At 59.3% G+C, this 57671-nt stretch carries 50 protein-coding genes and 2 tRNA genes (1 of these 52 running past the window's edge); 33 read left to right on the top strand and 19 right to left on the bottom strand.

Annotated features, from left to right (window positions below; all coding sequences use genetic code 11):
- The 3 genes in view from carB to OC445_RS02550 are tightly spaced (at most 28 nt apart) and all read left to right on the top strand, a layout consistent with a single transcriptional unit that may run on beyond the window.
- Positions 1–2485, top strand: partial view of a carbamoyl-phosphate synthase large subunit gene (carB, locus tag OC445_RS02560; protein ID WP_054898018.1) — the 3' portion only. Its footprint begins 737 nt before the window's first position; the window shows 2485 of its 3222 coding nt (coding positions 738–3222); its start codon lies beyond the left edge, outside the window; its stop codon occupies positions 2483–2485.
- A gap of 2 nt (positions 2486–2487) precedes the next feature.
- Positions 2488–2964 (top strand): transcription elongation factor GreA, encoded by a 477-nt coding sequence (gene greA / locus OC445_RS02555; protein ID WP_032873232.1) that lies wholly within the window; start codon positions 2488–2490, stop codon positions 2962–2964.
- A 28-nt stretch (positions 2965–2992) separates the two neighbouring features.
- On the top strand, positions 2993–3397 hold the full coding sequence (locus OC445_RS02550; RefSeq protein ID WP_054898019.1) for a hypothetical protein: 405 nt from the start codon (positions 2993–2995) through the stop codon (positions 3395–3397).
- Between the two features lie 9 nt (positions 3398–3406).
- Here OC445_RS02550 and OC445_RS02545 read toward each other — a convergent pair whose 3' ends face one another.
- Positions 3407–3715: a YhbY family RNA-binding protein gene (locus OC445_RS02545; RefSeq protein WP_003176146.1), complete on the bottom strand. Its 309-nt coding sequence runs from the start codon at positions 3713–3715 to the stop codon at positions 3407–3409.
- 107 nt (positions 3716–3822) lie between these two features.
- Here OC445_RS02545 and rlmE point away from each other — a divergent pair, with 107 nt between their 5' ends.
- The 16 genes from rlmE (at position 3823) to OC445_RS02465 (ending at position 20038) form a co-directional block, all read left to right on the top strand.
- Positions 3823–4473: a 23S rRNA (uridine(2552)-2'-O)-methyltransferase RlmE gene (gene rlmE, locus OC445_RS02540; protein WP_014719954.1), complete on the top strand. Its 651-nt coding sequence runs from the start codon at positions 3823–3825 to the stop codon at positions 4471–4473.
- A gap of 200 nt (positions 4474–4673) precedes the next feature.
- On the top strand, positions 4674–6584 hold the full coding sequence (ftsH, locus tag OC445_RS02535; RefSeq protein ID WP_034127004.1) for an ATP-dependent zinc metalloprotease FtsH: 1911 nt from the start codon (positions 4674–4676) through the stop codon (positions 6582–6584).
- Positions 6585–6592: 8 nt separating this feature from the next.
- Positions 6593–7444, top strand: a complete 852-nt coding sequence (gene folP, locus OC445_RS02530) for a dihydropteroate synthase (protein WP_054898020.1) — start codon at positions 6593–6595, stop codon at positions 7442–7444.
- 16 nt (positions 7445–7460) lie between these two features.
- On the top strand, positions 7461–8798 hold the full coding sequence (gene glmM, locus OC445_RS02525; protein WP_003194195.1) for a phosphoglucosamine mutase: 1338 nt from the start codon (positions 7461–7463) through the stop codon (positions 8796–8798).
- Positions 8799–8864: 66 nt separating this feature from the next.
- Positions 8865–9620 carry a triose-phosphate isomerase gene (gene tpiA, locus OC445_RS02520; protein WP_003194193.1) on the top strand — a complete coding sequence of 252 codons (756 nt, stop codon included), beginning with the start codon at positions 8865–8867 and terminating at the stop codon, positions 9618–9620.
- 4 nt (positions 9621–9624) lie between these two features.
- Positions 9625–10008, top strand: coding sequence for a preprotein translocase subunit SecG (gene secG, locus OC445_RS02515; protein ID WP_003194191.1), 384 nt, complete (start codon positions 9625–9627; stop codon positions 10006–10008).
- A gap of 22 nt (positions 10009–10030) precedes the next feature.
- A tRNA-Leu gene (locus OC445_RS02510) sits at positions 10031–10116 on the top strand.
- 96 nt (positions 10117–10212) lie between these two features.
- A tRNA-Met gene (locus OC445_RS02505) sits at positions 10213–10289 on the top strand.
- A 140-nt stretch (positions 10290–10429) separates the two neighbouring features.
- Complete coding sequence (gene rimP, locus OC445_RS02500) at positions 10430–10888, top strand: ribosome maturation factor RimP (RefSeq protein ID WP_032873230.1); 459 nt, start codon at positions 10430–10432, stop codon at positions 10886–10888.
- Positions 10889–10935: 47 nt separating this feature from the next.
- Complete coding sequence (gene nusA / locus OC445_RS02495; RefSeq protein ID WP_003194187.1) at positions 10936–12417, top strand: transcription termination factor NusA; 1482 nt, start codon at positions 10936–10938, stop codon at positions 12415–12417.
- 27 nt (positions 12418–12444) lie between these two features.
- A complete protein-coding gene (gene infB / locus OC445_RS02490; protein ID WP_003194185.1) occupies positions 12445–14961 on the top strand; it encodes a translation initiation factor IF-2 in 2517 nt (838 codons plus the stop codon).
- A 159-nt stretch (positions 14962–15120) separates the two neighbouring features.
- Positions 15121–15516: a 30S ribosome-binding factor RbfA gene (gene rbfA, locus OC445_RS02485; RefSeq protein WP_003176137.1), complete on the top strand. Its 396-nt coding sequence runs from the start codon at positions 15121–15123 to the stop codon at positions 15514–15516.
- A gap of 3 nt (positions 15517–15519) precedes the next feature.
- The gene (gene truB, locus OC445_RS02480) at positions 15520–16437 is read left to right on the top strand and encodes a tRNA pseudouridine(55) synthase TruB (protein ID WP_014719950.1); all 918 of its coding nucleotides are present in this window, start codon (positions 15520–15522) and stop codon (positions 16435–16437) included.
- A gap of 115 nt (positions 16438–16552) precedes the next feature.
- Complete coding sequence (gene rpsO / locus OC445_RS02475; RefSeq protein WP_003177875.1) at positions 16553–16822, top strand: 30S ribosomal protein S15; 270 nt, start codon at positions 16553–16555, stop codon at positions 16820–16822.
- Positions 16823–17017: 195 nt separating this feature from the next.
- The gene (gene pnp, locus OC445_RS02470; RefSeq protein WP_003194180.1) at positions 17018–19123 is read left to right on the top strand and encodes a polyribonucleotide nucleotidyltransferase; all 2106 of its coding nucleotides are present in this window, start codon (positions 17018–17020) and stop codon (positions 19121–19123) included.
- Between the two features lie 294 nt (positions 19124–19417).
- Entirely contained in the window at positions 19418–20038 is a 621-nt protein-coding gene (locus tag OC445_RS02465; RefSeq protein ID WP_054898021.1) for a BON domain-containing protein, read from the top strand.
- A 692-nt stretch (positions 20039–20730) separates the two neighbouring features.
- On the opposite strand, the gene OC445_RS02460 is transcribed toward OC445_RS02465, so the two are convergent.
- From OC445_RS02460 to dksA, 13 genes are all read right to left on the bottom strand, one after another.
- A complete protein-coding gene (locus OC445_RS02460; protein ID WP_198790943.1) occupies positions 20731–23652 on the bottom strand; it encodes a DUF748 domain-containing protein in 2922 nt (973 codons plus the stop codon).
- An 88-nt stretch (positions 23653–23740) separates the two neighbouring features.
- Positions 23741–24757 carry a class I SAM-dependent rRNA methyltransferase gene (locus OC445_RS02455; RefSeq protein ID WP_089042459.1) on the bottom strand — a complete coding sequence of 339 codons (1017 nt, stop codon included), beginning with the start codon at positions 24755–24757 and terminating at the stop codon, positions 23741–23743.
- A gap of 92 nt (positions 24758–24849) precedes the next feature.
- Entirely contained in the window at positions 24850–26787 is a 1938-nt protein-coding gene (acs, locus tag OC445_RS02450) for an acetate--CoA ligase (RefSeq protein ID WP_198790944.1), read from the bottom strand.
- Positions 26788–26892: 105 nt separating this feature from the next.
- The gene (gene pgi, locus OC445_RS02445; protein ID WP_034127010.1) at positions 26893–28557 is read right to left on the bottom strand and encodes a glucose-6-phosphate isomerase; all 1665 of its coding nucleotides are present in this window, start codon (positions 28555–28557) and stop codon (positions 26893–26895) included.
- Positions 28558–28780: 223 nt separating this feature from the next.
- Positions 28781–29632: a pantoate--beta-alanine ligase gene (gene panC, locus OC445_RS02440; protein ID WP_198790945.1), complete on the bottom strand. Its 852-nt coding sequence runs from the start codon at positions 29630–29632 to the stop codon at positions 28781–28783.
- The gene (gene panB, locus OC445_RS02435; protein WP_034127012.1) at positions 29629–30429 is read right to left on the bottom strand and encodes a 3-methyl-2-oxobutanoate hydroxymethyltransferase; all 801 of its coding nucleotides are present in this window, start codon (positions 30427–30429) and stop codon (positions 29629–29631) included. Before panB ends, panC begins: the two co-directional genes overlap by 4 nt.
- Before the next feature lie 362 nt (positions 30430–30791).
- Complete coding sequence (gene folK / locus OC445_RS02430) at positions 30792–31277, bottom strand: 2-amino-4-hydroxy-6-hydroxymethyldihydropteridine diphosphokinase (protein WP_198790946.1); 486 nt, start codon at positions 31275–31277, stop codon at positions 30792–30794.
- Positions 31278–31279: 2 nt separating this feature from the next.
- On the bottom strand, positions 31280–32683 hold the full coding sequence (locus tag OC445_RS02425; RefSeq protein ID WP_003194157.1) for a polynucleotide adenylyltransferase PcnB: 1404 nt from the start codon (positions 32681–32683) through the stop codon (positions 31280–31282).
- Between the two features lie 694 nt (positions 32684–33377).
- Positions 33378–34814 carry a sigma-54-dependent transcriptional regulator gene (locus tag OC445_RS02420; RefSeq protein ID WP_057975463.1) on the bottom strand — a complete coding sequence of 479 codons (1437 nt, stop codon included), beginning with the start codon at positions 34812–34814 and terminating at the stop codon, positions 33378–33380.
- Positions 34815–34836: 22 nt separating this feature from the next.
- Positions 34837–37791 (bottom strand): sensor histidine kinase, encoded by a 2955-nt coding sequence (locus OC445_RS02415; RefSeq protein ID WP_003194154.1) that lies wholly within the window; start codon positions 37789–37791, stop codon positions 34837–34839.
- Complete coding sequence (locus tag OC445_RS02410; RefSeq protein ID WP_003176118.1) at positions 37775–37951, bottom strand: hypothetical protein; 177 nt, start codon at positions 37949–37951, stop codon at positions 37775–37777. Before OC445_RS02410 ends, OC445_RS02415 begins: the two co-directional genes overlap by 17 nt.
- Before the next feature lie 62 nt (positions 37952–38013).
- Positions 38014–38901: a tRNA glutamyl-Q(34) synthetase GluQRS gene (gene gluQRS, locus OC445_RS02405; RefSeq protein WP_034127016.1), complete on the bottom strand. Its 888-nt coding sequence runs from the start codon at positions 38899–38901 to the stop codon at positions 38014–38016.
- 83 nt (positions 38902–38984) lie between these two features.
- Positions 38985–39428: an RNA polymerase-binding protein DksA gene (gene dksA / locus OC445_RS02400; protein WP_003194150.1), complete on the bottom strand. Its 444-nt coding sequence runs from the start codon at positions 39426–39428 to the stop codon at positions 38985–38987.
- Between the two features lie 320 nt (positions 39429–39748).
- On the opposite strand from dksA, the gene OC445_RS02395 reads away from it, so the two are divergent.
- Both OC445_RS02395 and sfsA read left to right on the top strand, forming a co-directional pair.
- Entirely contained in the window at positions 39749–40921 is a 1173-nt protein-coding gene (locus OC445_RS02395; RefSeq protein ID WP_054898029.1) for a pyridoxal phosphate-dependent aminotransferase, read from the top strand.
- On the top strand, positions 40921–41634 hold the full coding sequence (gene sfsA / locus OC445_RS02390) for a DNA/RNA nuclease SfsA (protein ID WP_014719939.1): 714 nt from the start codon (positions 40921–40923) through the stop codon (positions 41632–41634). Before OC445_RS02395 ends, sfsA begins: the two co-directional genes overlap by 1 nt.
- Here the strand turns inward: sfsA and OC445_RS02385 are convergent.
- A complete protein-coding gene (locus OC445_RS02385; protein WP_198790947.1) occupies positions 41631–41948 on the bottom strand; it encodes a Rieske (2Fe-2S) protein in 318 nt (105 codons plus the stop codon). The genes sfsA and OC445_RS02385 overlap by 4 nt on opposite strands.
- A 156-nt stretch (positions 41949–42104) precedes the next feature.
- Here OC445_RS02385 and OC445_RS02380 point away from each other — a divergent pair, with 156 nt between their 5' ends.
- The 3 genes from OC445_RS02380 to OC445_RS02370 are packed head-to-tail and all read left to right on the top strand — an operon-like array spanning position 42105 to position 44784.
- A complete protein-coding gene (locus OC445_RS02380) occupies positions 42105–42983 on the top strand; it encodes a hemin ABC transporter substrate-binding protein (protein WP_236280463.1) in 879 nt (292 codons plus the stop codon).
- Positions 42980–44017, top strand: coding sequence for a FecCD family ABC transporter permease (locus tag OC445_RS02375; RefSeq protein ID WP_198790949.1), 1038 nt, complete (start codon positions 42980–42982; stop codon positions 44015–44017). The genes OC445_RS02380 and OC445_RS02375 overlap by 4 nt, the downstream gene beginning before the upstream one ends.
- Positions 44017–44784 (top strand): heme ABC transporter ATP-binding protein, encoded by a 768-nt coding sequence (locus OC445_RS02370; RefSeq protein ID WP_054898033.1) that lies wholly within the window; start codon positions 44017–44019, stop codon positions 44782–44784. The genes OC445_RS02375 and OC445_RS02370 overlap by 1 nt, the downstream gene beginning before the upstream one ends.
- A 243-nt stretch (positions 44785–45027) precedes the next feature.
- Here the strand turns inward: OC445_RS02370 and OC445_RS02365 are convergent, their stop codons facing one another.
- From OC445_RS02365 to OC445_RS02355, 3 genes are all read right to left on the bottom strand, one after another.
- The gene (locus tag OC445_RS02365; protein WP_003194139.1) at positions 45028–45300 is read right to left on the bottom strand and encodes a TfoX/Sxy family protein; all 273 of its coding nucleotides are present in this window, start codon (positions 45298–45300) and stop codon (positions 45028–45030) included.
- Positions 45301–45503: 203 nt separating this feature from the next.
- On the bottom strand, positions 45504–45848 hold the full coding sequence (locus tag OC445_RS02360; RefSeq protein WP_198790950.1) for a pentapeptide repeat-containing protein: 345 nt from the start codon (positions 45846–45848) through the stop codon (positions 45504–45506).
- A 92-nt stretch (positions 45849–45940) separates the two neighbouring features.
- Positions 45941–47497: an AAA family ATPase gene (locus OC445_RS02355; RefSeq protein WP_259284683.1), complete on the bottom strand. Its 1557-nt coding sequence runs from the start codon at positions 47495–47497 to the stop codon at positions 45941–45943.
- Between the two features lie 118 nt (positions 47498–47615).
- On the opposite strand from OC445_RS02355, the gene mrcB reads away from it, so the two are divergent.
- The 9 genes from mrcB to msrQ all read left to right on the top strand — a co-directional run bounded on the left by mrcB (position 47616) and on the right by msrQ (position 57433).
- Positions 47616–49940, top strand: coding sequence for a penicillin-binding protein 1B (gene mrcB / locus OC445_RS02350; RefSeq protein ID WP_057975455.1), 2325 nt, complete (start codon positions 47616–47618; stop codon positions 49938–49940).
- Between the two features lie 16 nt (positions 49941–49956).
- Positions 49957–50691 carry a tetratricopeptide repeat protein gene (locus OC445_RS02345; protein ID WP_034127026.1) on the top strand — a complete coding sequence of 245 codons (735 nt, stop codon included), beginning with the start codon at positions 49957–49959 and terminating at the stop codon, positions 50689–50691.
- Complete coding sequence (locus OC445_RS02340) at positions 50691–51020, top strand: YqcC family protein (RefSeq protein WP_057975454.1); 330 nt, start codon at positions 50691–50693, stop codon at positions 51018–51020. The genes OC445_RS02345 and OC445_RS02340 overlap by 1 nt, the downstream gene beginning before the upstream one ends.
- A 432-nt stretch (positions 51021–51452) precedes the next feature.
- Complete coding sequence (locus tag OC445_RS02335; RefSeq protein WP_014719928.1) at positions 51453–53177, top strand: acetolactate synthase 3 large subunit; 1725 nt, start codon at positions 51453–51455, stop codon at positions 53175–53177.
- Positions 53178–53179: 2 nt separating this feature from the next.
- Positions 53180–53671: an acetolactate synthase small subunit gene (gene ilvN / locus OC445_RS02330; protein WP_003176102.1), complete on the top strand. Its 492-nt coding sequence runs from the start codon at positions 53180–53182 to the stop codon at positions 53669–53671.
- 46 nt (positions 53672–53717) lie between these two features.
- Positions 53718–54734: a ketol-acid reductoisomerase gene (gene ilvC / locus OC445_RS02325; RefSeq protein WP_054917939.1), complete on the top strand. Its 1017-nt coding sequence runs from the start codon at positions 53718–53720 to the stop codon at positions 54732–54734.
- A gap of 144 nt (positions 54735–54878) precedes the next feature.
- A complete protein-coding gene (gene pssA / locus OC445_RS02320; RefSeq protein WP_014719927.1) occupies positions 54879–55736 on the top strand; it encodes a CDP-diacylglycerol--serine O-phosphatidyltransferase in 858 nt (285 codons plus the stop codon).
- Positions 55737–55799: 63 nt separating this feature from the next.
- Entirely contained in the window at positions 55800–56813 is a 1014-nt protein-coding gene (gene msrP / locus OC445_RS02315) for a protein-methionine-sulfoxide reductase catalytic subunit MsrP (protein WP_054898035.1), read from the top strand.
- Positions 56813–57433: a protein-methionine-sulfoxide reductase heme-binding subunit MsrQ gene (gene msrQ / locus OC445_RS02310; protein ID WP_054898036.1), complete on the top strand. Its 621-nt coding sequence runs from the start codon at positions 56813–56815 to the stop codon at positions 57431–57433. Before msrP ends, msrQ begins: the two co-directional genes overlap by 1 nt.
- Before the next feature lie 28 nt (positions 57434–57461).
- Here msrQ and OC445_RS02305 read toward each other — a convergent pair.
- A partial coding sequence (locus tag OC445_RS02305; RefSeq protein ID WP_262019923.1) for a hypothetical protein occupies positions 57462–57671 on the bottom strand: 210 nt, incomplete at its 5' end.

Here is a 57671-nt window from a genome sequence, read left to right as displayed (position 1 = left end):
CTCGATCACCGTGGCTCCGGCACAGACCCTGACCGACAAGGAATACCAGATCCTGCGTAACGCCTCCCTGGCGGTACTGCGCGAGATCGGCGTTGAAACCGGCGGTTCCAACGTTCAGTTCGGCATCTGCCCGGACACCGGCCGCATGGTCGTGATCGAGATGAACCCACGTGTATCGCGTTCTTCGGCCCTGGCCTCGAAAGCGACGGGCTTCCCGATTGCGCGTATCGCCGCCAAGCTGGCTATCGGCTACACCCTGGACGAGCTGCAAAACGAAATCACCGGCGGCGCTATGCCGGCGTCTTTCGAGCCGTCTATCGACTACGTCGTGACCAAGCTGCCGCGCTTTGCCTTCGAGAAATTCGCCAAGGCTGATGCGCGCCTGACCACCCAGATGAAGTCTGTTGGTGAAGTCATGGCGATCGGCCGCACCTTCCAGGAATCCTTGCAGAAAGCCCTGCGCGGCCTGGAAGTTGGTGTTTGCGGCCTGGACGAGAAGCTCGACCTGAGCAGCCCGGAAAGCATGAGCATCCTCAAGCGCGAGCTGACCGTGCCGGGCGCCGAGCGTATCTGGTACGTGGCTGACGCCTTCCGTGCCGGCCTGAGCGTCGAAGATATCTTCGGCATGAACATGATCGACCCGTGGTTCCTGGTGCAGATCGAAGATCTGATCAAGGAAGAAGAGAAGGTCAAGACGCTGGGTCTGTCGTCTATCGACCGCGACCTGATGTTCCGCCTCAAGCGCAAAGGTTTCTCCGACCAGCGTCTGGCCAAGCTGCTGGGTGTGACCGAGAAGAACCTGCGTACTCATCGCCACAAGCTGGATATCTTCCCGGTCTACAAGCGCGTTGATACCTGCGCCGCAGAGTTCGCCACCGACACGGCCTACATGTACTCCACCTACGAGGAAGAGTGCGAAGCCGCGCCGACAGGCCGCGACAAGATCATCATCCTGGGTGGCGGTCCGAACCGTATCGGCCAAGGTATCGAGTTCGACTACTGCTGCGTACACGCCGCCCTCGCCCTGCGCGAAGACGGGTACGAGACCATTATGGTCAACTGCAACCCTGAAACGGTTTCCACTGACTACGACACTTCCGACCGCTTGTACTTCGAGCCGGTAACGCTGGAAGATGTATTGGAAATCTGCCGCGTCGAGAAGCCTAAAGGCGTGATCGTCCAGTACGGCGGCCAGACCCCGTTGAAACTGGCGCGTGCCCTGGAAGCTGCCGGCGTACCGATCATCGGTACCAGCCCGGACGCTATCGACCGTGCCGAAGACCGTGAGCGCTTCCAGCAGATGGTTGAGCGCCTGAACCTGCGTCAGCCGCCGAACGCCACCGTGCGCAGCGAAGACGAAGCCATCCGTGCGGCCAGCAAGATCGGCTACCCGCTGGTGGTGCGTCCGTCCTACGTACTGGGCGGCCGGGCGATGGAAATCGTCTACGAAGAAGAAGAACTCAAGCGCTACCTGCGTGATGCGGTGAAAGTCTCCAACGACAGCCCGGTGCTGCTGGACCACTTCCTCAACTGCGCCATCGAAATGGACGTGGACGCGGTTTGCGACGGTACTGACGTCGTGATCGGCGCCATCATGCAGCACATCGAACAAGCCGGCGTTCACTCCGGTGACTCCGCGTGCTCGCTGCCGCCGTACTCGCTGCCGGCGCACATTCAGGACGAGATGCGCGAACAGGTCAAGAAAATGGCCCTGGAACTGGGTGTGGTCGGCCTGATGAACGTACAGTTGGCGCTGCAAGGCGAAGACATCTACGTCATCGAAGTCAACCCGCGTGCCTCGCGTACCGTACCGTTCGTGTCCAAGTGCATCGGTGTGTCCCTTGCCATGATCGCTGCGCGTGTGATGGCCGGTAAGACCCTGAAGGAAATCGGCTTTACCAAGGAAATCATTCCGAACTTCTACAGTGTGAAAGAGGCGGTGTTCCCGTTCGCCAAATTCCCTGGGGTGGACCCGATCCTAGGCCCAGAGATGAAGTCCACCGGTGAAGTGATGGGCGTGGGCGATACCTTCGGTGAAGCGTTCGCCAAGGCCCAGATGGGTGCCAGCGAAGTGCTGCCGACCGGCGGTACTGCGTTTATCAGCGTACGTGATGACGACAAGCCACTGGTTGCAGGGGTCGCCCGCGATCTGATCAACTTGGGTTTTGAAGTCGTGGCTACCGCCGGGACCGCCAAGCTGATCGAAGCTGCCGGCCTGAAAGTACGTCGCGTGAACAAGGTGACGGAAGGCCGTCCGCATGTGGTCGACATGATCAAGAATGACGAAGTCACCCTGATCATCAACACCACCGAAGGTCGCCAGTCGATCGCGGACTCCTATTCCATTCGTCGTAATGCCTTGCAGCACAAGATTTACTGCACCACTACCATTGCTGCTGGCGAAGCTATCTGTGAAGCGCTGAAGTTCGGTCCGGAAAAGACCGTGCGTCGCTTGCAGGATCTACACGCAGGATTGAAGGCATGAGCATAACCAAATACCCGATGACCGTTCAGGGCGCGCGCGCCCTGGAAGAGGAGCACGCCCATCTGACCAAGGTCGTACGTCCAAAGCTGAGCCAGGACATCGGTACGGCCCGCGAACTGGGTGACTTGAAGGAAAACGCCGAATACCACGCTGCTCGCGAGCAGCAGGGTATGGTCGAGGCGCGGATTCGTGACATCGAAGGCCGTATGCAGAATGCGGTGATCATCGATGTCACCACCATTCCGCATACCGGCAAGGTGATTTTCGGCACGACCGTGGAAATCGCCAACGTCGAGACCGACGAAAGCGTGACCTACCAGATCGTGGGTGAGGATGAGGCTGACTTCAAGCAAGGCAAGATCTCTGTCGGCTCACCGATTGCTCGCGCCTTGATTGCCAAGGAAGAAGGCGACGTGGTTGCCGTGAAAACGCCGAGCGGTGTCATTGAGTACGAGATTGTCGAAGTTCGTCACATCTGAAAGGCGGCGCCCGCTGCGTGCGGGCGCCATGCTTTGGCAGCTCTCTCAGATGCTTTGGGTGGGTGGCCTATGGCTGTTACATATTGGCGTGTTGCCGGCGTTGGGCCTGATTGGCCTGGCGCCGCTGCTGATCGATGAGATCGACGGATTGCTGAGTGCGTTGCTGGTGGGTTTTGCGGCGGCGTGCGTGATGCTTCAGGCGTTGGTGCTGATCACGGCCGAAGGCTTGAAGAGTTTGTGGCGGGATATTCGCGGCCAACTGCTGTTGATGGCGCTGTATGCATGCGCAATGTTTTGTATGGTGCATGTGTGGCTGCCGCAAGCGTTGCGCTGGCAGTTGTTCAGCTATCTTGTGCTAGGGTTCTCTGGCTTGGTGCTGGTTGCGCAGCCTGCGCCGGGATGGAGTGGCGGGGCGCGCGAAGCACGCCCTTGACCCTTTTCATCATTTGAAGCGATGAACGTTCGACAGTTGCTTGTTGACGCTGAAGTTCTTGCGATACAGCAGCGCCATCTTGCCGATGACCTGAACCAGGTCCGCTTTGCCGACCTTGCACAGTTCTGCAACGGCAGCCAGGCGCGCTTCGCGATCAAGGATGTTGACCTTGATCTTGATCAGTTCGTGATCGTTCAGTGCGCGCTCGAATTCGGCTAGCACACCCTCAGTCAAACCGTTGTCTGCCACAATCAGAACTGGTTTCAGATGGTGGCCAATGGATTTGTACTGTTTCTTCTGCTCTTGAGTGAGCGGCATAATCTGACCCCTGCGTCTGATCTTGTAAAAAGCGGCGGCCAGTTTACCCGAGCGAGTCCGGGACCGCCCAGTTAATCACGACCCGTTTTATTTTTTCGAGGTGGCCCGTGGCCCGTTCCAAAACCAGCCTTAAGTGGCTACAAGAACATTTCAATGATCCTTACGTCAAAAAGGCGCAAAAGGACGGCTACCGTTCCCGGGCCAGCTACAAGCTGCTGGAGATCCAGGACAAGGACAAATTGATTCGTCCAGGCATGAGCGTTATTGATCTCGGCGCGGCCCCCGGTGGCTGGTCCCAGGTGACCAGTCGTCTGATTGGTGGGCAAGGCCGATTGATCGCTTCGGACATCCTCGAGATGGATAGCATCCCGGACGTGACCTTTGTTCACGGCGATTTTACCGAGGACAAAGTATTGGCCGAGATCCTGGAGGCTGTGGGAAATTCGCAGGTAGACCTTGTGATTTCCGACATGGCCCCCAATATGAGTGGATTACCGGCTGTTGATATGCCGCGTGCCATGTTCCTGTGTGAACTGGCGCTGGATCTGGCGGGTCGGGTGTTGCGTCCGGGTGGCGATTTCCTGGTGAAGGTGTTCCAGGGCGAAGGTTTCGACGAGTACCACAAGAACATTCGCAAGTTGTTCGACAAGGTACAGACACGCAAGCCGGACTCATCCCGTGACCGGTCCAGGGAGCAGTATCTGCTGTGCCGTGGCTTCCGCGGTGTCGAAGGCGCGGCAAGTGAAGAGCGTTTTTGAGAAATTCGAGGGGGGCGATAGGTTTTTTTATATCGCTTTCGTCACGAAGCTTTACGAATATTGTGTAGTCAAAGTTTCACAAAGGGTTACAGACGGCGCCTGCCAGAGTTGTAGGTAATGTAGTAAGTTAGGCCGGTGAATATCATGCGAAGCGCGCGCCAGTAGCGGAGCTTGCTTCAGAGGGTAGTTAATTGAACGATATGGCAAAGAATCTGATCCTGTGGTTGATCATCGCGGCTGTCCTGGTGACGGTGATGAACAACTTCTCCAGCCCTAACGAGCCGCAGACCCTCAACTATTCCGACTTCATCCAGCAAGTTAAGGATGGCAAGGTCGAGCGCGTAGCGGTTGATGGCTACGTGATTACCGGTAAGCGCAACGATGGCGACAGCTTCAAGACCATTCGTCCTGCCATTCAGGACAACGGTCTCATCGGTGACCTGGTGGATAACAAGGTCATTGTGGAAGGCAAGCAGCCTGAACAGCAAAGCATCTGGACCCAGCTCCTGGTGGCCAGCTTCCCGATCCTGGTGATTATCGCCGTGTTCATGTTCTTCATGCGCCAGATGCAAGGTGGTGCGGGAGGCAAGGGCGGGCCGATGAGCTTCGGCAAGAGCAAGGCGCGCCTGCTCTCCGAAGATCAGGTGAAGACCACCCTGGCTGACGTTGCAGGTTGCGACGAAGCCAAGGAAGAAGTCGGCGAGTTGGTCGAGTTCCTGCGTGATCCGGGCAAGTTCCAGCGCCTGGGTGGCCGTATTCCTCGCGGTGTGCTGATGGTGGGCCCGCCGGGTACCGGTAAAACCTTGCTGGCCAAGGCGATTGCCGGCGAAGCCAAGGTGCCTTTCTTCACGATTTCCGGTTCTGACTTCGTCGAGATGTTTGTCGGCGTCGGCGCCAGCCGCGTTCGCGATATGTTCGAGCAGGCCAAGAAGCACGCGCCATGCATCATCTTTATCGACGAAATCGATGCCGTTGGTCGCCATCGTGGCGCTGGCATGGGTGGCGGTCACGATGAGCGTGAGCAGACCCTCAACCAGTTGCTGGTAGAGATGGATGGTTTCGAGATGAATGACGGCATTATCGTCATCGCCGCAACCAACCGTCCGGACGTGCTGGACCCTGCGTTGCTGCGTCCGGGCCGTTTCGACCGCCAGGTTGTGGTCGGCCTGCCGGACATCCGTGGCCGTGAGCAGATCCTGAAAGTACACATGCGCAAGGTGCCGATGGGTGACGACGTGGCTCCGGCTGTGATCGCCCGTGGTACTCCCGGCTTCTCCGGTGCTGACCTGGCAAACCTGGTCAACGAGGCGTCGCTGTTCGCTGCCCGTACTGGCAAGCGCATCGTTGAGATGAAAGAGTTCGAATTGGCGAAAGACAAGATCATGATGGGCGCCGAGCGCAAATCCATGGTCATGTCCGAGAAAGAGAAGCAGAACACCGCTTATCACGAGGCCGGCCACGCCATTGTAGGTCGCGTTGTGCCAGAGCATGACCCCGTCTACAAAGTGTCGATCATTCCCCGTGGTCGGGCACTGGGCGTGACCATGTTCCTGCCGGAAGAGGATCGTTACAGCCTCTCCAAGCGTGCGCTGATCAGCCAGATCTGCTCGCTGTATGGTGGCCGTATTGCTGAAGAAATGACCCTTGGCTTCGACGGTGTGACCACTGGTGCCTCCAATGACATCATGCGTGCCAGCCAGATCGCACGAAACATGGTGACCAAGTGGGGCTTGTCGGAAAAACTCGGCCCATTGATGTACGCCGAAGAAGAAGGCGAAGTGTTCCTCGGCCGTGGCGGCGGTGGGCAAAGCGCCAGCTTCTCGGGTGAGACAGCCAAGCTGATCGACTCCGAGGTTCGCAGCATCATTGACCAGTGCTACGGCACGGCCAAGCAGATCCTGACTGACAACCGTGACAAGCTGGACGCCATGGCTGATGCGTTGATGAAGTACGAAACCATCGATGCCGACCAGATCGACGACATCATGTCGGGCCGTACGCCGCGTGAGCCGCGCGACTGGGAAGGTGGTTCGGGTACTTCGGGCACTCCGCCTGTGGTGCAGAATGAGCGCCCTGAAACGCCTATCGGCGGCCCGGCAGCTGATCACTAAGGTTTGAAATGACTTCTGCTTTGTCCTCTACCCGGTTGCCTTGCGGCAACCGGGTTCTTGATTTGGCCCGGACGCATGTCATGGGCATCCTCAATGTAACCCCTGACTCCTTTTCCGATGGTGGCCGCTTCAGCCAGTTGGATGCCGCGTTGCGTCATGCGGAGGCTATGGTGGCTGCCGGTGCGACCCTGATTGATGTGGGTGGGGAATCGACCCGCCCCGGCGCCCGCGTTGTTTCTCCTTTGGAGGAGCTAGAGCGGGTGGCGCCCGTGGTCGAACGTATTGCCCGTGAGCTGGATGTCATCATCTCGGTAGACACCTCCACCCCGGCAGTGATGCGCGAAACCGCGCGGCTGGGGGCTGGGTTGATCAACGATGTGCGTTCGCTGCAGCGTGATGGAGCCCTTGATGCGGCCGCCGCAACGGGCCTGCCCGTCTGTCTGATGCATATGCTGGGTGAGCCCGGCAACATGCAGGACAATCCGCACTACGACGATCTGGTCGGCGAGGTGAGTGGGTTTCTTGCTGAGAGGATTGCCCAATGTGTGGCTGTGGGTATTGCGCCGGAGCAGATCATCCTCGATCCGGGGTTTGGCTTTGCCAAGACCCTGCAGCACAATCTAAGCCTGTTCAAACACATGGAAGCGCTGCACGCCCTTGGTCGCCCGCTGTTGGTCGGTGTTTCGCGCAAGAGCATGATAGGGCTCGCCCTGAATCGCCCGGTCGGCGAACGCCTGTATGGCGGCTTGGCGCTTGCGGCGCTTGCCGTGACCAAGGGCGCACGTATTTTGCGTGTGCATGATGTCGCCGAAACGGTCGATGTGGTGCGCATGCTCGCTGCTGTAGAATCAGCTGAATAAGAATGATGGAGCACTTATGACTAAAAAATATTTTGGCACCGACGGCATTCGTGGTCGGGTCGGCGAATTTCCGATCACTCCTGATTTCATGCTCAAGCTGGGTTGGGCGGCAGGCATGGCGTTCCGCAGCATGGGCGCGTGTCGCATCCTGGTGGGCAAGGACACCCGTATTTCGGGCTACATGTTTGAGTCTGCGCTGGAGGCCGGGTTGTCCGCCGCCGGGGCCGATGTGATGCTGTTGGGGCCTATGCCCACGCCGGCAATCGCTTACCTGACGCGTACCTTCCACGCTGAAGCCGGTATTGTGATCAGCGCCTCCCACAATCCTCATGATGACAATGGCATCAAGTTTTTCTCGGGGCAAGGCACCAAGCTGCCTGACGAGATCGAGTTGATGATCGAGGAGCTGCTGGACGCGCCGATGACGGTGGTCGAGTCCAGCAAGCTGGGCAAGGTGTCGCGCATTAACGACGCGTCAGGCCGCTATATCGAATTCTGTAAAAGCAGCGTCCCGAGCAGCACCAATTTTGCAGGCTTGAAGATTGTTGTCGATTGCGCCCATGGGGCGACCTACAAGGTGGCGCCGAGCGTCTTCAAGGAGTTGGGCGCACAGGTCACCGTGCTGTCGGCTCAGCCCAACGGCTTGAACATCAACGACAACTGCGGTTCCACCCACATGGAGCAGCTGCAGGCTGCTGTGCTGGCTGAGCATGCGGACCTGGGCATCGCTTTTGATGGCGATGGCGACCGCGTGCTGATGGTGGATCACACTGGCACGATCGTGGATGGTGATGACCTGTTGTTCATCATTGCCCGTGACCTGCATGAGCGTAACAAGCTGCAAGGTGGCGTGGTCGGCACCCTGATGAGTAATCTCGGGCTGGAATTGGCGTTGGCAGAACTGGGGATTCCCTTTATTCGCGCCAATGTCGGTGACCGCTACGTGATCGCCGAGCTGCTGGAGCGTAACTGGTTGGTCGGCGGCGAGAACTCCGGGCACGTGGTCTGCTTCCAGCACACCACCACGGGTGACGCGATCATCGCCGCGCTACAGGTGCTGTTGGCCCTGCGTCGCCGCGAGGAGAGCCTGGCCCAGGCGCGTCAAGCCCTGCGCAAGTGCCCGCAAGTGCTGCTCAATGTGCGTTTTGCCGGTGGCGAAAACCCCATCGAGCACCCTGCTGTCAAAGAGGCTTGCGAGCGCGTGACCCAGGCAATGGCGGGGCGCGGGCGTGTGTTGCTGCGCAAGTCCGGCACAGAGCCGCTGGTGCGTGTGATGGTCGAAGGCGAGGACGAAACACAGGTTCGCGGCCATGCCGAAGACCTGGCAAAACTGGTAACTGAAGTTTGCGCCTGAATTCGGCTTGCCAGTGATGATGTGGTTGGGTAACATCTGCGCCCACTTTGACCGACGGGGTACAGCATGCGTCGCACTATGGTAGCTGGTAACTGGAAGATGCACGGTACCCGCGCCAGTGTCGCTGAGCTGATCAACGGCCTTCGTCACTTGGCCTTGCCTAGCGGTGTTGACGTCGCGGTGTTCCCGCCTTGCTTGCATATCAACCAAGTGGTTGATGGCTTGAAGGGCAAGTCGATTCAGGTCGGCGCGCAGAACTCTGCGGTAGAGCCGATGCAAGGTGCGTTGACCGGCGAGATTTCGCCGAGTCAGCTGGTTGATGCGGGTTGTTCCTATGTGCTTGTCGGGCACTCCGAGCGTCGCCAGATGATGGGCGAGCGGGATGGGACGCTCAACCGCAAGTTCGCCGCAGCACAGGCTTGTGGCTTGATTCCGGTGTTGTGCATAGGGGAGACCCTTGAGCAGCGCGAATCGGGCAAGACTCTTGAAGTTGTCTCGCGTCAGCTGGGCAGCATCATCGAGGAGCTGGGTGTTGGTGCATTTGCAAAGGCAGTTATTGCTTACGAGCCGGTCTGGGCCATTGGCACCGGGCTGACTGCTACACCGCAACAGGCGCAGGATGTGCACGCAGCCATCCGCGCGCAGTTGGCGGCAGAGAATTCTGAAGTCGCACAAGGTGTGCGGCTTCTATACGGCGGCAGCGTGAAGGCGGCCAATGCGGTCGAACTGTTCGGCATGCCGGATATCGATGGGGGGCTCATTGGTGGAGCTTCCCTGAATGCAGATGAGTTCGGTGCGATCTGTCGCGCCGCGGGAAACTGAAAAAATGCTGGAAACAGTCGTAGTCGTTTTTCATCTGTTGGCTGCCCTGAGCGTAGTTGCTCTGGTTTTGTTGCAACAGGGTAAAGGTGCGGATGCTGGTGCGTCTTTCGGTGCAGGTGCTTCAAATACTGTGTTCGGAAGCCAAGGTTCCTCTACCTTTCTTAGTAAGTTTACTGCTATACTTGCCGCAGGTTTCTTCATAACCAGCTTAGGGTTAGGTTACTTTGCTAAAGAGAAAGCTCATGTGCTGACTCAAGTAGGTTTGCCAAACCCAGCGGTGTTGGAAGTTCCAAAAGCAAAACCGGCTTCTGATGATGTCCCGGTGCTTCAAGAGCAAAAGTCGGCTACTCCAGCGACTGACGTACCTCCAGCTCAAGAGCAGAAGTAGGAAGGGTTGTAAGCGCTGTATTGCCGAGGTGGTGGAATTGGTAGACACGCAACCTTGAGGTGGTTGTGCCCATAGGGTGTAGGGGTTCGAGTCCCCTTCTCGGTACCAATTATCAGGAGAGCCCGCTGTTGCGGGCTTTCTTGTAGGTGGAAGGTTACATTGACCCTGTAAGGGATCGGTCGTATACTTCCGCCCCAGCTTTGTCGCGGGGTGGAGCAGTCTGGTAGCTCGTCGGGCTCATAACCCGAAGGTCGTCGGTTCAAATCCGGCCCCCGCAACCAGTTTTAGCGGAGCCCCTTTTAAGGGGCTTTTTGTTAGCTGGACACTTTCAACGCCGCTGTTCGACGGCGTTTCAAGGATGGGCGTTTCGCCCATTTTTTTATTTTGCACAGCATGCACATACATGCACGAGGGGGTTCAGGTGTCGAGCAAGCTAGAAGAGTTGCAGGCCTTGTTGGCCCCGGTGGTCGTGGCCCTAGGCTATGAATGCTGGGGTATTGAGTTTTCGGCTCAAGGTCGCCACTCAATGTTGCGCGTTTATATCGATAAAGAGGGCGGCGTGCTGGTGGACGATTGTGCCATTGTCAGCCGTCAGATCAGCGGTGTGCTGGATGTTGAAGATCCAATCTCCGTTGAATACACCCTTGAAGTTTCCTCGCCAGGCATGGAACGCCCACTGTTCACTATCGAGCAGTTTGCTAAATATGCCGGTGAACAAGTGAAGATCAAGCTGCGCTCCCCCTTTGAAGGGCGACGCAACTTTCAGGGCCTTCTGCGCGGTGTAGAAGAGCAGGATGTCGTGGTGCAGGTAGAAGACCACGAGTTCCTGTTGCCGATCGATATGATCGACAAGGCCAACATTATTCCCAGTTTTGACTGAGACGCGGATCCCGCGGATCCAATGGCTTGCGAAAGGCGAGGCGTACGATGAGCAAAGAAGTACTGCTGGTTGTTGAGTCGGTATCCAATGAAAAGGGTGTACCGGCAAGCGTGATTTTTGAAGCGTTGGAGCTGGCCCTGGCCACTGCTACCAAGAAACGTTTTGAAGACGAAGTAGATCTGCGTGTGGAAATCAACCGCCACACCGGTGCCTATGAGACTTTCCGTCGCTGGACGGTGGTCGAAGAGGACGATCTTGATGATCCGGCCATCGAAACCTGGCCAAGCAAGGTTGCGCAAACGCATCCGGGCGCTCAGGTTGGCGATGTTGTCGAAGAAAAGATCGAGTCGATCGAATTCGGCCGTATTGCTGCACAGACCGCCAAGCAGGTCATCGTGCAGAAGGTTCGCGAAGCCGAGCGCGCTCAAGTCGTTGACGCCTATCGCGAACGCCTGGGTGAAATCATCTCTGGCACCGTGAAAAAAGTTACCCGCGATAATGTGATCGTTGACCTGGGCAACAACGCCGAAGCGTTGCTGGCCCGCGAAGACATCATCTCTCGCGAAACCTTCCGTGTCGGCGTGCGTCTGCGTGCGCTGCTCAAGGAAATCCGCACCGAGAACCGCGGCCCGCAGTTGATCCTGTCGCGTACCGCGCCGGAAATGCTGATTGAGCTGTTCCGTATCGAAGTGCCGGAAATCGCCGAAGGCCTGATCGAAGTGATGGCTGCGTCCCGTGACCCGGGTTCGCGTGCCAAGATCGCGGTCCGCTCCAAGGACAAACGCATCGACCCGCAAGGCGCTTGCATCGGGATGCGCGGTTCGCGCGTCCAGGCAGTGTCGGGCGAATTGGGCGGTGAGCGTGTGGACATCGTCCTGTGGGACGATAACCCGGCGCAGTTCGTGATCAACGCCATGTCGCCAGCTGAAGTGGCGGCAATTATCGTTGACGAAGATGCCCATGCAATGGACATCGCCGTTGGCGCAGACAATCTGGCTCAGGCCATTGGTCGTGGTGGTCAGAACGTGCGTCTGGCCAGCCAACTGACCGGCTGGACCCTGAACGTGATGACCGAATCGGACATCCAGGCTAAGCAGCAAGCTGAAACCGGTGACATCCTGCGCAACTTCATCGAAGAGTTGGAAGTCGATGAAGAACTGGCACAGGTGCTGGTAGATGAAGGCTTCACCAGCCTGGAAGAGATTGCCTACGTACCGTTGGAAGAAATGCTCAACATCGACGGCTTTGACGAGGATATCGTCAACGAGCTCCGCGCTCGGGCCAAGGATCGTTTGTTGACTAAAGCCATCGCTACTGAGGAAAAGCTGGCAGACGCCCATCCGGCCGAAGACCTGCTCTCGCTTGAGGGTATGGACAAGGATTTGGCGATGGAACTGGCGGTGCGCGGCGTAATTACCCGCGAAGACCTGGCCGAGCAGTCTATTGACGATCTGCTCGACATCGACGGCATTGACGAAGATCGTGCCGGCAAGTTGATCATGGCCGCCCGAGCCCATTGGTTCGAGTAATTAGGCGCGGCCTGAGGAGAGAAGTGCATGACGCAAGTCACGGTGAAACAACTGGCCGATGAGGTCAAAACACCGGTAGAGCGCCTGTTGCAGCAGATGCGTGAGGCAGGTCTGCCGCACACCGCCGCCGATGAAGGTGTGAGCGATAGTGAGAAGCAGTCTTTGCTGACTCACTTGAAGAGCAGCCACAAGGCGAAAGTGGAAGAACCGCGCAAGATTACATTGCAGCGCAAAACCACCAGCACCCTGCGGGTTGCAGGTAGCAAGAGCATCAGCGTTGAAGTACGCAAGAAGAAAGTCTTCGTACAGCGCAGCCCGGAAGAAATCGAAGCCGAGCGCAAACGCGAGCTGGAAGAACGTCGCGCAGTAGAAAATGCTGCACGTCAGAAGGCTGAAGAAGAAGCCAAGCGTCGCGCCGAAGAAGAAGCGCGTCGCCAGCCTGCTGCTGCGCAACCTGCTGCCACTGACGCGGTCGCCGCCCCTGTTGAAGCTGTGCGTGAGGCTGCCCCGGCTGCCGCCGCACCTGCTCCTGCAGCAGACGCCCGCAAGCGCGACGAGCCTCGTCGTCCGGACAAACCACGTGCTGACGACAACAATCGTCGCGGTGGTGGTGGCGATGGCGAGCGTAAAAACGCTCCGCACCGCGCCTCGGTCAAAGAGAAAGCGCCTGCGCCACGCGTTGCCCCACGTACCACCGACGAAGAAAGCGATGGCTTCCGTCGTGGTGGTCGCGGCAAGGCCAAGCTGAAGAAGCGCAACGCCCACGGTTTCCAGAGCCCAACCGGCCCTGTCGTGCGTGAAGTGAAGATCGGCGAGACCATCACTGTGGGCGATCTGGCCCAGCAAATGTCGGTCAAGGCTGCTGAAATCATCAAGTTCATGTTCAAGCTGGGCACTCCAGCCACCATCAACCAGGTACTGGACCAGGAAACTGCCCAGTTGGTTGCTGAAGAGCTGGGCCACAAAGTGACCTTGGTCAGCGACACCGCCCTGGAAGATTCCCTGGCCGAGTCCCTGAAGTTTGAAGGCGAGGCAGTTTCCCGTGCACCGGTTGTGACCGTAATGGGCCACGTTGACCACGGTAAGACTTCCCTGCTCGACTACATCCGTCGTGCCAAGGTTGCTGCGGGCGAAGCCGGTGGTATTACCCAGCACATCGGTGCATACCACGTTGAAACCGAGCGCGGCATGGTCACCTTCCTCGACACCCCAGGTCACGCCGCGTTTACCGCAATGCGTGCCCGTGGTGCCAAGGCGACCGACATCGTGATCCTGGTGGTTGCAGCGGACGACGGCGTAATGCCGCAGACCATTGAAGCTGTCCAGCACGCCAAGGCTGCCGGTGTTCCTCTGGTCGTTGCCGTGAACAAAATCGACAAGCCGGGCGCCGATCTCGATCGCATCCGTAGCGAACTGTCGGTTCACGGCGTGACGTCCGAGGAATGGGGTGGCGAGACGCCATTCGTATCGGTCTCGGCGAAAATGGGTACCGGCGTTGACGAACTGCTCGAAGCGGTCCTGTTGCAAGCCGAAGTCCTGGAACTGACCGCTACTCCATCGGCTCCTGGCCGTGGCGTCGTGGTTGAGTCCCGTCTCGACAAGGGCCGTGGCCCGGTTGCCACCGTGCTGGTCCAAGACGGTACCCTGCGCCAAGGCGACATGGTACTGGTCGGTTCGAACTACGGCCGTGTACGTGCCATGCTCGACGAGAACGGCAAGCCAATCAAGGAAGCAGGTCCTGCTATCCCAGTCGAGATTCTCGGCCTGGACGGTACGCCGGACGCTGGCGACGAGATGAGCGTAGTGGCTGATGAGAAGAAAGCCCGTGAAGTGGCTCTGTTCCGTCAAGGCAAGTTCCGCGAGGTCAAGCTGGCCCGTGCTCACGCCGGCAAGCTGGAAAACATCTTCGAGAACATGGGCCAGGAAGAGAAGAAGACGCTTAACATCGTCCTCAAGTCTGACGTTCGTGGTTCCCTCGAAGCGTTGAACGGCGCCTTGAACGGCCTGGGTAACGACGAAGTGCAAGTGCGCGTTGTCGGTGGCGGTGTCGGTGGTATCACCGAATCCGACGCCAACCTGGCACTGGCTTCCAACGCTGTACTGTTCGGCTTCAACGTGCGTGCCGATGCTGGCGCTCGCAAGATCGTCGAGCAGGAAGGCCTGGACATGCGTTACTACAACGTCATCTACGACATCATCGAAGACGTCAAGAAAGCCCTTACCGGTATGCTTGGCAGCGACGTCCGGGAGAACATCCTGGGTATCGCCGAGGTGCGTGACGTGTTCCGCTCGCCGAAATTCGGTGCGATCGCCGGCTGCATGGTGGTTGAAGGCACTGTGTACCGTAACCGTCCAATCCGTGTACTGCGTGAAGACATCGTTATCTTCGAAGGCGAGCTGGAATCCCTGCGCCGCTTCAAGGATGACGCTGCCGAAGTACGTGCCGGCATGGAATGCGGTATCGGCGTCAAGAGCTACAACGACGTCAAGGTTGGCGACAAGATCGAAGTCTTCGAGAAGGTTCAGGTTGCTCGCAGCCTCTAACTCGCGCACTTCAGGAGCCGCGCAGCGTGTGGGCATGCAGATGCCCCGCACAGTGTCAGGACTCTAAACGCAACGCCCGGTCTGGCTTTTGTCAGGCCGGGCGTTTGCCGCTTTCAGACCCCACGGGTTTCACCGTGTGGCAGTAACAGGTAACAAGACATGGCAAAAGAATACAGCCGTACCCAGCGTATCGGCGATCAGATGCAGCGTGAGCTGGCCCAACTGATCCGCCGCGAAGTCAAAGACCCACGCGTTGGCCTGGTCACCATTACCGCTGTTGAAGTGAGCCGTGACGTGGGTCACGCCAAGATCTTCATCACCGTAATGGGGCAGGACAACAGCGAAGAAATCGCGCAAAGCATCAAGGTGCTCAACTCCGCCGCAGGTTTCCTGCGTATGCAGTTGGCCCGTGAAATGAAGCTGCGCAGCGTTCCACAGTTGCACTTCCACTACGACGAAAGCGTCGTGCGTGGCGCGCACCTGTCGGCCCTGATCGAGCGCGCCGTGGCTGAAGACAGCCAGCATCCGTCCACACCTGAAGACGCCAAGGAGTAAGCGGTGGCTCAGGTCAAACGTATTCGTCGCAACGTCAGTGGCATCATTCTGCTCGACAAACCCATTGGCTTTACCTCCAATGCCGCGTTGCAGAAGGTTCGCTGGCTGCTCAACGCCGAGAAGGCCGGGCATACCGGCAGCCTTGATCCATTGGCCACCGGTGTATTGCCGTTGTGCTTTGGCGAGGCCACCAAGTTTTCGCAATACCTGCTTGATTCCGACAAGGGTTACGAAACCCTGATGCAACTGGGCAAGACCACCACCACGGCGGATGCCGAAGGTGATGTTTTGCAGGTTCGCGACGTGACCGTTGGTCGTGCGGATATCGAAGCTGCCTTACCCGCTTTTCGTGGGCAAATCAGTCAGATACCGCCGATGTACTCGGCACTCAAGCGCGATGGCCAGCCACTTTACAAGCTGGCACGTGCGGGCGAAGTAGTGGAGCGCGAACCGCGTTCTGTTACTATTGCGCGCTTGGAATTGCTCGCTTGTGAAGGCGACACTGCCCGTTTGGCCGTGGACTGCAGCAAAGGCACCTATATCCGTACTCTGGTGGAAGATATTGGTGAAAAGCTCGGTTGCGGCGCGTACGTTGCAGAACTGCGACGCACCCAGGCCGGGCCTTTCAGTCTGGCCCAGACGGTCACGCTGGAAGAGTTGGAAGCGGTACACGCCGAGGGCGGCAATGAAGCGGTTGATCGCTTCCTCATGCCATCGGACAGCGGTTTGCTCGATTGGCCGCTGCTGCACTTCTCGGAGCACAGCGCGTTCTACTGGCTCAACGGCCAGCCGGTACGCGCCCCGGATGCCCCGAAGTTCGGCATGGTGCGAGTACAGGATCATAACGGTCGCTTTATCGGTATCGGTGAAGTGAGCGAAGACGGGCGCATCGCGCCGCGTCGGCTGATTCGGTCAGAATGACCGAACGAGTGTGGCTGTTAACAGGCATGGTCAACACTCATTTTTAGATACAGGGATTTGTCCCTGGCCTGTTGAAACTGCCCTTTGGGTGGTTTCCTGAAAAAAGGATTGCCTCATGGCTCTCGACGTTCAAGAAAAAGCACAAATCGTAGCTGACTATCAGCAAGCTGTTGGTGACACTGGTTCGCCAGAAGTGCAAGTTGCACTGCTGACCCACAACATCAACAAACTGCAAGGTCACTTCAAGGCCAACGGTAAAGACCACCACTCCCGTCGTGGTCTGATCCGCATGGTAAACCAGCGCCGTAAGCTGCTGGACTACCTGAAAGGCAAGGATCTGGGTCGTTATCAGACTCTGATCGGTCGCCTGGGTCTGCGTCGCTAATAAGCGATTGCGCTAGAGGTTGGTTGTCTGCCGCGTGTCATCGGGATTCCCGGTGGCCCGTGGTAGGCTCCCAGCCTCAAGTTTTATCTGGATACACGTTTTACCCTGGACGAGCGTCGGGCCGATTCCCGGCATTGCCCAAGAATTTCGCAAGAAGACAAGTTCCCCCAAGAGCCACAAAGAAGGTAGGACACCGTGAACCCGGTTATCAAAAAATTCCAGTTCGGTCAGTCGACCGTTACCCTCGAGACAGGCCGTATCGCCCGTCAAGCCTCCGGCGCAGTGCTGGTTACCGTTGACGACGACGTGACCGTACTGGTGACCGTTGTTGGCGCCAAGACCGCTGACCCGAGCAAGGGCTTCTTCCCTCTGTCCGTTCACTACCAGGAAAAGACTTACGCTGCCGGTAAGATCCCTGGCGGTTTCTTCAAGCGCGAAGGCCGTCCTTCCGAGAAAGAAACCCTGACTTCCCGACTGATCGACCGTCCGATCCGTCCGCTGTTCCCAGAAGGCTTCATGAACGAAGTGCAGGTTGTCTGCACCGTCGTTTCCACCAGCAAGAAGACCGATCCGGACATCGCTGCGATGATCGGTACCTCGGCTGCCCTGGCCATCTCCGGTATTCCTTTCGATGGCCCGATCGGCGCTGCCCGCGTTGCGTTCCACGAAAGCACCGGCTACCTGCTGAACCCGACTTACGAGCAACAGAAAGCCTCGAGCCTGGACATGGTCGTTGCCGGTACGTCCGAAGCCGTATTGATGGTTGAATCGGAAGCCAAAGAGCTGACCGAAGACCAGATGCTGGGTGCCGTACTGTTTGCTCACGACGAGTTCCAGGTTGTGATCAACGCGGTTAAAGAATTGGCTGCCGAAGCTGCCAAGCCGACCTGGACCTGGGCTGCTGCCCCGGAAGCCACCGAACTGCTGGGCGCTATCCGCTCCGAGTTCGGCGCTGCCATCTCCGACGCCTACACCATCACCGTCAAGGCCGACCGCTACGCTCGCCTGGGTGAGCTGAAGGACCAGGTCGTTGCCAAGCTGTCCGGTGAAGAAGGCCAGCCTTCTTCCAGCGAAGTCAAAGCTGCTTTCGGTGAGATCGAATACCGCACCGTTCGCGAAAACATCGTTAACGGCAAGCCACGTATCGACGGTCGCGACACCCGCACCGTGCGTCCGCTGAACATCGAAGTCGGCGTTCTGCCGAAGACTCACGGTTCGGCGCTGTTCACCCGTGGCGAAACCCAGGCCCTGGTCGTTGCGACCCTGGGTACTGCCCGTGACGCACAACTGCTGGACACCCTGGAAGGCGAGAAAAAAGACCCCTTCATGCTGCACTACAACTTCCCTCCGTTCTCGGTGGGCGAGTGTGGTCGTATGGGCGGCGCGGGTCGTCGTGAAATCGGTCACGGCCGTCTGGCTCGTCGTTCGGTTCAGGCCATGCTGCCTGCCGCTGACGTGTTCCCGTACACCATCCGTGTCGTATCGGAAATCACCGAGTCCAACGGTTCCAGCTCCATGGCTTCGGTCTGCGGTGCTTCCCTGGCTCTGATGGACGCCGGTGTGCCAATGAAGGCGCCGGTTGCCGGTATCGCCATGGGCCTGGTTAAAGAAGGCGAGAAGTTCGCCATCCTGACCGACATCCTGGGTGACGAAGACCACCTGGGCGACATGGACTTCAAAGTAGCCGGTACCGCCAAAGGTGTGACCGCGCTGCAGATGGACATCAAGATCAAAGGCATCACCGAAGAGATCATGGAAATCGCCCTGGGCCAAGCCCTGGAAGCGCGCCTGAACATCCTCGGCCAGATGAACCAGATCATTGGTCAGTCCCGCACCGAACTGTCGGAAAATGCTCCGACCATGATCGCGATGAAAATCGACACCGACAAAATCCGTGATGTCATCGGTAAAGGCGGCGCGACCATCCGTGCGATCTGTGAAGAGACCAAGGCTTCGATCGACATCGAAGACGACGGTTCGATCAAGATCTTCGGCGAAACCAAGGAAGCGGCTGAAGCAGCACGCCAGCGCGTCCTGGGTATCACCGCTGAGGCTGAGATCGGCAAGATCTACGTTGGTAAGGTTGAGCGCATCGTCGACTTCGGCGCGTTCGTCAACATCCTCCCGGGCAAAGACGGTCTGGTTCACATCTCCATGCTGAGCGATGCTCGTGTTGAGAAAGTGACCGACATTCTGAAAGAAGGCCAGGAAGTGGAAGTGCTGGTACTGGACGTGGACAACCGCGGCCGTATCAAGCTGTCCATCAAGGACGTAGCAGCAGCCAAGGCTTCGGGCGTTTAATCACCCGCAGGCTTCACGCTGAAAAAAGGACTCCTCGGAGTCCTTTTTTTATGGGCGCGAGAAAATGAAGCAGAATCAGCTGTTTAGCGTCGCCCAAAAGCCGCAACTTGCATGCAGGCACGACGGGCTTCATGCAAGTTGCACGATTTCGAAAATTCATAGATTTCATAACTCGTTGTTTATTAAGGAATTTAATCCGTTCGGCGAGTTGGCACACTGCCTGCAATATCCCTGGTAGCGCTGCAGCATGAAGGTTTACGCCTGCAGACTTTTAATAAAACAGGAGTTACTCGTATGAAGAAGTTCGCTCTCGCTACTGCTACCGCTCTGACCCTGGCCATGGGTGCTAACGTAGCCTTTGCTCAGACTTCCCAAGCCCCTATGACTTTGGCGGCGGGTGAAGCGACCAAGGCTAAGGAAAGCGTTTCGGATACTTGGATCACCACTAAAGTCAAAGCTGACCTGCTGACCGAAAAAGGCATTCCAGGTTCGGACATCAAGGTTGAGACCAACAAAGGTGTGGTTTCCCTGTCCTCCGACGTAGCTATCTCGGATTCGCAGAAAGAAATGGCTGTAGGGATCACCAAGAAAATCAAAGGTGTGACTGCTGTTTCTGCTGACGGCCTGCTGGCTGGCGGCGCTACCAAAGCTGACGGCATCGACAAAACCAAAGGCGCTGCCCACGACGCTAAAGAGACCACCAGCGATACCTGGATCACTACCAAAGTGAAGGCTGACTTGGTAACTGAAAAAGGCATTCCTGGCACCGACATCAAGGTTGAAACCAACAAAGGTGTTGTATCCCTGTCGTCGCCTACCGCTGTGACCGCTTCGCAGAAAGAAACGGCTGTAGCGATCACCAAGAAAATCAAAGGCGTTAAAGCTGTATCGGCCGACGGCCTGAAAGCAGAGTAACGCTGACGTTTCGTTTGAACTGAATAGCGGCGGCTTAGGGTGAGTTAGATATCCACCTGACGCACCTCTGGAGTTCATGCGACCGGCCACACGGATGTGGTCATTACAGGCCCCGGCACTTGTGTCGGGGCCTGTTCTATTTCAGGCTGAAACAGAATGATCAGGTCAAAAAAATGTGGGAGCTGGCTTGCCTGCGAAGACGGCCTGCCAGCCGACCGGGATATTGGATTTGACCGAGTACATATCCATTATTTACGTAACGGCCACTTAGGGTTCCGCCCTGACGGCGGCTCACTTTCGAAAAGCGCGAAAGTAAGCAAAGCGCTCTTGCCCCACCACTCGGCACCTCGCCTAGGCTCGGTGTGCCCGTAATCCGCCAGTGATTTGGGGGGCCGCCGCCACGCGCCATCCATGGCGCGGGGCGGCTAAACCGGCATCCCTGCCGGTTTACCCCCCAAATCCCTGTCGAATTCCGGCCAGCGTGGTTTAACGGGGCGCCTAAGATCAAAAGCAGATCAAGAGCAAGATCAAGAGCGACTCGCTTCGCATCGTGGTTACCGTCGGCTGCTACAACCTACAAAATTGTGTAGATACCTATGCTGCGATGCTGGCACCTCGGTCATTCAGTTGCACCGAGGTGATGCTATCGCAGGCAAGCCAGCTCCCACATTAGGATGGGCGGTGCTTAGAAGTTACTCAGCGTCCAGGTGCATTGGAGTGATCACTCGGCCATCTTTCTCGGCCTGCCCCAGCTGCGCATCGATGAAGTACACGCGGTCATCTTCCAACTGGCCCTTGTCCACCAGGTAATCCTTGATCGTGCTGGCTCGGTCCTGCCCCAACTGGCGCAGTAGCACGTCACTGCCACTCCAGAACTTGATCACACCGTCCTTGAGCTTCGCCGAGCGCTCATCGCTGCCCAGGTCTTTCCATTCGGCCGGGGGTTGCTGTTTGAGGCGGGTGCGGTAGATGCCTTCCAGCAATGGTGCTTTTTCCTTCTCCGGTACCTCAAGCAACGAGGCCTGGGCTGGCACTTTGTCGCCACGGCGCTGGAGGATCTTGTAATAGTTGTATTGGTATTCACGTTCCAGTCGCTGTGCGGCCAGGAACGGCCCGTCGCTGCTGGCGGCGGCTGTGCCTTCAATTTCCAGGCGCAGGGCTGGACGCTCTTTCAGCGCCTTGGCCAGGGTGTTCAGAGCGCCTTCGGCGTCTTTGTTCAGTTCACTGGAGCCTGCGGCGAACGACACATTGCCCAAGTCTTCAGAGCCACCACCAGTGACCAGCCCGCCAATGAACTTGAAGGGCGCGGTTGCCGCACGCACCACGAGGTTGCGCAGGGTCTGCCACACAATCGGCATCACGCTGAATTGCGGGTTGTTCAGGTCGCCGCTTACCGGCAGTTCGATGGAGATCTTGCCGTCGGAGTCCTTGAGCAGGGCGACAGCCAGGCGAATCGGTAAATCGACGGCATCAGAGCTGTCGACTTTTTCACCCAACTGCAGTTGCTCGACCACCACTTTGTTTTCAGCCTTCAATTGGCCTTTGGTGATCACGTAGTGCAGATCGAGATTCAGGCGGCCCTTGCGGATGCGGAAGCCTGCGAATTTACCTGAGTAAGGCGTCAGGTTGGTCAGCTCGACACGCTTGAAGCTGGTGGCGATGTCCAGCGCGGCCATCGGATCAAACGGGTTCACGCTGCCTTTGATCGTCACTGGCGCGTAACGGTCCACCTTGCCCTTGATATCGACGCTGGCCGGTTTGGCCTGGCGACTGTCGATGGTGCCAATCTGGCCGTTGAGCTGTTGAATCGCGGTGGCAAAGTTGGGGGTGAGGCTGAAGTCGGCAAAGTTGGCCGAACCGTCGTTGATCGCGATCTGGCCGATATGAATGCCCAGGGGCTTGTCGTTACTAGCGGCAGGTTTGGCTGCCGACTTGCTGCCGCTGTCGGCCGGCTGCGGAATCAGCAGGTCGTCGATGTTGGTGGTGCGATCTTCGTTGATCATGAAGCGCGCATACGGCTGCAACAGGTTGACCTTGTCGATCGACAGGCTTTGGCCGTGCTGGTAGTTCATGCCCTCTAGCACCAGGCGCTGCCACTTGAGGAAGTCGCGGGTCTTCAGGGTGTCCAGGGTATGCAACTGGTCAACCTGGGCGCGGCCGGTGACCTGAAGGGCCAGTGGCTCGGTGCTTTTGAGGTTTACGTCCAGGTTGCTGCCGAGCATGCCGCTGCGCAATTCCAGGCGAATAAACGGGCTGATATAGGCCTGGGCGACCCGCAGGTCGATGTCCTGGGTGTTCACTTTCAGCTTGGCGCTGACCGGGTTGAGGTTAACTTCGCCGGTTGCCTGGATCTTGCCTTGCTTGCCCAGGCCGGTGTCGACCTTCAAGGCGAAGGGGCTCTGGTTGAGGCTGTCGAAGTTCTGTACGTCGACATTCAACGGGCCCAGTTCCAGCGCGACCGCAGGTTTAGCCTGGCGGTCGGCCAGGTGCACCTGATAGTTACGCAGTTGCACGTCCTTGAGCAGCACTTGCCACGGCTTGCTCGGGACCGCCGGTTGCGCCGACGGCGCGTCGGCAGCGATTGGTTCCGGAGTCTTGGCCGGTTTGCTCGGTTGGCTGGCGAACAGCTTCTGCCAATCCAGTTGACCATCGGCCTCACGGGCGGCCCAGGTTTCCAGCTTGTTGCTGCGGATCTTACCGACAATGACCTGCTGCTTGGCCAGGTCTACCGTGGTTTCGCTGACGTCCAGGCGCTCCAGGCGCGCCAGTGGCCGGCCATCGGGGGCCTTTATAGCAAAGGGGGCGATGCTGGCGGCGGTGTTGGTCAGGTTCAGCTCGGTTTCTTTGGCCAGGCTGAATTTGTAGTCAGTGCTGAAGTTGAGCACCCCGTCTTCCAGCACCAGTGGCAGGGCGTCACGTACATACGGCCACCAGGCTTTCATTTTGCCGTCGGTCACCTTCAAGGTGCCTTCGGAGGTGATCGGTACCAGGCTGAAGTTGCCTTTCCAGTCGATCTGGCCACCTTCGGGGCCGGCGGCGACCAGCGTCATGTCGGCATTGTCGTCAGGCAAGGTGCTCAGGTTTTTCAGCTCGAAGTCGAGTTCGTCGTAGAGGAATTCGATGGGCTCGCTGGGGCGTAGGTCCTGGAAGTGCAGGTTGCCGCCCGCCAGCTTGATGCTGTCGATACGCAGTGGGAACGGCTTGGCATCGGGATCGGCCGGGGTTGGCTCGCTCGGTGGCAGTTTGAACAACTGCGCCAGGTTCAGTTGGCCGGACTTGTCGAACAGCAGTTCGGTCTTGGGCTTGTCCAGTTGCACATCGGCCAGGTGCAGGGCGCGGGTCCAGAGGCTGTCGATCTGCAGGTTGGCGTAGAGGCGTTCGAAACCTACTTGCTCTTTGCCTGGCTCGCCGATCTTCAGGCCCCACAGCGTCAGTTCCAGGCTGAAGGGGTTGAGCTCGATGCGCTCGATTCGCGACGGCACCGTGGCGTAATTGGCCAACTGTTGGTTGGCAATGCGAAGGGCGATGCCGGGTAATATCAGAAAGCCCAGCAAGCTGTACAAAGCAAGGGCGGTCAACAAGGCGCCTACGGCGCGGATCAATCCTTTGGGCATGGGTGAACGCCATCTATGTCGAACGAGAGTGCCTTGGAGTATGGCACGGGAATTCGGTTCCGAAGAACCGTGGGCGCTGGGAAACTTCCTACAAATGCAGGATCAGCGTCTTCAGCGGAGGCTGTTGGTCTCTGGAGGGAAAGTCGGCTCCAGGTGTTATAACCTGCCATTCGCGCACCGGGCGCCCGGCTTTTTCTGCGCAGCGCAGCACCTGCTCACGCCAGTCTTCCATGCTGACCTTTGCCAGGTTGTTGCAGCAAATCAGCACGCCATTGTCGGCGGTGGCCAGCAGTGCGGGTTTGAGCAGGCTTTGATAGTCGCGCAACAAATCGACCGTGCCGAAGGCGCTCTTGGCCCAGGCGGGAGGATCGAGCAGTACCAGGTCGTACTGGCGTTGCTCCAGGCGCGGATAGCTCGGCAGCTTCTGCCCGCGCCGCTGGGTGATGGGCAGGCCCGCCAGTTGGCGAATGGCCGGGAAGTAATCGGACTGTACAAACTCCATGCTCGGCAACTGCGGGTTGAGCTGGCCGTTTTCACGCCCCACTGCCAGGTTGCCCTCGGCAAAATCCAGGTTGCACACCTCGCGTGCGCCGCCCGCTGCCGCGCTCAAACCCACACCGCACGTGTAAGCGAACAGGTTCAGCACGCTTTTGCCGGCGCTGTGGTCCTTGACCCAGCCCCGGGTGTTGCGCAGGTCGAGGAACAGCAGTGGGTCTTGCCCGGCGTGGCGCCCGCGCACACGGTAGTTGAGGCCCCACTCGTGGCCGACCAGGTCTTCCAAGGCGCCAGGCTCCGCACGGTACACCGTGTCTTCGCGGTCGATGCGCGAGTTGCCGCGGGCACGGTCGTTGTACACCAGCAACAATTCCAGGCCCATGTATTGGTTGATCAGTTGGTGCAGGTCCAGCAGGTCTGCCGTTTCCAGGGACTGGTGGAAGCTTTGTACCAGCAATTGCGGGCCGTAGCGGTCGATGGTCAAGCCGCCGGCGCCTTCCTGGCTGCCGTGAAACAGCCGATAGCAGTCCGTACCCTGGGCGTGCAGCGTGTTGATCAGGTCTTGGCGGTGATCGAGGGCGGCGCGCAGCGCCTGATTCAAGGGAGTCATGGAGCGCGCCTTGCTGGTAGATGAATAAGAAAAATGGGGCGCGAAGTTTAACAGCTAACCCCGGCCTGCACAGGCCGGGGATAATCCTGGCGCTATCGGTTGAGGCGTTTGTCGATCAAACCGTCCACCACGCTGGGGTCTGCCAGGGTCGAGGTGTCGCCCAGGCTGTCCAGTTCGTTACAGGCGATTTTGCGCAAGATGCGCCGCATGATCTTGCCGGAGCGGGTTTTCGGCAGGGCAGGGGCCCATTGGATCAATTCCGGTTTGGCGAAGCTGCCAATCTCCTTGCTGACCAATTCCAACAGGTGCTTTTTCAACGCGTCGCTGGGTTCGACGCCATTCATGGGGGTGACAAAAGCGTAGATACCCTGGCCCTTGACGTCGTGGGGGTAGCCCACCACGGCGGCTTCGGCGACCTGATCATGCAGCACCAGGGCGCTCTCCACTTCAGCGGTGCCGATGCGATGGCCCGAGACGTTGATCACATCGTCGATCCGCCCGGTGATCCAGTAGTCGCCGTCTTCATCGCGCCGTGCGCCATCCCCGGTGAAGTAGTAGCCGGGGTAGGGCTTGAAGTAGGTGTCGATCATGCGCTGCGGGTCGCCGTAGACGCTGCGAATCTGCCCCGGCCAGCTTGATCTGATGGCGAGTACACCACTGCCGGCGCCACTGATTTCCTTGCCATGTTCATCGAGCAACACCGGTTGTACGCCGAACATGGGCTGTGTCGCGCAGCCCGGTTTGATGCGCTGGGCACTGACCAGCGGGCTGAGCATGATGCCGCCGGTTTCGGTCTGCCACCAGGTATCGACAATCGGGCAGCGCTGTTCGCCGACGGCGTTGAAATACCAGTCCCAGGCTTCCGGGTTGATCGGCTCACCTACGCTGCCCAACAGGCGCAGGCTGGCGCGGGATGTACTCTGCAGCGGGCCGTGTCCTTCACGCATCAGGGCGCGCAGGGCGGTGGGCGCGGTATAGAAAATATTCACCTGATGTTTATCGATGACCTGCCAGAAGCGCGAACTGTCCGGATAACTCGGCACGCCTTCGAACATCAGCGAGGTGGCGCCATTGGCCAGCGGGCCGTAGACGATATAGCTGTGGCCGGTGACCCAGCCCACGTCGGCGGTGCACCAGAACACTTCGCCTTCTTGGTAATCGAGCACGTACTTGAAGGTCATCGCCGCTTGCAGCAGGTAGCCAGCGGTGGTGTGCAACACGCCTTTGGGTTTGCCGGTGCTGCCGGAGGTATAGAGGATGAACAGCGGGTCTTCAGCGTCCATCGGCTCGGGTGGGCAGTTGTCGCTGGCGGCGTCCAGGGCAGCTTGGTACTTGAGGTCGCGGCCTTCGTGCCAATTCACGCTCGCCCCGGTGCGCTCCACCACCAGTACCGTGCTGACGTTCGGACAACTGGCCAGGGCTTTGTCGACGTTATGTTTCAACGCCACGGGCTTGCCACCGCGTACGCCCTCGTCGGCGGTGATCACGGTGCGGCAATCAGCGTCGAGGATGCGGTCGCGCAGGGCGTCAGGAGAGAAACCACCAAACACCACCGAGTGCACTGCGCCAATTCGCGTGCAGGCCAGCATGGCGTAGGCCGCCTCGGGGATCATCGGCATGTAGATGCAAACGCGATCACCTTTGTTCACGCCACGGCTTTTCAACACATTGGCCAGACGGCTGACGTTTTGGTGCAGTTGACGGTAAGTAATCGTGCAGGATTTTGAGGGATCGTCGCCTTCCCAGATGAAGGCCGGCTGATCGGCGCGTTGCGCCAGGTGGCGGTCGATGCAGTTGTAGCTGACGTTCAACTGACCGCCGGCAAACCATTGGGCGGCACCGGTGTGGATGTCTGACTGCTGCACGCTGTGCCAAGGTTTTATCCAGTCGAGAAAGCCCTTGGCCTGTTCGGCCCAGAAGGTGTCTGGCTGGTCGATGGATTGGCGATAGAGGCGCTGGTAGTCCTCTTGACTGAGCTGCGCAGCCCGGCGGACGGCATCGGCGGTGGGAAAGGTGCTGATATCGAACATGAGCGCTCCTTATTCTTGTTTTTGCGACAAGTCATAAAGATGCACCCTGGGACGGGAGGGTTCAAGGCCAACGTCCAAACGCACGTTGACCTTGAATGAACGGCTTCAGCCGCGGTGACGACCGCGGAAGTAGTTGATCAGGCCCTGGGTCGACGCATCTTCGGCCAAGGTTTCTTCGGCGCCGGTCAGGCGGTTGTACACGCCTTTGCCCAGCTCCTTGCCCAGTTCAACGCCCCATTGGTCGAAGGCGTTGATGCCCCACACCACGCTCTGCACGAACACCTTGTGTTCATACATAGCCACCAGTGCGCCAAGGCGACGCGGGCTGATGCGCTCGACCACCAGGGTGTTGCTCGGACGGTTACCCGGGATCACCTTGTGCGGTGCCAGCTTCTGTACTTCGGCTTCCGGCAGGCCCTTCTCACGCAGCTCGGTTTCGGCCTCGCTGCGGGTCTTGCCGAGCATCAGCGCCTGGCTCTGGGACAGGCAGTTGGCGTACAGCCACTGATGGTGGTCGGACACAGGGTTGAAACTGACGATCGGCACGATGAAGTCGGCCGGGATCAGTTGAGTCCCTTGGTGCAGCAACTGGTGGTAAGCGTGCTGGCCGTTGCAGCCTACGCCGCCCCAGATCACCGGGCCGGTATCGGTGGACACTGGCGTGCCGTCCTGGCGCACGCTCTTGCCATTGGATTCCATGTCCAACTGCTGCAAATGCTTGGTGATGTTACGCAGGTAATGGTCGTACGGCAGGATCGCATGGCTCTGCGCACCCCAGAAGTTGCCGTACCACACCCCCAGCAAGCCCAGCAGCACGGGCATGTTGGCTTCGAACGGCGCGTTCAGGAAGTGCTGGTCCATGGTGTAGGCACCCGACAGCAGTTCCTTGAAGTTGGACATGCCGATAGCCAGGGCAATTGGCAAGCCGATGGCAGACCACAGCGAGTAGCGCCCACCGACCCAGTCCCACATTGGGAAGATGTTTTCTTCGCGAATACCGAAAGCCACGGCCGCGGCATTGTTGCTCGAGACGGCGATGAAGTGGCGATACAGCTCGGCTTCCGAGCCCCCCTGGGCCAGGTACCAGGCGCGGGCGGCCTGGGCGTTTTTCAGGGTTTCCAGGGTGTTGAAGGATTTGGACGAGACGATAAACAGCGTGGTCTCGGCGCGCAGCTTCATGGTCAGTTCGTGGAACTCGCTGCCGTCGATGTTCGCCAGGTAGTGGCAACGCACACCTTTATGGGCGTAGGACAGCAAGGCCTCCGAGACCAGTTCCGGGCCGAGGAATGAGCCACCGATACCGATGTTCACCACGTCGGTGATCGGCTTCTCGGTGTAGCCGCGCCACAGGCCGTCGTGGATACGGCCGACCAGGTCAGTGATCTGGTTCAGCACCTTGTGCACGTCCGGCATGATGTTCACGCCGTTGACCGACAGCTTGTCGCCCACCGGGCGGCGCAGGGCGGTGTGCAGGGCAGGGCGGCCCTCGGAGGAGTTGACCGGTTCGCCAGCGTACTGCGCGTCGATCGCCGCCTTGAGATTGACTTCCTTGGCCAGGCCCACTAACAGGTCGCGGGTTTCGCTGGTGATCAGGTTTTTCGAGTAATCGAGGAAAAGTCCGCAGCTGCTCAAGGTGAACTGGGAAAAACGCTGAGGATCGGCATTGAACGCCTCGCGCATGCTGAAATCCTGCATGGCTTGGCGATGTTGAACAAGCGCTTGCCAGGCGGGCAGCGCGGTAACGTCATGAGGGGTGCGGTAGTACGCCATCGCTGCGGGTTTCCTTTTATTACGGGGACTGCCTTTAGGACACTTCAAAGCCCGGAACATCCAGTCTTATCGCAAGGATTGGGTTCCAGACAGCGCTAACCATAGCGCAGGGCAGTTACATTAAACCTAGCGTGTGGATATGTCTTGGCTTTGTCTGCGCTGTGGCCGGTACTTTTTTATACCGGCACAGCCGTCGGGGCAACAGGTTGAGGTAAAGCGGGCGTCAGGCGAGGTTCAGGTGCAGGTTATCGATGAGGCGTGTTGCCCCCAGATAAGCGGCGACCAGGATCACCACATCGCGATCTTCAGCCGTGGCCGGGCGCAGATGCACGCCTTGGCGCACTTCCAGGTAGTCCATGCGCAGCCCCGCGGTTTCAATCTGCTGGATGTGCTCGGCGCGAAGCCTGGCAAAATCGTGATCGCCGCTTTTGATGGCCGTGGCGATCTGGCTGAGCGCGCGGTACAGCACTGGCGCGACCGCCCGTTGCTCATCGGTGAGGTAACCGTTGCGTGATGACAGCGCGAGGCCGTCCTCGGCGCGCACGGTGGGCTCGCCGATGATCTGGATCGGCATGTTCAGGTCGCGGACCATGGCGCGGATCACCGCCAACTGCTGGTAGTCCTTCTGGCCAAATACGGCCATGTCCGGCTGGACCATGTTGAACAGCTTGCTGACCACCGTGGCCACCCCTTCAAAGTGCCCTGGGCGGCTGGCGCCGCACAAGCCTTCGGACAGCTGAGGCACGCTGACGCGGGTCTGGCCGTTCATGCCATCGGGGTACATTTCCTCGACCGTGGGCGCGAACAGCAGGTTACAGCCGGCCTGCAGGAGTTTTTCCTGATCGGCGGCCAACGTGCGCGGGTATTTGTCCAGGTCTTCGCCAGCACCGAATTGCAGCGGGTTGACGAAAATGCTCGCCACCACGAAATCCGCTTGCTGCGCGGCCTTGGTCACCAGGGTGGCGTGGCCGCTGTGCAGGTTGCCCATGGTGGGTACAAAGCCGATGCGCTTGCCGGCGCTACGGGCGTGGGTTACGGCAGCCCGCAGTTCGCGGACGGTTTTAACGGTGTTCATGCCGAGAATCCGTGTTCAACGCCTGGGAACGTCACGTTTTTGACTTCGCTGACGTAGGCGCTCAGGGCGGCGTGGATGCTGTCCTGGCCAGCCATGAAGTTCTTCACGAACTTGGGCACGTGGCCGGTGATCGACAGGCCGAGCATGTCGTGCAGGACCAGCACCTGGCCGTCGGTGGCGGAACCGGCGCCAATCCCGATCACGGGCACTTTGACGGCCTGGGTGATTTCGGCAGCCAGTTCGCTAGGCACGCACTCCAGCAGAATCATCGCTGCACCGGCCTGTTCCAGGGCGATGGCATCGGCGCGCATCTGGCGGGCCTGGGCTTCATTGCGGCCCTGAACCTTGTAGCCACCGAGGATATTCACCGACTGCGGTGTCAGGCCCATGTGCGCGCACACTGGCACGCCGCGCTCGGCCAGCAACCGGATCGACTCGGCCAGCCACACGGCACCTTCGACTTTGATCATATGCGCGCCCGCCTGCATCAGCTTGCCGGCGTTCAGGAAGGTTTGCTCAAGGGTGGCGTAACCCATGAACGGCAGGTCCGCGATGATAAAGGCGCCATCGTTGCCACGCTTGACGCTGGCGGTGTGGTAGGCGAGTTCATCGGTGGTCACAGGCAGCGTGCTGTCATTCCCTTGAAGAACCATGCCCAGGGAGTCGCCCACCAGCAGCACTTCGACGCCAGCCTGGCAGCTGGCGTGGGCGAAAGTGGCGTCATAGCAGGTCAGCATGGTGATTTTTTCACCTTTGAGCTTGAGGCTCTGCAAGGTGGTCAGGGTAATGTCTGGCATGAAAGGGTCCTCGTTCAGGCGCTTGGAAACAGCGAGTAACGCGCGTGAGTCTTCGTTTATACAGGCGCACTGTCTTGAAAGCAGTGCTTATAAGGCCTGGATTGCGCCCTGTCGCGCCGGGTTGGCGGCAGCGGGACGCCTATAGTCGTGAGGAGGACACGGGAAGTCAATTGGATGTGTTACCGCATTGTTACGATGGAGATGTTACCGCTGTTACTGACGCGATTCAGCAAGTTGAGCACGGGTTTTGGCCGCACTGAATCCAATGTGGGAGCTGGCTTGCCTGCGATGGCATCACCTCGGTGTGGCTGATACACCGGGTCGCTTGCATCGCAGGCAAGTCAGCTCCCACATTGACCGGGTCATTCTTGAGGGAGGCGTTCCAGGCCGACGAACGGGCAGGCGGTGAGCAGGTCGCTCAAACGCTGGCCGTCAGGCAGCTGCAGGTCGGCTGGCGCCAACTCAGCCAACGGATACAGCACAAACGCGCGCAGATGCATCTGGTAATGCGGCACCTTGAGGCGCGGCTCGTCGATCAGGCGATCACCGAACAGCAGGATATCCAGGTCCAAGGTGCGCGGGCCCCAGCGTTCCAGGCGTTCGCGGCCCTGATCGTTCTCGATGGCTTGCAGCGCATCAAGCAGGTCCAATGGCGCCAGGCGACTGTCCAGCGCCGCAACGGCGTTGGTGTAGCGCGGTTGGCCTGGCAGCAGTGAATCGCTTTGATAGAAGGCGGACACACCGGCGAGGTGGGTGCCAGGCAGTTGCGCTAGCGCCTCGATCGCGCTGCGCAATTGTTGCTCCGGGGCAGCCAGGTTGCTACCCATGCCGATGTAGATACGTTCCACGTTTATTCGCCCGCAGCGCCCGAGGCATCGGCACTGCTGCGTTTACGCTTGGTGCCGCTACGGCGACGCTTTTTCGGCCCTTCGCCGGCGCTATCGCCTTTGCTGCCCAGCTCACGAATCATTTCGCGGCGCTGGCTGTCATTGGCGTCCTGATAATCGGTCCACCATTCGCCCAGGCCATCGGTCTGCTCGCCCGCGCTTTCACGTAGCAGCAGGAAGTCGTAGCCGGCACGGAAGCGCGGGTTGTCCAGCAACAGATCGGCGCGCTTGCCGCTGCGGCGTGGCAGGCGCTCCTGCATGTCCCAGATTTCGCGGATCGGCATGGTGAAACGTTTAGGGATGGCGATGCGTTGGCACTGTTCGGCGATCAGCTCGTGAGCCGCTTCCTGCATGGCCGGGATCGGCGGCATGCCACGGTCCTGCAGGCGCAGTACGCGTTTGGGCAGGGCCGGCCACAACAAGGCGGCAAACAGGAACGCCGGGGTCACCGGTTTGTTCTGCTTGATGCGCAGGTCGGTGTTGATCAAGGCTTCGCTGATCAAGGTGTGGGTGTACGTCGGGTTGTACTCCAAGGCCTCGGCGCTGGCCGGGAACAGGGGGTCGAACAACTGCAGGTCCACCAGCATTTCAAAGGTGTCGGCGGCGTAGCCCGAAAGGAACAGCTTGAGCACTTCCTCAAACAGGCGTGCCGAGGGGATTTCCCGCAGCATCGGCGCCAGTTCGCGAATCGGCGCGGCGGTGTGTTTTTCGATGCCGAAGTTGAGCTTGGCGGCGAATCGCACGGCACGCAGCATGCGCACCGGGTCTTCCTGGTAGCGCTGCGTAGGATCGCCGATCAGCCGGATCAGGTTGTTGCGAATGTCGTGTACGCCGTTGGCGTAATCGAGGATGCGCTCGCTGACCGGGTCGTAATACAAGGCGTTGATGGTGAAGTCGCGACGTTGGGCGTCCTCTTCCAGGGTGCCATACACGTTATCGCGCAGGATGCGCCCGCTCTCGTTGCGGGAAGACTGGTTAGTGTCCTCCTCTTCATCGTTTTGTGGGTGACCGGCGCGGAACGTTGCGACCTCGATGATTTCGCGACCAAAGTGGATATGCACCAGCTTGAAGCGCCGGCCGATGATTCGTGCATTACGAAACTCGGCGCGCACTTGTTCAGGCGTGGCGCTGGTGGCGACGTCGAAATCCTTGGGCGTGATGTTGAGCAGCATGTCGCGTACGCAACCACCCACCAGGTAGGCCTGGTAGCCGGCGTTCTGCAAACGTTCGACGATGTTCACTGCATAACGGCTGAATTGAGCGCGCTGCAGCGAATGCTGGCTGCTATTGAGCACTTCAGGCGTGCTGCGTTTGTGTTGCGTTCGACGCAAGGGAGAACGGAATGACTGGAACAACTTCTTCAGCATGGGATGCACTGTTTGAAGGAATGTTCGGCCATAACGAAGAATGACCGCATGATGGGCGGGGATTCTAGCATTTAGTCAGGGGATGGTGTAGGAACAAGCTAAAGGCATTGCGCCATAAGCGTTTGAAGGTCAAATCCCGGAAACTACAAGGGGAGCCGAAGCTCCCCCAGAAGTAGTTGCGTGCTCTATTTTTATTATTGATGTCGGGCTTCTTGTTTTTGTTGATCGCCCTCGCCACGAAGCTTCCTTCATGACACTCCCAATCAGGAGCCAAGAGCAAACGGATTGCTTTGGTCGCTGTGTTGCTGATCTACGATCCAACCAGTTCAGGCTCTACCTTAGGGCAGTTTTTGTTGTTCTCGGCCTGGTTGCGGGGCAAGCCCCAAATGCAACGCCTCTCCAAAAGAATCAGTTAGCTGCGCCTCCGCCGTGTTGTTTTTGTTATGCGTGAGTCGATTCGTCTTATTTTTATTGTCTTGTACAAAGCTTGTTATTGTTTTTGTACTAAGCATATAGCAGGGTGCGTGCCAACTTTTGCGCCGTCCAGCAAAACCGGGGGTTTGGGCTGGTTTCGCCAGATTGAGGGCCAAAAAAAGCCGGGGCTTCGTTACCGTAAGCCCCGGCTTTTGTTACGTGAAAATTCAGCGGTAACAGTTTTTTCACATCAGCAGGTGTTACCTGTGGGGCTGCACCCTCAGCTTTCGCTGGCCACCCCGGTCTTGCGCCGCGGAATGCCCAGGCGCTGACGCCGTTCCCACAGGCATTTGCGACTCACGCCCAGCTTGCGTGCCAGCTCTGTCTCGGTCATATGGTCCTGATGCTCGAGCACGAAGTGCTGGAAGTAGTCTTCCAGTGACAAATCTTCCGTCGGTTCATGGCTGGTATTGCTACCGCTGCCCTGCTGCGGGGACAGGCCAATGAAGTCGTCGTCATCCAGGTCGCTGAGCTCAATGTCGATGCCCAGCAACTCGGCGGAAATCTCCGGGCTCTCCGACAGAATCACGGCGCGCTCGACGGCGTTCTCCAGCTCGCGCACGTTCCCTGGCCACGAGTAGTGACGGATCGCCTGTTCGGCGTCCGCGGCAAACTTCAGGTCGGTGCGGTCAATGCGTGCGCCTTGACGCAACAGGAACGCGTTGGCGATTTCGTTGACGTCGGCGCCACGCTCGCGCAGGGCCGGCAGTTTGAGCGCGATGACATGCAGGCGGTAATACAAGTCCTCACGAAACTGGCCGATCTTGGCCAGGCTCTTGAGGTCACGGTGTGTCGCCGCGATCAATCGAACATCGACCTTCTGCGATTGCACCGAGCCGACCCGGCGAATTTCGCCTTCCTGCAGCACGCGCAGCAAACGCGCCTGGGCTTCCAGGGGCAGCTCGCCAATTTCATCAAGGAACAAGGTGCCGCCGTCCGCGGCCTCCACCAGGCCCGCACGCCCGGCGCTGGCGCCAGTGAACGCACCTTTCTCGTGGCCGAACAGCTCGGACTCGATCAGGGATTCGGGGATCGCCGCGCAGTTCACCGAGATCATCGGCGCCTTGGCGCGCTTGGACAGGTTGTGCAGGGCGCGGGCCACCAGCTCTTTGCCGGTGCCCGACTCGCCCTGGATCAATACATTGGAGTCGGTTGGCGCCACCTTGCGGATCTTGCTGTACAAGTCCTGCATCGGAGGGCAGGAGCCGATGATGCCGATCTCGCCATTGCTGTTGTTGGCGCCTGGTTTTTCGGCGCCGCTGGTCTTGCCGGTGGGGCGTGGCTCGGCAGGCGCACTGCTGGCCGACACACGGTCACGCAGGATGCGGGCCACGGCCTGGAGCATCTCGTCGTGGTCGAAAGGCTTGGCGATGTAATCCACCGCGCCCATCTTCATTGAGTCCACCGCCGAGCGCAGGCTGGCGTAGCTGGTCATGATCAGCACCGGGGTGCCCTGGCCCAGCTTGATCAGCTCGGTGCCCGGGGCGCCTGGCAGGCGCAGGTCACTGACAATCAGGTCGAACGTGGGAATGCTGAATCGCTCTTGGGCTTCCTGCACCGAGCCGGCTTCGCTGACCTGGTACTGATTACGTTCAAGCAGGCGACGCAAGGCAGAGCGGATAATGGTTTCGTCTTCGACGATCAAAATGTGCGGCATTGATTCAATTCTCTCGACGGTCTCAGTTCACAGCGGACGTCGCTTCGACATGACGCGGCAAGGTCACCCGGATACGGGTGCCGCGTTGGCTTTGTGTGTCAGCCGGGCTGTCGATGGTGATTTGTCCATAATGCTCTTCAACGATGGAATAGACCAGTGCAAGGCCCAGACCGGTACCTTCACCGGGGTCCTTGGTGGTGAAGAAGGGTTCGAACAATCGGTCCATGATGTTCTGTGGAATGCCGCTGCCTTCGTCTTCCACGATCAGGTCGACCGTGTGCTCGAAAGCCTCGCTCTTGACGCGTACAGCACTGCCGGCCGGCGACGCGTCGCGGGCGTTGGACAGCAGGTTGATCAGCACCTGGGCCAGGCGTTGTGAGTCGCCATCGACCCAATGGTCCGGGTCGCACAGGTTAAAGAACTGTACTTCGAAATTGCGCCGGTTCAAGGCCAACAGCCCAATGGCATCCTGGGCCACTTCGGCCAGGCACACCGCTTCGTCCTGATTCTGATGGGCGCCGGAGTGGGCAAAGCTCATCAACGACTGGACGATGCGTGAAACCCGCTTGGTCTGTTCAAGGATTTGCCCGCTGATTTCGGTGATTTCCCCGTCTTCTTCACGCTCTTCCCGCAGGTTTTGCGCCAGGCAGGCGATACCGGTGATCGGGTTACCGATTTCATGAGCCACGCCGGCGGCCAGGCGCCCAATGCTGGCCAGGCGTTCGGAGTGCACCAGCTTGTCTTCGAGCATCTGTGTATCGGTCAAATCTTCTACCAGCAGCACCAGGCCGCTGTTACCCGGCGCCAGGGGCTCGTCGATGGCCGCTTTGTGCAAGTTGAGCCAGCGGGTCTGGCCGTCGAGGGCCAAGTGCTGTTTGTGCAAGTGCTCGTCTGGCAGGTTGATGAAACCCTGCAGCAGCTCTTTCCAGGGATCGCCCAGGGTATTGAGGCGCGAACCCACCACCCGCTGGGCGGCGATGCCGGTGAGTTCTTCCATGGCCTTGTTCCACATCAGGATTTCCTGGTCCTTGGCCAGGGAACACACGCCCATCGGCAGTTCCTGCAGAGTCTGGCGGTGGTAACGGCGCAGGGCATCGAGTTCGGCCGCCAGGCCCGTGAGGCGCGAGTGGTAATCCTCAAGCCGGCTTTCGATGAAGTGGATGTCTTCGGTGACGTAGTTTTCGCCACCGGCCTTGTAGGGCAAGAAGGTTTCCACCATGTCCTGGGACACGCTCGGCCCCATCAACCCGGACAGGTTGGCTTCGATACGGTCCCGCAGGCGGCGCAGGGCATAGGGGCGGCGCTCGTCAAATGGCAGGTAGAGGTCGCGCAGCGCCTGTTCAACTTCCTTTTGTGCGGCCTTGGCACCCAGGGGCTTGGCCAGTTGTGTGGCGAACTCCTGGGGCGAGGCCGCATGCAGTTCGCGGCGTTGCGGGCGGCGCACGTTATCCACCGCACAGGCTTCGGCGGCGCTGGTTTCTTCGGCGCTGGCGTTGGTGAACAGCGAGATCAGGGTAAACATCAGTACGTTGGCGGCCAGCGAGGCGATGGCAGCCATGTGCCAACTGGTGTCGTCCAGCACGTAAATCATGTTCAGCAACGGGATATAGAAGCCCTGCAAGTTGCCGACCAGCGGTAACAGCATGGTCACGGTCCACACCAGGATCCCGGCCAGCAGCCCGGCAATAAAGCCACGGCGATTGGCGGTCGGCCAGTACAGCACCGACAACACGCCCGGCAGGAACTGCAAGGTGGCGACAAACGCGACGATGCCGAGGTTGGCCAGGTCTTGCCCGGCGCCCAGCAGCAGATAAAACGCGTAGCCGGCCATGATGATCGCGACGATCAGCGCGCGTCGGGTCCATTTCAACCAACGGTAGATATTACCCTCGGCTGGCGGCTGGTACAGCGGCAGTACCAAGTGGTTGAGCGCCATGCCCGAGAGTGCCAGCGTGGTGACGATGATCAACCCGCTGGCGGCCGACAACCCCCCGACATAGGCCAGCAGCGCCAGAGCCGGGCTGTTGGCGGCAATACCGATGCCCAGGGTGAAATACTCAGGGTTGGTGGTGGCCCCCAGTTTCAGGCCGGCCCACAGGATCAGCGGCACCGCCAGGCTCATCAGCAACAGGAACAGCGGCAAGCCCCAGCTGGCGCTGACCAGCGAGCGCGGGTTGAGGTTCTCGGTGAAGGTCATGTGGTACATGTGCGGCATCACGATCGCCGAGGCGAAGAACACCAGCAGCAGCGTTCGCCATGGGCCTTCCTGCAATGGCGTATGCAAGGCGGCGAGGGCGGTCTGGTTTTGCAGCAGCCACAGCTCCAGCTGTTGCGGCCCGTCGAACACACCGTAAAGCGCGTAAAGGCCGACGCCGCCGATGGCGATCAGCTTGATGACCGACTCAAAGGCAATCGCAAACACCAGGCCCTGGTGTTTCTCACGGGTGGCGATATGGCGAGAACCAAAGAAGATGGTGAACAAGGTGATCAGCGCGCAGAACGCCAGGGCAACCCGATGTTGCACGGGCTCGCGAGTCAGGATGCTGATGGAGTCGGCCACCGCCTGGATCTGCAGGGCCAGCAACGGCAGCACGCCGATCAACATGAAGATGGTGGTCAGCGCGCCGGCCCAGGTGCTGCGAAAGCGAAAGGCAAACAGGTCTGCCAGGGAGGACAGTTGGTAAGTCCGGGTGATTTTCAGGATCGGATACAGCAGCACCGGCGCCAGCAGGAACGCGCCGGACACCCCCAGGTAACTGGAGAGAAAGCCGTAGCCGTACTGATAGGCCAGCCCCACCGTGCCGTAGAACGCCCAGGCACTGGCGTAGACGCCCAGGGACAAGGTGTAGGTCAGCGGATGGCGAATGATCGCCCGCGGAATCATTCCGCGCTCACTGATCCAGGCCACGCCGAATAACGCAGCCAGGTAGGCGGCGCTGATCAGCAGCATCTGGGTGAGACTAAAGCTCATCGGCATCTTTTTGGCTCTGCAGGATGAAGGTCACGACGATCAGGATCAGCCATAGCAGATAAGGGCGATACCAGGCGCCCGTGGCGTCGATCCACCAATCCATGATGGCGGGGGAGAACAGGTAGATCCCGACGACCAGCAGCAGGACCAAACGATAGATGTACATGTTGGCCTCTGATTAAAAATCTGCCGCGATGTTAACGGATGATGGGCAACCTGCAAGCGCCTTCAACTCAATTGCGCTTCGGCCAGGGTCAGTGTGCGCGGGATGCGGGTGGCGTCCCAGTGTGCAATGCCCCAATCCAGCAGTTCTCGTGGGCTGGCGTACTGCAACTGCGCGTCGGGCTGTTGGCCAAGGGCACGCAGCGCTCTGAGCAGCAAAGGCGTGGCCTGGTCGGCTGTCAACGGTGGAGAGCGGTAGGACTTGCCCAGCTTGTTGCCGTCTGGCTGCACGATCAGCGGCACGTGCAAGTAACGGGGTTGGCGCAGGCCGAGCAGTTCTTGCAAGTAAAGCTGGCGCGGCGTGGAGTCGAGCAGGTCGGCGCCGCGTACGATATCGGTTACACCTTGCCAGGCGTCGTCGAGCACCACCGCCAGTTGGTAGGCGTAGAGGCCATCGCGCCGACGAATGATGAAGTCGCCGGCATCGCGCCCCAGATGTTGCCGGAACTCGCCCTGGACGCGGTCGACAAAGTGATATTCCAACTCGGGCACGCGCAGGCGGATCGCGGCATCCTGCTGTTCGTGGCCGGCATTGCGGCACAAGCCTGGGTAAATCCCGTTGTAGGGCTCCAATTGCTTGCGCGAGCAGGTGCAGGCGTAGGCCAGGCCGTGGTTGAACAGGTCGTTGAGCACTTTAGCGTAGGCATCATGCCGCTCGCTCTGGCGAACCAGTTCGCCATCCCATTCAAAGCCATAGCTTTCCAGCGCATGCAGGATCGCCGCCTGAGCGCCGGGCTCTTCACGGGGAGGGTCAAGGTCTTCCATGCGCATCAACCAACGGCCGTGGTGGGCGCGTGCATCGAGGTAGGAGGCGAGGGCGGCAACCAGGGAACCGAAGTGCAAATGGCCGCTGGGTGTGGGGGCGAAACGCCCAATATAGGTAGAGGCTGTCATGGCCCGGATACTACTGCATAACCGGTAAACGCCAGAAACAAAAATGGAGCGTTCGCACGCTCCATTCGTTCAGCTCGGCAAAGTTACTTGCCGACCTGTTTTTCCTTGATTTCAGCCAAGGTCTTGCAGTCTACGCACAGGTCCGCGGTTGGACGGGCTTCCAGTCGGCGAATACCGATTTCGACGCCGCAGGATTCACACCAGCCGTATTCTTCGTCTTTGATCAGTTGCAGGGTCTTGTCGATCTTCTTGATCAACTTGCGCTCGCGATCGCGGGCGCGCAGTTCGAGGGCGAACTCTTCTTCCTGGCTGGCGCGATCGGCCGGGTCAGGGAAGTTGGCCGCTTCATCCTTCATATGGTCAACCGTACGGTCGACTTCCTGCATCAAGTCCTGTTTCCACTTGTTGAGGATCTTGGTGAAGTGCTCGCGCATGGGCTCGCCCATGTACTCCTCGCCCTTTTTTTCGACATAGGGTTCGAAGCCGCCGAGGCCTTGAGTCTGCTGTTGCTTTGCTTGGGTGGACATGAATAGACCGCCTCTCACTCTTCTAATCCATTGCGCAGGATTGCAACGTCACCGACACCTGCCGGCCCTGCGGCTGCAAGCGGGCGAACTTACCAGATAGATTCAGGGTGCGCTACTCCCGGTTGTCGAGGCCCAAGGCAAAGGGGTTGTAAACCGCAGCAGCCCGCCATGACTGGGTATGTATCGCCTCGAATGTTGATTTTAGCTGTTTTACGAGCGCGCGCAGGGTGCACTTGCAGCCCCAATCAGGCAATAGAGCATGTTTTACCGTGAGGGTTCGGTAGAATCCAGATTTTGTCCTCACCGTCTAAGGAAGGCTAATGGCTCAGCCCTACAGTGCGCGTAGTCGCGCCATCGAACCTTTTCATGTCATGGCGTTACTGGCGCGTGCCAATGAGCTGCAGGCCGCCGGTCACGACGTGATCCACCTGGAAATCGGCGAGCCTGACTTCACCACCGCCGAACCGATCATCCAGGCCGGCCAAGCCGCGTTGGCAAACGGTAAGACGCGCTACACCGCCGCCCGTGGCTTGCCGGAGTTGCGCGAAGCCATCAGTGGTTTCTACCAGCAACGCTACGGTTTGAGCATCGACCCGCAGCGCATCCTGGTCACCCCCGGTGGCTCCGGCGCGTTATTGCTGGCCAGCAGCTTGCTGGTGGATCCGGGTAAGCACTGGCTGCTGGCGGACCCAGGCTACCCCTGCAACCGGCACTTCCTGCGCCTTGTGGAAGGCGCGGCGCAGTTGGTGCCGGTCGGCCCAGACGTACGCTACCAGTTGACCGCCGATCTGGTGGCCAGGCATTGGGACCAGGACAGTGTCGGTGCATTGGTGGCATCGCCCGCCAACCCCACCGGCACGATCCTCACCCGGGACGAGTTGGCTGGGCTGTCGGGCGCCATCAAGGCGCGCAACGGTCACCTGGTGGTCGACGAGATTTATCACGGACTCACCTACGGCACCGACGCCGCCAGCGTGCTGGAAGTCGATGATGACGCCTTTGTCCTGAATAGTTTTTCGAAGTATTTCGGCATGACCGGCTGGCGCCTCGGTTGGCTGGTGGCCCCCCCTGAAGCGGTGGGTGAACTGGAGAAATTGGCGCAGAACCTCTACATCAGTGCGCCAAGCATGGCCCAGCATGCCGCCTTGGCCTGTTTCACCCCGCAAACCCTGGAGATTCTTGAGCAGCGCCGTGCCGAATTTGGTCGCCGCCGTGACTTCCTGCTGCCGGCCCTGCGTGAGCTGGGGTTCGGTATCGCCGTGGAGCCCGAAGGAGCCTTTTATCTGTATGCCGATATCAGCGCGTTCGGCGGCGATGCCTTCGCGTTTTGCCGTCATTTCCTCGAAACCGAGCATGTGGCCTTTACGCCCGGGTTGGATTTCGGTCGCTACCAGGCGGGGCACCATGTGCGTTTTGCCTACACGCAAAACCTCGATCGGCTGCAAGAAGCGGTGGAGCGGATTGCCCGTGGTTTGCGGAGTTGGCAAGGCTGATGCGTTTTAATCCTCCTCTTGAAGAAGGGCGGCTGATCCGCCGCTACAAGCGCTTTCTCACCGATATCGAAACCGTTACCGGCGAGTTACTCACCATTCACTGCCCTAACACCGGTTCGATGCTCAACTGCATGGTCGAAGGTGGCCAGGTCTGGTTCAGCCGTTCTACGGATCCCAAGCGCAAGCTGCCTGGCACGTGGGAAATTGCCGAAACGCCCCAGGGCCGGCTGGCGTGCGTCAACACCGCGCGTGCCAACCAGTTGGTGGAAGAAGCCTTGCTGGCCGGTGTGATCACTGAGCTCAACGGCTTTACTGCGTTGAAGCGTGAGGTGCCTTATGGCCAGGAGAAAAGCCGCATCGACTTTCGCCTGGATTACCCCCAGGGCGCTGCGTTTGTCGAGGTCAAAAGCGTCACCCTGGGCTTTGATGGCAGCTCAGTGGCGGCTTTCCCCGATGCGGTGACGCAGCGCGGTGCCAAGCACTTGCGTGAGCTGGCCCACCTGGCGCGCGACGGTATACGGGCGGTGCAGCTGTATTGCGTGAACCTGTCGGGGATCGACGCGGTGCGCCCGGCGGTGGAAATCGACGCCGGTTATGCGGCGGCGCTACGTGAGGCCAAGGCCGCAGGTGTGGAGGTGCTGGCCTACGGCGTACGGGTCACGCCTCAGGAGATTTACGTCGAGCGTCGGCTGAAAGTGCTGCTGGGCGATTAGAGATCGACCCACAATCCTTGTTCGTCTTCACGGCCGGGCAGGGCAGTGAGGTGTTGGCCTGCGCAGGGCCCGGCGATGCACTCGCCGCTTTCAATCAGAAACAATGCGCCATGGGTGGCGCATTGGATCAGGCTGGCGCTGTCGTCGAGGAAGCGATCAGGTTGCCATTCCAGCGGGATACCACGATGGGGGCAGTGGTTGAGATAGAAGTACGCAATGCCGTCCCGACGCACCGCCAACAGCCTGTGGCCATCGATATCAAAACCGCGGCTGCTGTTGGGGGCGAGGTCGCCTGAGGTGCAGAGAAACTTCATTTCAATCCTTAAGTGCCTTGACGTTCAAATGCAAACAATTATCAAATGCCCGCTTCGCCCGTCAGCTGACTGGGTGCTCAATACGATGCCTGGCAGGGGTTATCTGTCACATCAATGAGTGCTTGAGTGGCCCTGCCCTAGGAAGGAAACCCTGTTATGCGCCTGAGTACCAGCGCTATTGCGCTTGTTGCCTCACTGCTGGTCAACCCTGGGGCGCACGCCTCTGAACTGCCGCAACGCTGGGTGAGTGCCGGTGGGGCGCTGTCGGAGTGGGTGACGGCCCTGGGCGGTGAATCGAAGTTGGTGGGAGTGGATACCACCAGTCAGCATCCCGCCTCGCTCAAGGCCTTGCCGAGCATTGGTTACCAGCGGCAGTTGTCGGCCGAAGGCATTCTCAGCCTGCGTCCGCAAATCCTTGTGGGCACGGAGGAAATGGGGCCTCCGCCGGTGCTGGCGCAGATTCGCAGTGCCGGGGTGCAGGTGGATATGTTCTCGGCCCAGCCGGATTTGCCCACGCTCAAAGGCAACCTTGCACACCTGGGGAAACTACTCGGCAGTGAGGACCAGGCTAATGCCTTGTTTGCCGTGTATGAGCAGGCGCTGGCACAGCAAAAAAATTGGGTGGCCAAGGCCCAGGCCACACAAAAAGCTCCAGGCGTGCTGTTGCTGCTCGGCCATGCCGGTGGCAAGCCGCTGATCGCGGGCAAGGACACCGCCGCTGATTGGATGTTGCAGCAGGCTGGGGGGCGTAATCTCGCCACGCATGTGGGATACAAGCCGTTTTCCGTCGAATCGCTGGCAGGGTTGAGCCCTGAGGTGCTGGTATTTGCTGATCGCGCCCTGACCGGTGACGCGGCGCGGGCAGCCTTGTTCAAAGAAAACCCGATCCTTGCCTCTACGCCGGCAGCCAAGAGTCGCCGCGTGTTTGAGTTGGATCCGACCTTGCTGGTAGGCGGCCTTGGGCCCCGATTGCCGCAAAGCCTGGAGAAACTGTCTGCCGGTTTTTATCCGTCCCAGCCTAAGCCTGCTCCATGACCACTCTGGTTAAGCCAAAAACGCTGTTTATCGGGCTGTCGCTGCTGTGTGTATTGGCGATCTGGCTCTCATTGGCACTGGGGCCGGTCAGCCTGCCGTTAGTGGACACGCTCAGGGCTGCGTTAAGGCTGATGGGCTTACCGATTGAGGCCCAGGGGTTGGAGCAGGCCGAGTTGATCCTGGGGCAGATTCGCCTGCCGCGAACCCTGTTGGGGCTGGCGGTCGGCGGTGTGCTGGCGTTGTCGGGCGTGGCGATGCAGGGGTTGTTCCGCAACCCGCTGGCCGACCCTGGCTTGGTAGGGGTATCCAGCGGTGCCGCGCTGGGAGCGGCGGTGGCGATTGTCGGTGGCTCGCTCTTTGGCGGGCTGCCGGATGCTTTCGGGCCGTATCTGTTGTCGCTGTGCGCATTTCTCGGTGGCCTGGGCGTCACGGCATTGGTCTATCGCCTGGGGCGTCGCAATGGCCAGACCAATGTCGCGACGATGTTGCTTGCCGGTATCGCGCTGACGGCCCTGGCCAGTTCGACCGTGGGCCTGTTTACCTATCTGGCGGACGATGCCACCTTGCGCACCCTGACGTTCTGGAACCTGGGTAGCCTCAATGGCGCAAGTTATTCGCGGTTGTGGCCCTTGCTGCTGGTGAGTGCAGGGGGGGCGCTGTGGTTGCCGCGCCGGGCCAAGGCGCTGAACGCGCTGTTGCTGGGTGAGTCCGAGGCCAACCATTTGGGTATTGATGTCGAGGGGCTCAAGCGCGAGTTGGTCTTCTGCACGGCCTTGGGCGTTGGCGCCGCAGTGGCAGCGGCGGGCATGATTGGTTTTGTCGGGTTGGTGGTGCCGCATCTGGTGCGGCTGCTGGCGGGGCCGGATCATCGGGTGTTGTTACCGGCCTCGGTGTTGGCGGGCGCGAGCCTGCTGTTGTTTGCGGATCTGGTGGCGCGCCTGGCGTTGGCGCCGGCGGAACTGCCGATCGGTATTGTCACTGCGTTTATCGGTGCGCCGTTTTTCCTCTATTTATTGTTACGAGGGCGCGCCTGATGTTGCGGGTAGAAGCATTGCAGATCCGGCGCGGTGGTAAGACTGTGCTGGCCGATGTCACCTTGGACCTATTGCCGGGCGAAGTGCTGGGCGTGCTGGGCCCCAATGGCGCCGGCAAAAGTACCTTGCTTGGGGCACTGTGCGGGGAGTTGCAGCCGGATCAGGGCAAGGTCTGGCTGGATCAGCAGGCGCTCAAGCACATGACCGGTGTGCAGCGTGCCCAGCGCCTGGCGGTGCTGCCACAATCCTCCACCCTGGACTTTGCCTTTCGTGTCGAAGAGGTGGTGGGCATGGGCCGCTTGCCTCATCAGACCGGGCGATTGCGCGACGACGAAATCATCAACGCCGCGCTGCAGGCTGCTGATGTAGGCCACCTGAGTGGCCGCAGTTACTTGGCCTTGTCGGGTGGCGAGCGGCAGCGTGTGCACCTGGCACGGGTATTGGCGCAGTTATGGCCGGGTGAGGCAGGGCAGACGTTGCTGCTGGATGAGCCCACATCAATGCTCGACCCTCTGCACCAACACACCACCTTGCAAGCTATCCGACATTTTGCCGACAGAGGCGCTGCGGTGCTGGTCATCCTGCATGATTTGAACCTGGCGGCGCGCTACTGCGACCGGATCCTGTTGCTGGAAAACGGCCGCCCCCACGCGTTGGATACGCCCTCTAAAGTCCTGCAACCAGAGCCACTGAAGGCTGTATTCGGTCTGGATGTATTGGTACAGCCGCATCCGGAGCGTGGGCATCCGTTGATCATTGCGCGTTAAGGCCGGTTAATTCGCGGGCAAAAAAAGACCCGGCAAGAGCCGGGTCAAATAACCGTGATTAGCCTGATGAGGAGATAATCTGAGAGTCCGAACCAATGGTCTTTCAGTTATCGGCTGATCTCGCGACCAGTTGTGATAATCATAACGATTCTCATTTGAGAGTCAACATTTGTTTTCCTGCTTCATCCAGTTTTCTCAAACGCTCGTTTGCAATGCCCATCAACACTGGGTTTGAGTGCCGCTCTAGTTCTTCTGATGTACTGAGATCGCTTCCAACTGACGGTTCAAGGCCTCCTTGCGCTCCGTGGGTATGTCGTTCCAGTGCACATCCATCAATGCCCCTTCAATGGCATACAGCAGAACCTTCGAAGCTCGAAACCCGCGCGTGCGCACGGCTCGGTACGCGTCGACCGCCCCTAGCCGACGCAAGTCGGACGCGCTGTGGATGCCCACCGCATGCAGCCACTGCGCTGACGTCTTGCCAAGGTTTTTCAGGTGTTGCAGCTCATCGTTCATCAAGCCTCCTTGCGTTGGCCGAATGGTGCGGTGGGTGTCGTGACCAGGCAGCCTGAAAATGAGTGTAGCGCTCAGTAGGAAAAGCGTGGTTCTTTGGTCAGAAAGGGCTGAAAAGCTTATAAGGATGGCGCGACGGCGCTTGCTCGCAGGCAGGCGCAAAGTGCCCGGCAGGCAGGGGGCTGGCCGGAACTCGGTGTGTGGGGTTACTTGGTGCGGTAGCGCAGGCGAGTGCCGAAATTGACCGACATGAGTATTTCGTCAGCCGTGAGTTCGGGCGGGAAATAAACCCCCGAAATCTGCGCATGGGCCAGGCTGGCGCCTTCCAGTGAGCAGCCACGCAAGTCCAGGCCGCGTAGGTCGGCAGAGCGAAAATAGGCGTCGGTGAAGTCAATGCAGGTGGCGTTAAGGTCGCGCAGGTCCAGCCCTCGAAAGTCGCCGCCGCGCATGTCGATCGTGCCGTTTTCAGGGCGCTCCTGGTTGAAGCCGTGGATGTCGTCCTTGTGCAGGAGGGCATAGAGCTGGGTATCAAGAAGCTTGGGCTGACTCATGATCGCGACTCTGGCTGGTGTTATGATGCCAGTATAGTGCCACTATCGCTGGGTCGCGCGCCGAAGACGACGACGCGACCAAGAAATATTTCTTACAGGCCCGGCAGGTGCTGACGGATATGCCCGACCAACGCGTCGAGCGTCCCGCTTTCATTGGTCTCCACACGCTTGCTGAGCAGCAGTTCCTCGGCAGTCAGCGGATCACGAGTGGCTTGTTGTTCTTCGATAACAGCCAGTGTGGCGTCAGACGGATCGTTTTTATCCGCCTGACGTTGTGCCAGCCAACTGGTAATAACGGCTTGCGGGGCGTTGCAGTCGAGGATCAGGAACGGCGCGCCAGTGGCTTCGGCAACCTGGGCGGCAGCGTCACGCTGTGCGCGTTTCAGGAAAGTGGCATCCAGCACCACCGGGTAGCCGGCGCGCAGCACGGTGTCGGCAATCTCGTTCAGACGTGTGTAGGTGGCAGCGCTGGCGTCCTGATTGTAGATACCGGCCTGCAGGGTGTTCTCTACCTGTTGTTCGCCAAACAGGCGCTTGCGCTCTACATCCGAACGCAGGCGCACCGCGCCCAGGGCTTCGACCAGGCGCATGGCCACGTGGCTCTTGCCCACCGCTGAAACGCCATGGGTGATTGCCAGGAAGCGCGAGGGGATGGTGCTGTAGCTTTCCGCCAGGTTGGCGTAGTTGCGGTACTGGCGCAGGGTGGTAGCGCGTTGCACGGGGTTGGCTTCGCTCGGCATGCTGAACAGCGCAACCTTGGCGCGCACCAATGCACGGTAGGCTTTATAGAAGTTCAGGAGCTCCAGGCCCTGGTAGTCGCCGGTCAATTCCAGATACTGGCTTATGAAGCGCCGTGCCAGGCATTTCAGGCCGCGATCTTCCAGGTCCATCGCCAAAAAAGCGGTGTCGGCGTACACGTCGGTAAAGCGGAAAGGCTCGTTGAACTCGATGCAGTCGAAGATCACCACGCGGCCATCGATCAGCGTGGCGTTGCCCAGGTGAATGTCGCCGTGGCATTCGCGGGTATAGCCATCGAGCTTGCGCTGCGCAAGCAAAGGCTTGAGGCGTTCGAAGCTGCTTTCAGCCCAGGCTTGCAGAGCCTCCAGCTGAGTCAGGTCGGCCTTGTCGCTGAGGAACGGGCGGATCTGGTCAAAGTTCTGGCGTACCGGAGCCATCACCTCTTCCGGCGTGCCGGCGGGGTGATCTTGCGGGACTTTGGGGGCGTTGAGGTGGAACTGGGCGATCTGCTTGGCCATCTCATCGATGTGCGCGCAGGTCAGTTCGCCGTTGGCTTGCAGGGTGCTGAGCATCTGGCTTTGCGGGAACTGGCGCATTTTCAGCGCGTACTCGATGGCCGGGCCGTCGCCACCCAGTTGCGGCGCCTCGGCAGTGCCGGTAATCGGCAACACTTCAAGATACAAATCTTCGGTCAGGCGCTGGTTGAGGCGCAGTTCCTCGCGGCAGAAATGCCCGCGGTCGTCCAGATTGGTGAAGTCCAGGAAGCCGAAGTTCATCGGTTTCTTCAGCTTATAAGCGTAGGGCCCCGTCAGTATCACCCAGGAAATATGGGTCTCGATGACTTGAAACGCTTCAACCGGATGAGGGTACAAGGCCGGGTTTTGCAGGGCAGCGATCAGGGTCTGGCTCACGGGCGATCCTTCAAAGTCTGGGGAAAATCATGGGGGGCATTATGGCTGCTGATGCCAGTCGTGCAAACCGCTGTCCGGCTCATGTTGATCATCAATAAAGTGCGTATAATCCGCCGCCATGACTCGAACCCGATCTCCCCGTTCCCGTAAAAAACCTCCTTCCCGCGGCCCGCGCCCTTGGCTGGGCTGGGTGATCAAGCTTGGCCTGGTGGGCCTTGTGGCGGTCGCCGGCCTTGCGGTGTACCTCGATGCCGTGGTGCAGGAAAAATTCTCCGGCAAGCGCTGGACGATTCCGGCCAAGGTGTATGCACGCCCGCTGGAGCTGTTCTCCGGCCAGAAGCTGAGCAAGGATGACTTCCTTACCGAGCTCGATGCGCTGGGCTACCGCCGCGAACCCGTGAGCAATGGCCCTGGCGCTGCGGCGGTCAGCGGTAATACCGTCGACCTGAACACCCGTGGCTTCCAGTTCTACGAAGGCCTGGAAAAAGCCCAGCCGGTGCGCGTGCGTTTCTCTGGCGACTATGTGGCTGAGCTGTCGTCGCTCAATGGCTCCAAGCTGCCGGTGGTGCGTCTTGAACCGTTGCTGATCGGCGGTATTTACCCGAAAAATCTTGAAGATCGCATCCTGATCAAGCTCGATCAGGTACCGCCGTATCTGCTGGAAACCCTGGTCGCTGTCGAAGACCGCGATTTCTATAGCCACTGGGGTGTGTCGCCGAAGTCGATCGCCCGTGCTATCTGGGTCAACACGTCCGGCGGCAAGATGACCCAGGGCGGCAGTACGCTGACCCAGCAACTGGTCAAGAACTTCTACCTGACCAACGAACGCAGCCTGACCCGTAAACTCACCGAAGCCATGATGGCGATGTTGCTGGAGCTGCATTACAGCAAGCAGGAAATCCTCGAGGCTTACCTCAACGAGGTATTCGTCGGTCAGGATGGCCAGCGCGCCGTGCACGGTTTCGGCCTGGCCAGCCAGTTCTTCTTCGGGCAGCCGTTGTCCGAGTTGAAATTGCATCAGGTTGCGTTGCTGGTGGGGATGGTCAAGGGGCCGTCCTATTACAACCCGCGCCGCAACCCGGAGCGTGCGCTTGAACGTCGCAACCTGGTGCTCGATGTATTGGAGCAGCAGGGTGTCGCCACCGCTGAGCAAGTGGCCGCTGCCAAGAAAATGCCACTGGGTGTGACAACCCGCGGCAAGCTGGCGGATAGCTCATTCCCGGGCTTTATCGACCTGGTCAAGCGCCAACTGCGCGAAGACTACCGCGACGAAGACTTGACCGAAGAGGGGCTGCGGATCTTCACCAGCTTCGACCCCATCTTGCAGATGAAGGCCGAAGCGTCGGTCAACGACACCTTCAAGCGCCTGACTGGCCGTAAGGGCTCGGATGAAGTCGAGGCCGCCATGGTCGTGACCAATCCGGAAACCGGGGAGGTCCAGGCCATGATCGGCAGCCGCCAGGCCAGTTTCGCCGGTTTCAACCGCGCACTGGATGCCGTGCGGCCGATTGGCTCGCTGGTCAAGCCTGCGGTTTATCTCACTGCACTGGAAAAACCCAGCAAGTACACGCTGACCAGTTGGCTGTCCGATGACCCGCTGTCGATCAAAGGCGCGGATGGCCAGGTATGGACGCCCAAGAACTTCGACCGCCGTTCCCATGGCACGGTGTTCCTGTATCAAGGATTGGCGCATTCCTACAACATCTCGACCTCGCGTCTGGGGCTTGAAGTGGGTGTGCCGAACGTGCTGAAGACTCTGGCGCGACTGGGAGTCGAACGTGAATTCCCGGCGTTCCCGTCCATGCTCCTGGGCGCTGCGGCCATGACGCCGATGGAAGTGACCACCATGTACCAGACCCTGGCCAATGGTGGCTTCAATACGCCGATGCGCGGTATTCGCAGTGTGCTGACCGCCGATGGCGAACCGCTCAAGCGTTACCCGTTCCAGATTCAGCAGCGCTTCGACGCGGGCTCCATCTACCTGATCCAGAACGCCATGCAGCGCGTGATGCGCGAGGGTACGGGGCGTTCGGTCTACAGCGTGCTGCCGTCGAACCTGACCCTGGCGGGCAAGACCGGTACCAGCAACGACTCCCGCGACAGCTGGTTCGCAGGTTTCGGCCAAGATGTACTGGCCGTGGTATGGCTGGGGCGCGACGACAATGGCAAGACGCCGTTCACCGGTGCCACCGGCGCGCTGCAGGTATGGACCAGTTTCATGCGCAAGGCTGACCCGTTGCCGCTCAACATGCCGCAGCCGGACAATATTGTGCAGGCCTGGATTGATCCGCACACCGGCCAAGGCTCCGATGCCAACTGTCCGGGCGCGGTGCAGATGCCGTATATTCGCGGCAGCGAACCACCACCCGGTGCCGCGTGCGGTGGCAGTACACCTGCTGACGCGGAATCGGTGATGGATTGGGTCAAGGGCTGGATGAATTAAGCAAAGAGGGTTTCAAGTGAACAAGTTGTGGATTCCAGCAATTACGGCTCTGGTTTTGCTCGGCGGTTGCTCCAGCGTGCAGCGCGGCTCTATCCCTGTGGTGGACTCAAGCACGTCCGTTTCCAATAACGACCGCATTTCGGCCAATGGCGGCTTCCGTCAGACCGTGGTCAAACGGCCTGCCCAAGCTGCAACCCAGGCAATTCCCCAGGATTCCGGCGTCGTAGTGATGGTGCCCGGCAGTGGGGCTGCAACCTCGGCGCCTATCAGTGCCGAGCCATGGACCCCAGGCCCAAGCACTTCCGGGCCGGTGAACTCCACGCCGATTCAAACCGCGCCGGTCAATCAGGGCACCTACAACATGCCTTCGACGCCGAGCGGTATTCCGTCATCGTCCAGTGCGGGCGGGTTGTCGGCGGACGAACAACTTGATGGCCCGGTGCTGGCGTTGCTCACCACCGCTCAGCAGCAGCAGGCGGGTGGCGATTTGAATGGCGCCTCGTCGAGCCTTGAACGTGCCCAGCGCGTGGCGCCGCGTGAGCCACAAGTGCTCTATCGCCTGGCCCAGGTGCGCATGGCTCAGGGCGATGCGCCCCAGGCGGAGCAATTCGCTCGCCGTGGCCTGAGCCTGGCCAATGGGCGCCCAGACCTGCAAGCCAGCCTGTGGGCCTTGATCGGGGATGCGCGTGCCGCCCAGGGCGATGCAGCGGGTGCCGCCCAGGCGCGGCAAAAAGCCAAGGTCAGCCTCTGATGGATGCGCGTTTTCCCGCGATTGCCGAGCAGTTATTGTTGATCGAGCGCGAACTGCGCGTTCAGGGCTGGTGGGATGAAGTATCCCCCAGTGTTGAAGCCCTCAGCAGTGTCGAACCTTTTTCTGTCGATACTCTGGACTTCCACCAGTGGCTGCAGTGGATCTTCCTCGCGCGTATGAAGCAGATCCTGGAACAGGACCTGCCCTTGCCGAATGCGTCGGGGATCCTGGAAATGGCCGAGATGGTCTACGCCGACCGGCCGCGGGAGAGCCTCGGCTTGCGTAACGCGCTGAAAAAGTTCGATCAATTGATCGCCGACGCTCGTTAATTGCCTGACTGCCGGTTTTTCCGGCAGTCTTGCGCACATTTCTACCGCTTGACGACATTCAGGCGAGTTTTATCCCTCCTCAAAGCCCTTTCTTCTGCGTTCTCATGCGCTTAGTTGGAAAAAAGCGCAATTATTGCTTGACTTGAAGGGCGTGAAACAGAAGAATCCAAAGTCCGCTGTATCGGGACTGCCAGAAGCAGGCCCGCTCAGCAGATCATGAGGCGCACATCCGCGCCGACCTGTAACACCCGCAACGCGTTACCTCGCGCTGGGTGGGAAAAGCCCGCAACACTTGGGACGATCCCAATACTTGCTCAGTCAGTGCTGACGTAGTCGGCGACCACCGTCGCTCATGCTCTGTTGAGAAGTAAACCTATTAAGACCCGTCGGTTTTTTAACGGACGGTATTCTGGCGTTTTAGAGGTGAACAACGTGGAGCTTTTATCTGGCGGTGAGATGCTCGTCCGCTTTTTGCGTGACGAAGGCGTCGACTATATCTACGGGTACCCAGGTGGTGCTCTGCTGCATGTCTACGACGCACTGTTCAAGGAACCGGCTGTTACCCACATCCTGGTTCGCCACGAACAGGCCGCGACCCATATGGCTGACGGTTACGCCCGTGCCACCGGTAAAGCCGGCGTGGTACTGGTAACCTCCGGCCCAGGCGCAACCAATGCCATCACCGGCATCGCGACTGCGTATATGGACTCCATCCCGATGGTGATCATCTCTGGCCAGGTGCCTAGCACCATGGTCGGCACCGACGCTTTCCAGGAAACCGACATGATCGGTATTTCCCGCCCGATCGTGAAACACAGCTTCATGATCAAGCACGCGTCGGAAATCCCGGAAGTCATGAAAAAGGCGTTTTACCTCGCACAGTCCGGTCGCCCGGGCCCTGTGGTGGTCGATATCCCGAAAGACATGACCAACCCGGCCGAAAAATTCGAATACGTTTTTCCCAAGAAAGCCAAGCTGCGTTCCTACAGTCCGGCCGTCCGTGGGCACTCGGGGCAGATCCGCAAGGCGGCAGAAATGCTCCTGGCGGCCAAGCGCCCCGTGTTGTACTCCGGCGGTGGCGTGATTCTGGGCGGCGGTTCCGCGCCACTCACCGAACTGGCCAAGCTGCTCAACCTGCCGGTGACCAACACCCTGATGGGCCTCGGCGCATTCCCGGGTTCGGACCGTCAGTTTGTCGGCATGCTCGGCATGCACGGCAGCTACACCGCCAACCTCACCATGCACCACGCCGATGTGATCCTCGCCGTGGGCGCGCGGTTCGATGACCGAGTGATCAACGGCGCGAGCAAATTCTGCCCGAATGCCAAGATCATCCACATCGACATCGACCCGGCGTCCATCTCCAAGACCATCAAGGCCGATGTGCCAATCGTGGGGCCTGTAGAAAGTGTACTGACCGAAATGGTCGCTGCACTCAAGGACATCGGCGAAACGCCGAACAAGGAGTCCGTTGCCAGCTGGTGGAAGCAGATCGACGAATGGCGCGGTGATCGTGGCCTGTTCCCTTATGACAAGGGCGACGGCAGCATCATCAAGCCACAAACCGTGATCGAAACCCTGTGCGAAGTGACCAAGGGCGACGCCTTTGTGACCTCCGACGTGGGCCAGCACCAGATGTTCGCGGCGCAGTACTACAAGTTCGACAAGCCTAACCGCTGGATCAACTCCGGTGGCCTCGGCACGATGGGCTTTGGTTTCCCTGCGGCCATGGGGGTGAAACTGAGCTTCCCGGATGCCGACGTTGCCTGCGTCACCGGCGAAGGCAGCATCCAGATGAACATCCAGGAGCTGTCGACGTGCCTGCAATACGGTCTTCCCGTGAAGATCGTCTGCTTGAACAACGGCGTGCTCGGCATGGTTCGTCAATGGCAGGACATGAGCTACGGTAGCCGTCACTCCCATTCCTACATGGAATCGTTGCCGGATTTCATCAAGTTGGTTGAAGCCTATGGCCACGTCGGCATTCGCATCACTGATTTGAAAGATCTGAAGCCGAAGATGGAAGAAGCGTTCGCCATGAAGGACCGCCTGGTGTTCATCGATATTCAGGTGGATACCAGCGAGCACGTCTACCCGATGCAGATCAAAGACGGCTCTATGCGCGACATGTGGCTGAACAAGACGGAGCGTACTTAATCATGCGGCATATTATCTCCCTGCTTCTGGAGAACGAACCCGGCGCTCTGTCTCGTGTTGTCGGCCTGTTTTCGCAACGCAACTACAACATCGAAAGCCTGACCGTGGCCCCGACCGAAGACCCGACCCTGTCGCGCCTGACGTTGACCACCGTAGGCCACGATGAGGTGATCGAGCAGATCACCAAGAACCTCAACAAGCTGATCGAAGTGGTCAAGCTGGTCGACCTGTCGGAAAGCGCTCACATCGAGCGCGAACTGATGCTGGTCAAGGTCAAGGCCACTGGCGCCCAGCGTGCCGAGATCAAGCGCACTACCGATATTTATCGCGGGCAGATCGTCGATGTGAGCGCCAGCGTTTATACCGTTCAACTGACCGGTACCAGCGACAAACTGGACAGCTTCATCCAGTCGATCGGGACGGCCTCGATTCTGGAAACCGTACGCAGTGGTGTCACCGGGATTGCCCGTGGCGACAAAGTACTCAGCATCTAACCCAATTAGCGAATGGCCTTACGGCCTGGATATATAGAGGAACCTCATGAAAGTTTATTACGATAAAGATTGTGACCTGTCGATCATCCAGGGCAAGAAAGTCGCCATCATCGGCTACGGTTCCCAGGGTCACGCTCAAGCGTGCAACCTGAAAGATTCCGGCGTTGACGTGACCGTTGGCCTGCGTAAAGGCTCGGCCACTGTCGCCAAGGCTGAAGCCCATGGCCTGAAAGTGACCGACGTTGCTTCTGCTGTTGCGGCTGCCGACCTGGTCATGATCCTGACCCCGGACGAGTTCCAGTCCTCGCTGTACAAGAACGAAATCGAGCCGAACATCAAGAAGGGCGCTACCCTGGCCTTCTCCCACGGCTTCGCGATTCACTACAACCAGGTCGTGCCGCGCGCTGACCTCGACGTGATCATGATCGCGCCGAAAGCACCGGGCCACACCGTGCGTTCCGAGTTCATCAAAGGCGGCGGTATCCCTGACCTGATCGCGATCTACCAGGATGCGTCGGGCAATGCCAAGAACGTTGCACTGTCCTACGCTGCTGGCGTGGGTGGCGGTCGTACCGGCATCATCGAAACCACGTTCAAGGACGAGACCGAAACCGACCTGTTCGGCGAACAAGCCGTTCTGTGCGGCGGTACCGTTGAGCTGGTAAAAGCTGGTTTCGAAACCCTGGTTGAAGCTGGCTACGCGCCGGAAATGGCCTACTTCGAATGCCTGCACGAACTCAAGCTGATCGTTGACCTCATGTACGAAGGCGGTATCGCCAACATGAACTACTCGATCTCCAACAACGCCGAGTACGGCGAGTACGTGACCGGTCCGGAAGTGATCAACGCCGAGTCCCGTCAGGCCATGCGCAACGCCCTGAAACGTATTCAGGACGGCGAATACGCCAAAATGTTCATCAGCGAAGGCGCTACCGGCTACCCTTCGATGACCGCCAAGCGTCGTAATAACGCCGCTCACGGTATCGAAGTCATCGGCGAGCAACTGCGCTCCATGATGCCGTGGATCGGTGCCAACAAGATCGTCGACAAAGCCAAGAACTAAGTCGTACGCATCAAGGGAAAACGCGGCTTAGGCCGCGTTTTTTCGTTTGAGGGGTTGGTTCTGGTATAAAGCTGCATCGTTTGCAGGCGAACACTCGCTGCAAGTATCTGTCGAATTTTTTCACACCGTTGCAAGGTAAAGTCCATGAGCGAACGTCCCGAAGAGCCAAACCAGGCTTCCGACGCCGAAAGCATGCTGCCGATTGATGAACATGTCGAAGAAGGGCATGACGCCGAAGGCCGCAAGGTCCGGCATCGTGGCATCTATCTGCTGCCCAACCTGTTCACCACGGCGAATCTGTTCGCCGGCTTCTACTCCATCATCAACTCCATGAGTGCCCAGAGCGCGCTGGCGGCGGGTGATGCGGCGAGTGCCAGCAAATACTTTGGCTTTGCTGCTATCGCAATTTTCGTGGCCATGGTGCTCGACGGCCTGGATGGTCGCGTGGCGCGTATGACCAATACTCAAAGTGCTTTTGGCGCCGAGTACGACTCGTTGTCGGACATGGTTGCCTTTGGTGTTGCCCCCGCACTGCTGGCGTTTGCCTGGGCATTGGGTGACATGGGCAAGGTCGGCTGGATGGTTGCCTTCATCTATGTCGCGGGTGCCGCTTTGCGCCTGGCGCGCTTCAACACCCAGGTAGGGACTGCCGACAAGCGCTACTTCATCGGCCTTGCCAGCCCGGCAGCGGCGGGTGTTGTCGCGGGGATTGTATGGGCGTTCAGTGACTACGGGATTCAGGGATCGAAGATGTCGTTCCTGGTTGCCCTGATGGTGGCAGCGGCCGGCATGCTGATGGTCAGCAACATCAAGTACAACAGCTTCAAGGAATTTGACCTCAAGGGGCGCGTGCCTTTCGTGGCCATCCTTGTGGTGGTGCTGGTGTTCGCGGTCGTGTTCAGTGATCCACCGCGTATCCTGCTGCTGGCGTTCCTGGCCTATGCGGCTTCTGGCCCGATTCAGTACTTGTTGCGTCTGCGTCGGGACAAAACATTGTCTTAATGTAATTTCCCCCATACTCCGCAGTCTATTGGTGCATCAGTTCTCCAACGCTGCGGAGTTACCATGTTAATCAAATTACCCAAAGCGTCCGATTGTCACGAATCGGATGTCACGCCTGAATCTTTCTATCTCTCTCGCCGCAGCCTGCTCGGTGGTGCGCTTGCCGGTGTTGCCGCCAGCAGCTTGCCGCGTTGGGCCAGTGCCGGCGATGCTTCGCGGTATGCCGACGTCGAGCCGGGCAGTGCGCCCAACTGGTTTACGGAAAAACTTCCGAATGCGAAGTGGCAGTCGGTGACGGTCAAAGATGAGGCCATCACGCCATTCAAGGACGCAACTCACTACAACAACTTCTATGAGTTCGGGACAGGCAAGGGCGACCCGGCAACGAATGCGGGCTCGCTCAAGACGCAGCCCTGGAGTGTGGTGATTGATGGTGAAGTCGCAAAACCTGGGCGCTATGCCCTGGAAGACTTCATGAAACCCTATGCGCTGGAAGAGCGCATCTACCGCCTGCGTTGCGTCGAGGCATGGTCCATGGTGATTCCGTGGATAGGCTTTCCCATCTCGGCGTTGCTCAAGCAGGTCGAGCCAACCTCCAAAGCCAAGTACATCCGTTTTGAAACCCTTCAGGATCCCAAGAGCATGCCTGGGCAACGCTCAAGTTTCGGCTTGATCGATTGGCCTTATGTGGAAGGGCTGCGCCTGGATGAGGCGATGAATCCGTTGGCGATCCTCGCTGTGGGCATGTACGGGCGGGAGTTGCCTAACCAGAACGGTGCACCGTTGCGCTTGGTGGTGCCGTGGAAGTATGGCTTCAAGAGTGTGAAGTCCATCGTGCGTATCAGTCTGGTCAGTGAGCAGCCGAAAACGACGTGGCAGAGTATTGCAGCTGATGAGTATGGGTTTTATGCGAATGTGAATCCTACGGTCGATCACCCGCGCTGGACCCAGGCGCGGGAGCGCCGTCTGCCGAGCGGCCTGTTTAGTCCGAATGTGCGCGAGACGCAGATGTTCAATGGCTATTCGGATGAGGTCGCTTCTTTATATACAGGCCTCGATCTGCGGAAGAACTACTGATGCGCTATCCCATCTGGCGCATCGGCGTGTTTGTAGCCGCAGCAGTGTGGCCATTGCTCTGGTTGTATGAAGCGTGGAGTTCTGCGCTGGGGCCTGATCCAGGCAAGGTGCTCGTTGATCGCCTGGGTTTGGGGACGCTCATTTTATTGCTGATCACGCTTGCTATGACGCCGCTGCAGAAGTTGAGCGGTTGGGCGGGGTGGATAGCAGTGCGACGACAGTTGGGGCTGTGGTGCTTTGCTTATGTTGTGCTGCACCTGGCGGCCTATTGTGTGTTTGTCCTGGGGCTGGATTGGTCGCAGCTCGGCGTAGAGTTGAGCAAGCGGCCCTACATCATTGTGGGGGCGCTGGGGTTTGTTGCTCTCCTTATGTTGGCCGTTACGTCGAACCGCTATAGCCAGCGTCGGTTGGGGAGTCGATGGAAGAAGCTGCACCGTCTGGTCTATGTGATTCTTGGGCTCGGTTTGCTGCACATGCTGTGGATAGTGCGGGCGGATCTGAAGGAGTGGGCTATCTACGCTTCTATAGGTGCGCTACTTCTGTTGATCCGCGTGCCGCCGGTAATGCGTCGAATCCCTCGCCTTATTGCTAAAAAAGCGCCTTCTGCAACAAAAGCGTAATTAAGCCTTGACGGCAGATTCTGGAGGCCTATAATTCGCCCCACTTCCGGCGCAGTCGAAACGGAAAACTCCTTGGCAAACAATGAGTTACGCAGTTTTCGGCAGCAAGTTGCTTCAGTTCATCGAAGCCAAAAGGGAGTTGAAAAATAGGTGTTGACAGCAGCGTGTAACGCTGTAGAATTCGCCTCCCGCTTACGAGAGATCGCAAGCGCAAGTGGTTGAAGTTGTTGAAGAAATC

Source organism: Pseudomonas sp. Pse35 (genome assembly GCF_024519715.1).
Lineage (GTDB): Bacteria > Pseudomonadota > Gammaproteobacteria > Pseudomonadales > Pseudomonadaceae > Aquipseudomonas > Aquipseudomonas paracarnis.
This window is presented reverse-complemented; position numbering and strand designations above follow the sequence as displayed.

Bases quoted from the DNA above. Each gene is read 5' to 3' on its own strand.
- OC445_RS02340 (WP_057975454.1), top strand. From the start codon at position 50,691: ATGGATGCGCGTTTTCCCGCGATTGCCGAGCAGTTATTGTTGATCGAG.
- ilvC (WP_054917939.1), top strand. From the start codon at position 53,718: ATGAAAGTTTATTACGATAAAGATTGTGACCTGTCGATCATCCAGGGC.
- secG (WP_003194191.1), top strand. From the start codon at position 9,625: ATGCTGGAAACAGTCGTAGTCGTTTTTCATCTGTTGGCTGCCCTGAGC.
- infB (WP_003194185.1), top strand. From the start codon at position 12,445: ATGACGCAAGTCACGGTGAAACAACTGGCCGATGAGGTCAAAACACCG.
- acs (WP_198790944.1), bottom strand. From the start codon at position 26,787: ATGTTCGATATCAGCACCTTTCCCACCGCCGATGCCGTCCGCCGGGCT.
- OC445_RS02360 (WP_198790950.1), bottom strand. From the start codon at position 45,848: ATGAGTCAGCCCAAGCTTCTTGATACCCAGCTCTATGCCCTCCTGCAC.
- ilvN (WP_003176102.1), top strand. From the start codon at position 53,180: ATGCGGCATATTATCTCCCTGCTTCTGGAGAACGAACCCGGCGCTCTG.
- OC445_RS02545 (WP_003176146.1), bottom strand. From the start codon at position 3,715: ATGCCGCTCACTCAAGAGCAGAAGAAACAGTACAAATCCATTGGCCAC.
- msrQ (WP_054898036.1), top strand. From the start codon at position 56,813: ATGCGCTATCCCATCTGGCGCATCGGCGTGTTTGTAGCCGCAGCAGTG.
- pssA (WP_014719927.1), top strand. From the start codon at position 54,879: ATGAGCGAACGTCCCGAAGAGCCAAACCAGGCTTCCGACGCCGAAAGC.
- OC445_RS02460 (WP_198790943.1), bottom strand. From the start codon at position 23,652: ATGCCCAAAGGATTGATCCGCGCCGTAGGCGCCTTGTTGACCGCCCTT.
- glmM (WP_003194195.1), top strand. From the start codon at position 7,461: ATGACTAAAAAATATTTTGGCACCGACGGCATTCGTGGTCGGGTCGGC.
- OC445_RS02380 (WP_236280463.1), top strand. From the start codon at position 42,105: ATGCGCCTGAGTACCAGCGCTATTGCGCTTGTTGCCTCACTGCTGGTC.
- OC445_RS02425 (WP_003194157.1), bottom strand. From the start codon at position 32,683: ATGCTGAAGAAGTTGTTCCAGTCATTCCGTTCTCCCTTGCGTCGAACG.
- tpiA (WP_003194193.1), top strand. From the start codon at position 8,865: ATGCGTCGCACTATGGTAGCTGGTAACTGGAAGATGCACGGTACCCGC.
- panB (WP_034127012.1), bottom strand. From the start codon at position 30,429: ATGCCAGACATTACCCTGACCACCTTGCAGAGCCTCAAGCTCAAAGGT.
- rbfA (WP_003176137.1), top strand. From the start codon at position 15,121: ATGGCAAAAGAATACAGCCGTACCCAGCGTATCGGCGATCAGATGCAG.
- panC (WP_198790945.1), bottom strand. From the start codon at position 29,632: ATGAACACCGTTAAAACCGTCCGCGAACTGCGGGCTGCCGTAACCCAC.
- OC445_RS02370 (WP_054898033.1), top strand. From the start codon at position 44,017: ATGTTGCGGGTAGAAGCATTGCAGATCCGGCGCGGTGGTAAGACTGTG.
- mrcB (WP_057975455.1), top strand. From the start codon at position 47,616: ATGACTCGAACCCGATCTCCCCGTTCCCGTAAAAAACCTCCTTCCCGC.
- sfsA (WP_014719939.1), top strand. From the start codon at position 40,921: ATGCGTTTTAATCCTCCTCTTGAAGAAGGGCGGCTGATCCGCCGCTAC.
- dksA (WP_003194150.1), bottom strand. From the start codon at position 39,428: ATGTCCACCCAAGCAAAGCAACAGCAGACTCAAGGCCTCGGCGGCTTC.
- ftsH (WP_034127004.1), top strand. From the start codon at position 4,674: ATGGCAAAGAATCTGATCCTGTGGTTGATCATCGCGGCTGTCCTGGTG.
- OC445_RS02385 (WP_198790947.1), bottom strand. From the start codon at position 41,948: ATGAAGTTTCTCTGCACCTCAGGCGACCTCGCCCCCAACAGCAGCCGC.
- gluQRS (WP_034127016.1), bottom strand. From the start codon at position 38,901: ATGACAGCCTCTACCTATATTGGGCGTTTCGCCCCCACACCCAGCGGC.
- OC445_RS02375 (WP_198790949.1), top strand. From the start codon at position 42,980: ATGACCACTCTGGTTAAGCCAAAAACGCTGTTTATCGGGCTGTCGCTG.
- pgi (WP_034127010.1), bottom strand. From the start codon at position 28,557: ATGGCGTACTACCGCACCCCTCATGACGTTACCGCGCTGCCCGCCTGG.
- rpsO (WP_003177875.1), top strand. From the start codon at position 16,553: ATGGCTCTCGACGTTCAAGAAAAAGCACAAATCGTAGCTGACTATCAG.
- msrP (WP_054898035.1), top strand. From the start codon at position 55,800: ATGTTAATCAAATTACCCAAAGCGTCCGATTGTCACGAATCGGATGTC.
- folP (WP_054898020.1), top strand. From the start codon at position 6,593: ATGACTTCTGCTTTGTCCTCTACCCGGTTGCCTTGCGGCAACCGGGTT.
- OC445_RS02465 (WP_054898021.1), top strand. From the start codon at position 19,418: ATGAAGAAGTTCGCTCTCGCTACTGCTACCGCTCTGACCCTGGCCATG.
- OC445_RS02420 (WP_057975463.1), bottom strand. From the start codon at position 34,814: ATGCCGCACATTTTGATCGTCGAAGACGAAACCATTATCCGCTCTGCC.
- nusA (WP_003194187.1), top strand. From the start codon at position 10,936: ATGAGCAAAGAAGTACTGCTGGTTGTTGAGTCGGTATCCAATGAAAAG.
- OC445_RS02415 (WP_003194154.1), bottom strand. From the start codon at position 37,791: ATGCCGATGAGCTTTAGTCTCACCCAGATGCTGCTGATCAGCGCCGCC.
- OC445_RS02455 (WP_089042459.1), bottom strand. From the start codon at position 24,757: ATGACTCCCTTGAATCAGGCGCTGCGCGCCGCCCTCGATCACCGCCAA.
- OC445_RS02395 (WP_054898029.1), top strand. From the start codon at position 39,749: ATGGCTCAGCCCTACAGTGCGCGTAGTCGCGCCATCGAACCTTTTCAT.
- OC445_RS02410 (WP_003176118.1), bottom strand. From the start codon at position 37,951: ATGTACATCTATCGTTTGGTCCTGCTGCTGGTCGTCGGGATCTACCTG.
- OC445_RS02365 (WP_003194139.1), bottom strand. From the start codon at position 45,300: ATGAACGATGAGCTGCAACACCTGAAAAACCTTGGCAAGACGTCAGCG.
- OC445_RS02550 (WP_054898019.1), top strand. From the start codon at position 2,993: ATGCTTTGGCAGCTCTCTCAGATGCTTTGGGTGGGTGGCCTATGGCTG.